Annotated in this window: 53 protein-coding genes (1 of these 53 cut by a window edge); 30 read left to right on the top strand and 23 right to left on the bottom strand. The window is 71.9% G+C overall.

From position 1 onward, the window contains the following. From AC068B_RS00265 to AC068B_RS00255, 3 genes are all read right to left on the bottom strand, one after another. On the bottom strand, positions 1 to 50 hold the start of the coding sequence (locus AC068B_RS00265) for an LON peptidase substrate-binding domain-containing protein (RefSeq protein WP_478667983.1). It extends 697 nt beyond the left edge of the window; 50 of the gene's 747 nt are visible here — the first part of the coding sequence; the start codon lies at positions 48 to 50; the stop codon falls past the left edge of the window. Between the two features lie 2 nt (positions 51 to 52). Further along, positions 53 to 1069, bottom strand: a complete 1017-nt coding sequence (locus AC068B_RS00260; RefSeq protein WP_478667981.1) for a hypothetical protein — start codon at positions 1067 to 1069, stop codon at positions 53 to 55. 170 nt (positions 1070 to 1239) lie between these two features. Next, positions 1240 to 2754: an oxidoreductase gene (locus AC068B_RS00255; protein ID WP_478669186.1), complete on the bottom strand. Its 1515-nt coding sequence runs from the start codon at positions 2752 to 2754 to the stop codon at positions 1240 to 1242. 232 nt (positions 2755 to 2986) lie between these two features. Here AC068B_RS00255 and hisD point away from each other — a divergent pair, with 232 nt between their 5' ends. From hisD to AC068B_RS00205, 10 genes are all read left to right on the top strand, one after another. Next, entirely contained in the window at positions 2987 to 4318 is a 1332-nt protein-coding gene (gene hisD / locus AC068B_RS00250; protein ID WP_478667980.1) for a histidinol dehydrogenase, read from the top strand. After that, positions 4315 to 5427 (top strand): histidinol-phosphate transaminase, encoded by a 1113-nt coding sequence (locus AC068B_RS00245; RefSeq protein WP_478667979.1) that lies wholly within the window; start codon positions 4315 to 4317, stop codon positions 5425 to 5427. Before hisD ends, AC068B_RS00245 begins: the two co-directional genes overlap by 4 nt. After that, entirely contained in the window at positions 5424 to 6026 is a 603-nt protein-coding gene (gene hisB, locus AC068B_RS00240; protein ID WP_359351425.1) for an imidazoleglycerol-phosphate dehydratase HisB, read from the top strand. The genes AC068B_RS00245 and hisB overlap by 4 nt, the downstream gene beginning before the upstream one ends. 3 nt (positions 6027 to 6029) lie before the next feature. After that, positions 6030 to 6194, top strand: a complete 165-nt coding sequence (locus tag AC068B_RS00235; RefSeq protein ID WP_055527442.1) for a hypothetical protein — start codon at positions 6030 to 6032, stop codon at positions 6192 to 6194. Positions 6195 to 6211: 17 nt separating this feature from the next. After that, complete coding sequence (gene hisH, locus AC068B_RS00230) at positions 6212 to 6853, top strand: imidazole glycerol phosphate synthase subunit HisH (RefSeq protein WP_478667977.1); 642 nt, start codon at positions 6212 to 6214, stop codon at positions 6851 to 6853. Beyond that, positions 6850 to 7575, top strand: coding sequence for a bifunctional 1-(5-phosphoribosyl)-5-((5-phosphoribosylamino)methylideneamino)imidazole-4-carboxamide isomerase/phosphoribosylanthranilate isomerase PriA (gene priA / locus AC068B_RS00225; protein WP_356263763.1), 726 nt, complete (start codon positions 6850 to 6852; stop codon positions 7573 to 7575). The genes hisH and priA overlap by 4 nt, the downstream gene beginning before the upstream one ends. Continuing rightward, the gene (locus AC068B_RS00220; protein WP_478667976.1) at positions 7572 to 7967 is read left to right on the top strand and encodes a RidA family protein; all 396 of its coding nucleotides are present in this window, start codon (positions 7572 to 7574) and stop codon (positions 7965 to 7967) included. The genes priA and AC068B_RS00220 overlap by 4 nt, the downstream gene beginning before the upstream one ends. After that, positions 7964 to 8719 carry an imidazole glycerol phosphate synthase subunit HisF gene (gene hisF, locus AC068B_RS00215; RefSeq protein ID WP_478667974.1) on the top strand — a complete coding sequence of 252 codons (756 nt, stop codon included), beginning with the start codon at positions 7964 to 7966 and terminating at the stop codon, positions 8717 to 8719. Before AC068B_RS00220 ends, hisF begins: the two co-directional genes overlap by 4 nt. Before the next feature lie 123 nt (positions 8720 to 8842). Next, complete coding sequence (locus AC068B_RS00210; RefSeq protein ID WP_478667973.1) at positions 8843 to 9424, top strand: helix-turn-helix domain-containing protein; 582 nt, start codon at positions 8843 to 8845, stop codon at positions 9422 to 9424. Positions 9425 to 9434: 10 nt separating this feature from the next. Continuing rightward, positions 9435 to 10676, top strand: coding sequence for an MFS transporter (locus AC068B_RS00205; RefSeq protein WP_478667971.1), 1242 nt, complete (start codon positions 9435 to 9437; stop codon positions 10674 to 10676). Between the two features lie 10 nt (positions 10677 to 10686). On the opposite strand, the gene AC068B_RS00200 is transcribed toward AC068B_RS00205, so the two are convergent. Continuing rightward, complete coding sequence (locus AC068B_RS00200) at positions 10687 to 11322, bottom strand: TIGR03085 family metal-binding protein (protein ID WP_478667970.1); 636 nt, start codon at positions 11320 to 11322, stop codon at positions 10687 to 10689. 82 nt (positions 11323 to 11404) lie between these two features. Between AC068B_RS00200 and hisI the strand changes: the two genes are divergently transcribed. From hisI to lgt, 11 genes are all read left to right on the top strand, one after another. Next, on the top strand, positions 11405 to 11800 hold the full coding sequence (gene hisI / locus AC068B_RS00195) for a phosphoribosyl-AMP cyclohydrolase (protein ID WP_356263779.1): 396 nt from the start codon (positions 11405 to 11407) through the stop codon (positions 11798 to 11800). An 11-nt stretch (positions 11801 to 11811) separates the two neighbouring features. Next, a complete protein-coding gene (locus AC068B_RS00190; protein WP_478667968.1) occupies positions 11812 to 13320 on the top strand; it encodes an anthranilate synthase component I in 1509 nt (502 codons plus the stop codon). A 7-nt stretch (positions 13321 to 13327) separates the two neighbouring features. Next, a complete protein-coding gene (locus tag AC068B_RS00185; RefSeq protein WP_478667967.1) occupies positions 13328 to 13975 on the top strand; it encodes a TIGR02234 family membrane protein in 648 nt (215 codons plus the stop codon). 108 nt (positions 13976 to 14083) lie between these two features. Next, positions 14084 to 14308, top strand: a complete 225-nt coding sequence (locus tag AC068B_RS00180; protein ID WP_478667966.1) for an HGxxPAAW family protein — start codon at positions 14084 to 14086, stop codon at positions 14306 to 14308. A gap of 151 nt (positions 14309 to 14459) precedes the next feature. After that, positions 14460 to 14885 (top strand): DUF2752 domain-containing protein, encoded by a 426-nt coding sequence (locus AC068B_RS00175; RefSeq protein WP_356263790.1) that lies wholly within the window; start codon positions 14460 to 14462, stop codon positions 14883 to 14885. A 139-nt stretch (positions 14886 to 15024) separates the two neighbouring features. Beyond that, positions 15025 to 15834 carry an indole-3-glycerol phosphate synthase TrpC gene (gene trpC / locus AC068B_RS00170; RefSeq protein ID WP_398307283.1) on the top strand — a complete coding sequence of 270 codons (810 nt, stop codon included), beginning with the start codon at positions 15025 to 15027 and terminating at the stop codon, positions 15832 to 15834. Positions 15835 to 15843: 9 nt separating this feature from the next. Further along, positions 15844 to 16005 carry a tryptophan biosynthesis modulator TrpM gene (gene trpM, locus AC068B_RS00165; RefSeq protein WP_371934713.1) on the top strand — a complete coding sequence of 54 codons (162 nt, stop codon included), beginning with the start codon at positions 15844 to 15846 and terminating at the stop codon, positions 16003 to 16005. Positions 16006 to 16141: 136 nt separating this feature from the next. Next, positions 16142 to 17428 (top strand): tryptophan synthase subunit beta, encoded by a 1287-nt coding sequence (trpB, locus tag AC068B_RS00160; RefSeq protein ID WP_478667963.1) that lies wholly within the window; start codon positions 16142 to 16144, stop codon positions 17426 to 17428. Continuing rightward, positions 17425 to 18240, top strand: coding sequence for a tryptophan synthase subunit alpha (gene trpA / locus AC068B_RS00155; protein ID WP_478667962.1), 816 nt, complete (start codon positions 17425 to 17427; stop codon positions 18238 to 18240). The genes trpB and trpA overlap by 4 nt, the downstream gene beginning before the upstream one ends. Before the next feature lie 63 nt (positions 18241 to 18303). After that, positions 18304 to 19086 carry a DsbA family protein gene (locus AC068B_RS00150; RefSeq protein WP_478667961.1) on the top strand — a complete coding sequence of 261 codons (783 nt, stop codon included), beginning with the start codon at positions 18304 to 18306 and terminating at the stop codon, positions 19084 to 19086. Between the two features lie 118 nt (positions 19087 to 19204). After that, positions 19205 to 20170 carry a prolipoprotein diacylglyceryl transferase gene (lgt, locus tag AC068B_RS00145; RefSeq protein WP_478667959.1) on the top strand — a complete coding sequence of 322 codons (966 nt, stop codon included), beginning with the start codon at positions 19205 to 19207 and terminating at the stop codon, positions 20168 to 20170. Between the two features lie 200 nt (positions 20171 to 20370). Here the strand turns inward: lgt and AC068B_RS00140 are convergent, their stop codons facing one another. From AC068B_RS00140 to AC068B_RS00110, 7 genes are read right to left on the bottom strand one after another with little or no spacing between them, the layout of a single operon-like run. Continuing rightward, entirely contained in the window at positions 20371 to 21204 is an 834-nt protein-coding gene (locus AC068B_RS00140; protein ID WP_478667958.1) for an HpcH/HpaI aldolase/citrate lyase family protein, read from the bottom strand. Then, complete coding sequence (locus AC068B_RS00135) at positions 21201 to 22388, bottom strand: CaiB/BaiF CoA transferase family protein (protein WP_478667956.1); 1188 nt, start codon at positions 22386 to 22388, stop codon at positions 21201 to 21203. Before AC068B_RS00135 ends, AC068B_RS00140 begins: the two co-directional genes overlap by 4 nt. Then, the gene (gene rbsK, locus AC068B_RS00130) at positions 22385 to 23296 is read right to left on the bottom strand and encodes a ribokinase (RefSeq protein WP_478667955.1); all 912 of its coding nucleotides are present in this window, start codon (positions 23294 to 23296) and stop codon (positions 22385 to 22387) included. The genes AC068B_RS00135 and rbsK overlap by 4 nt, the downstream gene beginning before the upstream one ends. Beyond that, entirely contained in the window at positions 23293 to 24654 is a 1362-nt protein-coding gene (locus tag AC068B_RS00125; protein WP_478667954.1) for an ADP-ribosylglycohydrolase family protein, read from the bottom strand. Before AC068B_RS00125 ends, rbsK begins: the two co-directional genes overlap by 4 nt. Further along, the gene (locus AC068B_RS00120; RefSeq protein ID WP_478669184.1) at positions 24651 to 25907 is read right to left on the bottom strand and encodes an ADP-ribosylglycohydrolase family protein; all 1257 of its coding nucleotides are present in this window, start codon (positions 25905 to 25907) and stop codon (positions 24651 to 24653) included. The genes AC068B_RS00125 and AC068B_RS00120 overlap by 4 nt, the downstream gene beginning before the upstream one ends. Then, a complete protein-coding gene (locus tag AC068B_RS00115) occupies positions 25822 to 27099 on the bottom strand; it encodes an ADP-ribosylglycohydrolase family protein (RefSeq protein ID WP_478667952.1) in 1278 nt (425 codons plus the stop codon). Before AC068B_RS00115 ends, AC068B_RS00120 begins: the two co-directional genes overlap by 86 nt. Next, on the bottom strand, positions 27096 to 28136 hold the full coding sequence (locus AC068B_RS00110; RefSeq protein WP_478667951.1) for an ADP-ribosylglycohydrolase family protein: 1041 nt from the start codon (positions 28134 to 28136) through the stop codon (positions 27096 to 27098). The genes AC068B_RS00115 and AC068B_RS00110 overlap by 4 nt, the downstream gene beginning before the upstream one ends. Positions 28137 to 28399: 263 nt before the next feature. Here AC068B_RS00110 and AC068B_RS00105 point away from each other — a divergent pair, with 263 nt between their 5' ends. The 3 genes from AC068B_RS00105 (at position 28400) to AC068B_RS00095 (ending at position 35466) form a co-directional block, all read left to right on the top strand. Further along, positions 28400 to 29131, top strand: coding sequence for a VIT1/CCC1 transporter family protein (locus AC068B_RS00105; RefSeq protein ID WP_356263819.1), 732 nt, complete (start codon positions 28400 to 28402; stop codon positions 29129 to 29131). 307 nt (positions 29132 to 29438) lie between these two features. Next, positions 29439 to 34013 (top strand): glutamate synthase large subunit, encoded by a 4575-nt coding sequence (gene gltB, locus AC068B_RS00100; RefSeq protein WP_478667949.1) that lies wholly within the window; start codon positions 29439 to 29441, stop codon positions 34011 to 34013. Next, entirely contained in the window at positions 34006 to 35466 is a 1461-nt protein-coding gene (locus AC068B_RS00095; protein WP_478667948.1) for a glutamate synthase subunit beta, read from the top strand. The genes gltB and AC068B_RS00095 overlap by 8 nt, the downstream gene beginning before the upstream one ends. Positions 35467 to 35600: 134 nt before the next feature. Here the strand turns inward: AC068B_RS00095 and AC068B_RS00090 are convergent, their stop codons facing one another. The 12 genes from AC068B_RS00090 to AC068B_RS00035 all read right to left on the bottom strand — a co-directional run bounded on the left by AC068B_RS00090 (position 35601) and on the right by AC068B_RS00035 (position 50264). Next, positions 35601 to 37820 carry an MMPL family transporter gene (locus tag AC068B_RS00090; protein WP_478667947.1) on the bottom strand — a complete coding sequence of 740 codons (2220 nt, stop codon included), beginning with the start codon at positions 37818 to 37820 and terminating at the stop codon, positions 35601 to 35603. A 73-nt stretch (positions 37821 to 37893) separates the two neighbouring features. After that, positions 37894 to 39177 (bottom strand): FAD-dependent oxidoreductase, encoded by a 1284-nt coding sequence (locus AC068B_RS00085; RefSeq protein ID WP_478667945.1) that lies wholly within the window; start codon positions 39175 to 39177, stop codon positions 37894 to 37896. Further along, a complete protein-coding gene (locus AC068B_RS00080) occupies positions 39174 to 40937 on the bottom strand; it encodes an AMP-binding protein (RefSeq protein ID WP_478667944.1) in 1764 nt (587 codons plus the stop codon). The genes AC068B_RS00085 and AC068B_RS00080 overlap by 4 nt, the downstream gene beginning before the upstream one ends. 64 nt (positions 40938 to 41001) lie before the next feature. Next, positions 41002 to 42477: an aminotransferase class III-fold pyridoxal phosphate-dependent enzyme gene (locus tag AC068B_RS00075; RefSeq protein ID WP_478667942.1), complete on the bottom strand. Its 1476-nt coding sequence runs from the start codon at positions 42475 to 42477 to the stop codon at positions 41002 to 41004. Next, a complete protein-coding gene (locus AC068B_RS00070) occupies positions 42474 to 43406 on the bottom strand; it encodes a methyltransferase domain-containing protein (protein ID WP_478667941.1) in 933 nt (310 codons plus the stop codon). Before AC068B_RS00070 ends, AC068B_RS00075 begins: the two co-directional genes overlap by 4 nt. A gap of 114 nt (positions 43407 to 43520) precedes the next feature. Beyond that, the gene (locus tag AC068B_RS00065; RefSeq protein WP_478667939.1) at positions 43521 to 44582 is read right to left on the bottom strand and encodes a type III polyketide synthase; all 1062 of its coding nucleotides are present in this window, start codon (positions 44580 to 44582) and stop codon (positions 43521 to 43523) included. Next, a complete protein-coding gene (locus AC068B_RS00060; RefSeq protein WP_478667938.1) occupies positions 44582 to 45061 on the bottom strand; it encodes an SRPBCC family protein in 480 nt (159 codons plus the stop codon). The genes AC068B_RS00065 and AC068B_RS00060 overlap by 1 nt, the downstream gene beginning before the upstream one ends. Then, positions 45061 to 45861 carry a bifunctional 2-polyprenyl-6-hydroxyphenol methylase/3-demethylubiquinol 3-O-methyltransferase UbiG gene (ubiG, locus tag AC068B_RS00055; RefSeq protein WP_478667937.1) on the bottom strand — a complete coding sequence of 267 codons (801 nt, stop codon included), beginning with the start codon at positions 45859 to 45861 and terminating at the stop codon, positions 45061 to 45063. The genes AC068B_RS00060 and ubiG overlap by 1 nt, the downstream gene beginning before the upstream one ends. After that, a complete protein-coding gene (locus tag AC068B_RS00050; RefSeq protein WP_468560265.1) occupies positions 45862 to 47049 on the bottom strand; it encodes an acyl-CoA dehydrogenase family protein in 1188 nt (395 codons plus the stop codon). It lies immediately after the preceding gene. Beyond that, the gene (locus AC068B_RS00045; RefSeq protein ID WP_478667935.1) at positions 47042 to 48826 is read right to left on the bottom strand and encodes a class I adenylate-forming enzyme family protein; all 1785 of its coding nucleotides are present in this window, start codon (positions 48824 to 48826) and stop codon (positions 47042 to 47044) included. Before AC068B_RS00045 ends, AC068B_RS00050 begins: the two co-directional genes overlap by 8 nt. Continuing rightward, positions 48823 to 50001 carry an acyl-CoA dehydrogenase family protein gene (locus AC068B_RS00040; RefSeq protein WP_478667934.1) on the bottom strand — a complete coding sequence of 393 codons (1179 nt, stop codon included), beginning with the start codon at positions 49999 to 50001 and terminating at the stop codon, positions 48823 to 48825. The genes AC068B_RS00045 and AC068B_RS00040 overlap by 4 nt, the downstream gene beginning before the upstream one ends. 5 nt (positions 50002 to 50006) lie before the next feature. Then, positions 50007 to 50264, bottom strand: coding sequence for an acyl carrier protein (locus AC068B_RS00035; RefSeq protein WP_306334006.1), 258 nt, complete (start codon positions 50262 to 50264; stop codon positions 50007 to 50009). Between the two features lie 535 nt (positions 50265 to 50799). Here AC068B_RS00035 and AC068B_RS00030 point away from each other — a divergent pair. The 6 genes from AC068B_RS00030 (at position 50800) to AC068B_RS00005 (ending at position 56479) form a co-directional block, all read left to right on the top strand. Continuing rightward, positions 50800 to 51759: an NAD-dependent epimerase/dehydratase family protein gene (locus tag AC068B_RS00030; protein WP_478667932.1), complete on the top strand. Its 960-nt coding sequence runs from the start codon at positions 50800 to 50802 to the stop codon at positions 51757 to 51759. A 12-nt stretch (positions 51760 to 51771) separates the two neighbouring features. Further along, entirely contained in the window at positions 51772 to 52266 is a 495-nt protein-coding gene (locus AC068B_RS00025) for a flavin reductase family protein (protein WP_356263859.1), read from the top strand. 56 nt (positions 52267 to 52322) lie between these two features. After that, complete coding sequence (locus AC068B_RS00020) at positions 52323 to 53132, top strand: AfsR/SARP family transcriptional regulator (RefSeq protein ID WP_478667930.1); 810 nt, start codon at positions 52323 to 52325, stop codon at positions 53130 to 53132. A 224-nt stretch (positions 53133 to 53356) separates the two neighbouring features. Beyond that, the gene (locus tag AC068B_RS00015) at positions 53357 to 54622 is read left to right on the top strand and encodes a sugar ABC transporter substrate-binding protein (RefSeq protein WP_478667929.1); all 1266 of its coding nucleotides are present in this window, start codon (positions 53357 to 53359) and stop codon (positions 54620 to 54622) included. A 34-nt stretch (positions 54623 to 54656) separates the two neighbouring features. After that, positions 54657 to 55649 carry a carbohydrate ABC transporter permease gene (locus AC068B_RS00010; protein ID WP_468560279.1) on the top strand — a complete coding sequence of 331 codons (993 nt, stop codon included), beginning with the start codon at positions 54657 to 54659 and terminating at the stop codon, positions 55647 to 55649. Continuing rightward, positions 55646 to 56479: a carbohydrate ABC transporter permease gene (locus AC068B_RS00005; RefSeq protein WP_478667927.1), complete on the top strand. Its 834-nt coding sequence runs from the start codon at positions 55646 to 55648 to the stop codon at positions 56477 to 56479. The genes AC068B_RS00010 and AC068B_RS00005 overlap by 4 nt, the downstream gene beginning before the upstream one ends. Positions 56480 to 56584: the final 105 nt, after the last annotated feature.

The following is a 56584-nucleotide window of genomic DNA, read 5'->3' as shown; positions in this document are numbered from 1 at the left end:
AGCACCGAGTTGAGCGGGAAGAGCGGAAGCCGGGTGGTCACGACCGGCAAGCCTAATGGTCGCCGGAGCGGTCGCGTCCCCGCGGACCGCGCAGCGGTGTCATCGACGCCACTTCTATGCGCACGCCGTCGCGCAGCTCCAGGAACTGGCCGAGCGGATCGTCCGCCATCCGGTCCCAGGGGAACGACGTCGCGTACGGCCCGATCAGGCGCAGTTGCTCCAGGGCGTCGTCCCACCGCTCCAGGCGGACCAGGACGTACGTGAGGAGGTTGCGGACCTCGGCGGGCCACGGGTCCCCGGCCTCGTACGACTGCGACAGACCGATCGCCAGGTCCGCCGCCGCGTCCAGCCGCTCGCGCGGCAGGTGCCCCGAGGGGCTGGTCAGGTAGGCGAAGGCGGCCCGTGCCGGAAGGACCTGTATCAACGAGCCGGGCAGTGCGTCGCCCGCGGCGCGCTCGGCGAAGTCGAAGCACTCGCGGTGCGAGCCGTACCAGGCGGCCGACAGGTACTGCAGGGCCGAGGCATGGCAGCCGTAGTGGTACGAGGAGCGGCGCACCGCCTCCTCCCACAGCTGCTCGAAGAGGGTGTGCGGGGCGTGCGTGCCGCGGGCGTGGTCCAGGGCGATCCGCCACGGCACCGGGTCGCGCGGGTCGGCCTCGGCGGCCGCGGTGAGCAGCGGGCCCGCGTCGCGCAGGAGCTCGGCGCGGGCAGGCGACTCCCAGCCGCGCACCACCGCGAGCTCGGCCTTGACGAGCAGGGCGTCCGGGTCGTGCGGGGACGCGCCGAGCCAGTCGTCGAACCACTCGGGGCGCGAGCGCGCGAAGGCGGCGAGCCGCGTGGTGTAGCGGTCGCGGTTCTCCCACTCGGCGGCCTCGCGGGTGGTGGCGAGGAGCTTGGCGGCCGGGCCGTGGTCACCGCGGCCCGCGGCCACCAGGGCGGGGGCGAGCCGCTCGTCGGGCACGTCGAGGAGCACCTCGTCGTCCGGGGTCAGTCCGGCGGCGAGCCGCTGGGTGTGCCGGACCATGCGGGCGGTACGGATGAAGGCACGCAGCACCGTGCCCTCCTTCATGCCTCAACCGGCGCCGCTCGCGCGGATCCGCCGGTCACCGTCGTGGTTGTTTGTCGGTCGCAGGGATGACGGCCCGGGGCGGGGGATGGTTGCCTGCCGTTGAGTAACGGTTCAGCCTCCGGCTGGCCGTGGGGTTCGGCCGTGGCGGGCTCTCTCTCGAAGAATGTCGGTCAGCTGCGCCGCAGGAGCCTGGTCGCGCCCGCCGCCACCGTGGTCGCAAGGACCCAGCCGAGCAGGATCAGCGCGGTCGAGAACCACTGCCAGCCGCCGTTCAGCTGCCAGTAGGTGTCCTGTCCGAGGTTGATGACCGGCAGCAGCAGGTCGAGGGAGAACAGGGCGGGGTTCCAGTTCGGGTGCTCGCCCGGTTTGATCGCCGGATGCTCGGCGCGCGAGAACGCCACCGCGCTGATCGCCCACAGCACGGCCATCCAGACCGCGGCCCGGCCAGGACGGTAGCCGTAGGCGACGGTCCAGTCCTGTGCGTACCCCCAGAGCTTCGCCGCCAGCGGCAGGGTCTCGCGGCGCCTGCGCTGCTTGGCGAGGAGGACCTCGCGGGCGTCGGCGTCCTCGCCGCCGTTGCGCAGGACGGTGGCGAGCTTCTCGTACGGCTCGGGGTTGTACTCGGCCGTCGCGGCCATCACCCAGCTCAGCCGCCTGGACAGCGGGAAGCTGCCCTGCGGTACGAGATTCTCGTACGTGAATCCGCCCATCTGGAGGCCGCCGGGCCCCGGCCAGCTCGTCGCCCGGTCGATGAGGTTGACGACCCTGGCGCCGGACAGCACGACCTTCCCGCGCTGCGGTGCCTCGCCGAGGAAGCGGAGCTCGGGCGTCTGGACGCGGCGCAGCGAGATCTCCTGGTCGCTCTGGAGCGTGAAGCGGGCGTGCGCGAAGTCGATGGCGTCGCCGAAGCGGCCGTCGTCGAGGCGGATGCCGCCCTCGCACTCGAAGCGCTGCACGCGGGTGCCGCGGGCCGGGGTGGTGCCGCTGGTCTGCGGGGGATTGCCGACGGCCGCCGGGGTCAGGTAGAGCGTGCGCTCGACGGTCATCTGCGGGGCGTTGAGGGCATGCCTGCCGTACTGGTTCACCAGCTTGCTGCCGCGCAGGCTCAGGGACACGCCGACCTTCGCGCCGCGCAGGCTCAGCTCGCCGTGCGACTCCATCATCTCGGCCTGCAGGTCCTGGCCAACGGTGAGGCCGTCGCCGGTGATCGAGTGGCTGCGCCGGTCGCGGTAGACCACCGCCTGGTTCAGCAGCAGATCGGTGCCGATGTGGGCGTCGGTGAGACGGATGCCGTTGTGGATCCGGCAGCGCGGCAGGTGCAGATCGCCCTCGGTGTGCAGCCTGGCCGCCTCGACGCGCGGGATGGAGCAGTCGACGAGCCGCAGCGTCGCGAAGCGGGCCTCGGGAAGGAGGACCTCCTTCTCGAAGCGGCAGTGCTTCATCTCGGTGTACGGGACGACCGTGCCGCCCGCGAGATCGAGCGGGTCGGTGATCTGCACGCCCGCCAGCTTCAGGGAGGAGACGCGGCCCGCGAGCGCGGGCGGGCCGTCGAGCAGCAGCCAGCACACGATGCGCGCCCGCACGCTCCGCTCGGGACCCCAGGGGTGCCCGCCGTGCGGATCGTCGACCGCCGGATCGCCCGATCTGAGGTCGTAGACACTGCCGTTGCGGAAGGCCTGCCACATGCCGATCTCCGCGGCGGTCAGCCCGTCCGGCGGATCCCCGGTGCCGGCGTCGTCGACCACTGCTGTACCCCTCCGTCCTGCGGTGCGCGTCTCTCGTACACCTGTTTCATGCCCGCTCGGTGACCGGCTGAACGCCAGCGAGACCCTAGTGGTGAACGCGGTCTTCCGGGGTTCATATCAGCCAGTGATACGCGCGTCCGGCCCCGAATGAAGGTCTGAGAGAATTGGCCATGTGATCTCTCGAATCGATCTGCGCGGCGACGCCCTCACGGAATTTCCGTCCGGGTCCGCCCTGCGCGCCCTGCTGCCCCGTGCCGACTTCGACGTCGCGGCCGCCCTGGAGAAGGTGCGGCCCATCTGCGAGGACGTGCATCATCGTGGCGACGCGGCGCTGATCGACTACGCGGAGAAGTTCGACGGCGTGCGCCTGGACCGGGTCCGCGTCCCCGCCGCCGCGCTCACCGAGGCCCTGGACGGCCTCGACCCGGCCGTGCGCGCGGCCCTGGAAGAATCCATCCGCCGCGCCCGCACCGTCCACCGCGAGCAGCGCCGCGCCCCGCACACCACGCAGGTCGTCCCCGGCGGCACCGTCACCGAGAAGTGGGTGCCCGTCGAGCGCGTCGGGCTCTACGCACCGGGCGGCCGGTCCGTCTACCCGTCCTCCGTGATCATGAACGCCGTCCCTGCGCAGGAGGCGGGCGTCGAGTCGATGGCCCTCGCCTCCCCGCCGCAGGCCGACTTCGCCGGACTGCCCCACCCGACGATCCTCGCCGCCTGCGCGCTCCTCGGCATCGACGAGGTGTACGCGGTCGGCGGCGCCCAGGCCGTCGCGATGTTCGCGTACGGCACCGAGAGCTGCGCCCCCGCCAACATGGTCACGGGCCCCGGCAACATCTGGGTCGCGGCCGCCAAGCGCTACTTCACCGGGCGCATCGGCATCGACACCGAGGCGGGCCCGACCGAGATCGCGGTCCTCGCCGACGACACCGCCGACCCGGCGCACGTCGCGTCCGACCTGATCAGCCAGGCCGAGCACGACCCGCTCGCGGCCGCCGTCCTCGTCACGGACTCCCTTGCGCTCGCGGACGCGGTCGAGAAGGAGCTGGCGCCGCAGGTCGCCGCCACCAAGCACGTCGAGGACCGCATCGTCCCCGCGCTGAGCGGCCGCCAGTCCGCGATCGTCCTGGTCGACGGCCTGGAGGAGGGCCTGCGGGTCGTCGACGCGTACGGCGCCGAGCACCTGGAGATCCAGACCGGGGACGCGGCCGCCGTCGCGGGGCGCGTCAAGAACGCCGGCGCGATCTTCGTCGGCCCGTGGGCGCCCGTCTCCCTCGGCGACTACTGCGCGGGCTCCAACCACGTCCTGCCGACCGGCGGCTGCGCCTGCCACTCCTCGGGGCTCAGTGTCCAGTCGTTCCTGCGCGGCATCCACATCGTGGACTATTCGCGCGAGGCCCTCGCGGACGTCGCGCACCACGTCGTGACGCTCGCCGAGGCGGAGGACCTGCCCGCGCACGGGGCGGCCGTGAAGGCCCGCTTCGGGTGGGAGGTGCCGGGCCAGTGAGCGACGTACGTATCGACGACCTGCCCGTGCGCGACGAGCTGCGCGGCAAGTCCCCCTACGGCGCACCCCAGCTCGACGTGCCCGTACGCCTGAACACCAACGAGAACCCCTACCCGCTGCCCGAAGCACTCGTCGAACGCATCGCCGAGCGGGTGCGCGAGGCCGCCCGCGACCTCAACCGCTACCCCGACAGGGACGCGGTCGAGCTGCGCACCGAACTTGCCCGCTACCTCACCCGCACCGGCGGGCACGAGGTGACGCGCGCCCACGTCTGGGCGGCGAACGGTTCGAACGAGGTCATCCAGCAACTCCTGCAGACCTTCGGCGGCCCCGGCCGCACGGCCATCGGCTTCGAGCCCTCGTACTCGATGCACGGCCTCATCGCCCGCGGCACCGGCACCGGCTGGATCTCGGGCCCCCGCCACGACGACTTCACCATCGACGTCGTCGCGGCCACGCGCGCCATCGCCGAGCACCGGCCGGACGTCGTCTTCATCACCACGCCCAACAACCCCACGGGTAACGCGGTCCCGGCCGAGGCCGTCCTCGCGCTGTACGAGGCGGCGCAGGCCGCGAAGCCGTCCATGGTCGTGATCGACGAGGCGTACGTCGAATTCAGCCACGGCGACTCGCTGCTCCCGCTGATCGAGGGGCGCCCGAACCTCGTCGTCTCCCGCACCATGTCGAAGGCGTTCGGCGCGGCGGGGCTGCGCCTCGGCTACCTCGCCGCCGATCCGGCGGTCGTCGACGCGGTGCAGCTGGTCCGCCTGCCCTACCACCTGTCGGCCGTCACCCAGGCCACGGCGCTCGCCGCCCTGGAGCACACCGACACGCTCCTGAAGTACGTCGAGCAGCTCAAGGCCGAGCGCGACCGCATCGTCACCGAGCTGCGCGCGATGGGGTACGCGGTGACCGACTCCGACGCCAACTTCGTGCAGTTCGGGCGGTTCGCCGACTCCCATGAGGTGTGGCGGCGGATCCTCGACCGGGGCGTTCTGGTGCGGGACAACGGCGTGCCGGGATGGCTGCGCGTGTCCACCGGAACCCCTGACGAAAACGACGCGTTCCTCGATGCGGTACGCACACTCAAGAAGGAGCAGAGCGCATGACTCGCCAAGGCCGCGTCGGAAGAATCGAGCGGACCACCAAGGAGACCTCCGTCGTCGTCGAGATCGACCTCGACGGCACCGGCAAGGTCGACGTGTCGACCGGGGTCGGCTTCTACGACCACATGCTCGACCAGCTCGGCCGCCACGGCCTCTTCGACCTGACGGTCAAGACCGACGGCGACCTGCACATCGACTCGCACCACACCATCGAGGACACCGCGCTCGCCCTCGGCGCCGCCTTCAAGCAGGCGCTCGGCGACAAGGTCGGCATCTACCGCTTCGGCAACTGCACCGTCCCGCTGGACGAGTCGCTCGCCCAGGTGACGGTCGACCTGAGCGGCCGCCCCTACCTCGTGCACACCGAGCCCGAGAACATGGCGCCCATGATCGGTGCCTACGACACGACGATGACCCGGCACATCCTGGAGTCCTTCGTCGCGCAGGCCCAGATCGCGCTGCACGTCCATGTGCCGTACGGGCGCAACGCCCACCACATCGTGGAGTGCCAGTTCAAGGCCCTGGCCCGCGCCCTGCGGTACGCGTCCGAGCGCGACCCGCGCGCCGAAGGCATCCTCCCCTCCACGAAGGGTGCGCTGTAACCCATGACCGGGCTCAACACCATCCTCATCGTCGTCGGTCTCTTCCTGATCGGCGGCATCATCTCCTTCGTCAAGCAGGGCATGCCGAAGAGCCTCATCACGCTGCTCTCCATCGCCGCCGTGATGTGTCTGGCCGCGGGCATCCTGCGGCTCGACTACTGGAACTGACGGGAGGCGTACGCACCATGAGCACTCCCAAGAAGGTCGTCGTCTTCGACTACGGCTTCGGCAACGTGCGCTCCGCCGAGCGGGCCCTCGCGCGCGCGGGCGCCGACATCGAGATCACCCGTGACTACGACACCGCCATGAACGCCGACGGCCTGCTCGTGCCCGGCGTCGGCGCCTTCGCCGCCTGCATGCAGGGGCTCAAGGAGGCGCGCGGCGACTGGATCGTCGGGCGCCGCCTGTCCGGCGGCCGCCCCGTCATGGGCATCTGCGTCGGCATGCAGATCCTCTTCGCCCGCGGCATCGAGCACGGCGTGGAGACCGAGGGCCTGGACGAGTGGCCCGGCACGGTCGCGCCGCTGAAGGCCGAGATCGTGCCGCACATGGGCTGGAACACGGTCCAGGCCTCGGCGGGGTCCCCGCTCTTCAAGGGCCTGGACGACGACGCGCGCTTCTATTTCGTGCACTCCTATGCGGTCCACGACTGGTCCCTGGAGGTCGCGAACCCGGTGATGCGCGCCCCCCACGTGCACTGGTCCACGCACGGCGAGCCCTTCGTGGCGGCCGTCGAGAACGGCGCCCTGAGCGCCACCCAGTTCCACCCCGAGAAGTCCGGCGACGCCGGCGCCCAGCTCCTCACCAACTGGATCGGAACCCTGTGAGCACCCTCGAACTCCTTCCCGCCGTCGACGTCCGCGACGGCCAGGCCGTACGCCTCGTCCACGGCGAGTCCGGCTCGGAGACGTCCTACGGCTCCCCGCTGGAGGCCGCCCTCGCCTGGCAGCGGTCGGGCGCCGAGTGGCTGCACCTGGTCGACCTGGACGCCGCGTTCGGCACCGGCGACAACCGCGCGCTGATCGCCGAGGTCGCGGGCGCCATGGACATCAAGGTCGAGCTGTCCGGCGGCATCCGCGACGACGACACGCTCGCCGCGGCCCTCGCCACCGGCTGCACCCGCGTCAACCTCGGCACGGCCGCCCTGGAGACCCCGGAGTGGGTCGCCAAGGTCATCGCCGAGTACGGCGACAAGATCGCGGTCGGTCTCGACGTACGCGGCACGACGCTGCGCGGCCGCGGCTGGACCCGCGACGGCGGCGACCTCTACGAGACCCTGGAGCGCCTGAACGCCGAGGGCTGCGCGCGGTACGTGGTCACGGACATCGCCAAGGACGGCACGCTGCAGGGCCCCAACCTGGAGCTCCTGCGCAACGTCTGCGCGGCGACGGACCGTCCCGTGGTTGCCTCCGGCGGGGTGAGCAGCCTCGACGACCTGCGCGCCATCGCCGAGCTCGTGCCGCAGGGCGTCGAGGGCTCGATCGTCGGCAAGGCGCTGTACGCGAAGGCGTTCACGCTGGAGGAAGCGCTGGAGGCCGTGTCGCGATGAGCGGGCTGCGACGAGTGCAGAGCGGGAGCCCCTGGGAGGAGGCCTTCGGCTTCGCCCGTGCCGTCGAGGCGGGCGACCGGGTCGTGGTCGGCGGCACCACCTCCTTCAAGGGCGACGTCCTGTACGGCGAGGGCGACCCCTACGAACAGGCGCGGGTCGCCATGGACAACGCGCTGGAGGCGATCGGCGAGCTCGGCCTCGGGGCCGAGGCCGTGATCCGCACCCGAATTCTCCTGACCCACGCGCGGGACGTCGACGAGGTGGGCAGGGCCCACAAGGAGGTGTTCGGCTCCGTGCGTCCGGTGATGACCATGGCGGTCGTCTCCGGCTTCGTCGACCCGCGCATCCTGGTCGAAGTGGAACTGGAAGCCTTCCGAGGAGCCCCCGCATGACGCTCGCGGTACGCGTGATCCCCTGCCTGGACGTGGACTACGGCCGCGTCGTCAAGGGCGTCAACTTCCAGAACCTGCGCGACGCGGGCGACCCCGTCGAGATGGCCAAGGTGTACGACGCCGAGGGCGCCGACGAGCTCACCTTCCTGGACATCACCGCGTCGTCCGGCAACCGCGAGACGACGTACGACGTGGTCCGCCGCACCGCCGAGCAGGTCTTCATCCCGCTCACGGTGGGCGGCGGCGTACGCACCGCGGAGGACGTCGACAAGCTGCTGCGCGCGGGCGCGGACAAGGTCGGCGTCAACACGGCGGCGATCGCGCGCCCCGACCTGATCCGCGAGATCGCGGAGCGGTTCGGGCGCCAGGTCCTCGTCCTGTCGGTGGACGCGCGACGGACTCCGTCCGGGGCCTTCGAGGTCACCACCCACGGCGGCCGCAAGTCCGCGGGGATCGACGCGGTCGAGTGGGCGCACCGGGCCGCGGAGCTCGGGGCGGGGGAGATCCTGCTGAACTCGATGGACGCGGACGGTACGAAGGACGGCTACGACATCGAGATGATCTCGGCCGTACGCAAGCACGTGACCGTTCCCGTGATCGCCTCCGGTGGAGCGGGCCGCCTGGAGCACTTCCCGCCCGCCGTCGCGGCGGGCGCGGACGCGGTGCTCGCGGCGTCGGTCTTCCACTTCGGCGATCTGCGGATCGGCGAGGTCAAGGAGACGTTGCGGGAGGCGGGGCACCCGGTTCGGTAGCGGTGGGGTTTCTTGGGCCCCGGTCACCCTGCGGGGTGACCGGGGCCTTTTTGCGCCACAGTGCGAAAGAAAAGTTGCGCAATATTAGTTGTGCAACTTTTCTTTCGTATCTACGGTGAGGGTATGGAGAACCGCCGCCGGATCACGGATCTGGGCACCCTCAAGGCCTTCGGGCACCCCCTGCGCATGAAGCTGTACAGCACCCTGCGGGTGGGCGGTCCCGCGACCGCCTCGCAACTGGGCGCGCAGGTCGACGAGGCCGTCTCGCTCGTCAGCTACCACCTGCGCAAGCTCGCCGAGCACGGCCTCATCGAGGAGGCGGCGGCGCAGAGCGAGGACGCGCGGGAGCGGTGGTGGCAGGCCGCGCAGGACACGCTGAGCTTCCGCCACGAGGACTTCAAGGACACACCGGAGGGGGCGGCCACGCACGCGGCCGTCCTCCGCGGCCTGATCGCACACCGCAGGGAGCAGTACGAGACCTACCTCGACCAGCAGACGGCCTGGGGTGCCGAGTGGCGCAAGGCGGCCGACCAGTCGGACTTCCTCGCGCGCCTCAATCCCGCCGAACTCACGGCCCTGAGCGCCGAGATCCACGCCCTCATCCAGACGTACACGGAGCGCGGCAAGGCCGCCGAAGCGGCCGGGGACACCAAGGGCCGCGAGAACGTTGCCGTGCACATGGCCAGCTTCCCGTTCCGGATCTGAGAGGCCCGCCGTGACCACCGTGACCGTACCCCCGGCGACGGAAAGACCCGCCCACCGCGACGCCAACGTCCTGCGCTGGCTCGGCGCGTACACCACGTCGATGGTCGGCGACGGGATCTACTTCGTCGCCCTGTCCTGGGCCGCGGCCCGCAGCGGAAGCGCGGGCCAGGCTGGCCTGGTCCTCGCCGTCGGCGCCGTCCCGCGCGCCGCCCTCATGCTCGGCGGGGGAGTCGTCGCGGACCGCCTCGGCCCGCGCCGCGTGGTGATCGGCAGCGACGCGGTGCGCTGCGCGGTGCTCCTCGTCGCCGCCCTGCTGCTGCTCGTCTCCTCGCCCGGCATCTGGCTGCTCGCCTGCATCGCCCTGGTCTTCGGCGCGGTCGACGCGCTGTTCCTGCCGAGCGTGGGCGCGCTGCCGCCCCGCATCACCGCGCCGGACCAGCTGGGGCGGGTCCAGGGCATGCGGGGGTTGGCGCAGCGCGTCGCCACCGTCGTCGCGGCGCCGCTGGGCGGCCTCGCCGTGGCGCTCGGCGGACCGGCGGCCGCGTTCGGCGTCGGCGGCGTGCTGTTCGTCCTCTCGCTGGTGCTGCTCGCGGCCGTACGCCTGCGCCCGCTGCCCGCCGACGACACCACGGCGCGCGGCGACTCGGCCATGCGGCAACTCACCGACGGGCTGCGGTACATCCGCGGACACCGCGTCCTCGCCCCGCTGACGCTCGTCGCGGCGGTGACGGAGCTCGGCTTCGCGGGGCCCGCCAACATCGGCCTGGTGCTCGTCGCCGACCGGCGCGGCTGGGGCGCAGCGGGGATGGGGTGGGTCGTCGCGGGATTCGGCGTCGGCGCGGGGCTCGCCGCCCTCCTGCTCGCCGTGCGCGGGCGGATACCCCGGGCCGGGGCGGTGCAGTCCGTGGGCGTCATCGCGGGCTCGGTCGCCCTGGCGGGCATCGGCTTCGCGCCCTCGGTCGCGGTGGCCACGGCCGCAGGGCTCTGCGTGGGGCTGTGCACCGGGCTCGGCGGCGCCCTGATCGGGGCGCTCATGCAGACCGCCGCCGACCCCGCCTACCTGGGGCGCGTCACCTCCGTGGCCACCCTGTTCACGATGGGCGTCGCACCGCTCTGCTACCCGGTCGTCGGCGCCGCGATCGGGGCGTGGGGCATCGAGCCGGTGTACACGGCGTGCGCCGCGCTCAGCGCCCTCGGCGGCGTCATAGGCCTCTGCTCACGCCCCCTGCGCCACGCCGAACTCCCGCGCTGAGCAAGGGAGTTCAGAGGCCCAGCTGCTTCGACTCGTGCAGCGTCGCAATCGCTCCCTTGTCGCCGTCCAGCTCCACGTCCGCGACCGCCTGCCTGCCGTACGCGAACATCAGCAGCTCCGACGGCTCACCGGTCACCGTCACCACCGGCGCGCCCCGGTGGGCCACCACCGTCTGGCCGTCCGGGCGGCGCAGCACCAGGCCCACCGGGGCCTTGCGGCCCACCAGACGGGCCGAGCGCTCCAGGCGGGACCAGAGGGTGTTCGCGAAGACGGAGTCGAGGTTGCGGGGCGTCCAGCCGGGGCGCGCGCGGCGCACGTCCTCGGTGTGGACGTAGAACTCGACGGCGTTCGACAACTCGTCGATCTGCTTGAGGGAGAAGGGCGAGAACCGCGGCGGTCCCGTACGGATCAGCTGGATCAGCTCCTCGTACGGCTTCGCGGCGAACTCGGCCTGGACCCGCTCCAGGCGCGGCGCGAGCTGCTTGATCAGGAGCCCGCCCGCCGCGTCCGCGCGGCGCTCGCGCACCACCACGTGGGCCGCCAGGTCACGCGTCTTCCAGCCCTCGCACAGAGTGGGCGCCTCGGGACCCTCCGCCTCCAACAGATCGGCGAGGAGAAGTCGTTCACGCTTCGCATGGGTCGACATGTCAGCCACCCTACGACCGGCCCCACGGTCCGGACAGTGGACACCGCCCTGGGCGGCCCGCGAAGGGCGGCACAATGGGGCCATGACCAGCGTTCCCCCGCCCAGCGGCAGCCTCGACCCGGAGATCGCCGCGCGCCTCAGGCGCAGCGCCGACGGCCTCGTCCCCGCCATCGCCCAGCAGTACGACACCGGTGAGGTGCTCATGCTCGGCTGGATGGACGACGAGGCGCTGCACCGCACCCTCACCACGGGCCGCTGCACCTACTGGTCGCGCAGCCGCCAGGAGTACTGGGTCAAGGGCGACACGTCAGGGCACTTCCAGTACGTCAAGGAGGTCGCGCTCGACTGCGACGCGGACACCGTCCTCGTCCAGGTCGACCAGATCGGCGCGGCCTGCCACACGGGCACGCGCACCTGCTTCGACACCGACGTCCTGCCCGTCCTGCCCGTGCCCGGCGCGCCCGGCTCCGGTCAGTAGGGTCTGCTGCCATGGACCTCGAGACCTTCCGCAAGCTGGCGGCCGACCGCCGAGTGATCCCCGTCAGCCGCAAGCTCCTCGCGGACGGCGACACCCCCGTCGGCCTCTACCGCAAGCTGGCCGCCGAACGCCCCGGCACGTTCCTCCTCGAATCCGCGGAGAACGGGCGCTCCTGGTCCCGCTACTCGTTCGTCGGCGTCCGCAGCGCCGCCGCCCTCACCGTCCGCGACGGCGAGGCCCACTGGCTCGGCACCCCGCCCGTCGGCGTGCCCACCTCCGGCGACCCGCTCGCCGCGCTGCGCGCCACCATCGGGATACTGCACACCCCCCGCGACGTCGTCAGCGCCGACGGCCTGCCGCCCTTCACCGGCGGCATGGTCGGCTACCTCGGCTACGACATCGTGCGCCGCCTGGAGAAGATCGGCCCGGGCGAGCGGGACGACCTGCGACTCCCCGAGCTGACCATGCTGCTCACCAGCGACCTCGCCGTCCTTGACCATTGGGACGGCTCGGTGCTGCTGATCGCCAACGCGATCAACCACAACGACCTGGAGACCGGGGTCGACGAGGCGTACGCCGACGCGGTCGCCCGCCTCGACGCCATGGAGGCCGACCTCTCCCGGCCCCTCTCCCAGCCCCCGGCCGCCCTGCCGCCCTCCGAGCTCCCCGCGTACACCGCCCTGTGGGGCGGGGAGCAGTACCAGGAGGCCGTCGAGGACATCAAGGAGCGCATCCGGGCCGGTGAGGCCTTCCAGGTCGTCCCCTCGCAGCGCTTCGAGACCCCGTGCGCGGCGACCGCGCTGGACGTCTACCGCGTGCTGCGCGCCACCAACCCCTCGCCGTACATGTACCTCTTCCGCTTCGAGGGCTTCGACGTGGTCGGCTCCTCGCCCGAGGCACTCGTCAAGGTCGAGGACGGGCGCGCCATGGTCCACCCCATCGCGGGGACCCGGCACCGCGGCGCCACCCCGCAGGAGGACCAGGCACTCGCCGACGAGCTGCTCGCCGACCCCAAGGAGCGCGCCGAGCACCTGATGCTCGTCGACCTGGGCCGCAACGACCTGGGCCGGGTCTGCGAACCGGGCTCCGTCGAGGTCGTCGACTTCATGTCCATCGAGAAGTACTCCCACGTCATGCACATCGTGTCGACGGTCACCGGCCAGGTCGCCGAGGGCCGCACCGCCTTCGACGTGCTCACCGCCTGCTTCCCCGCGGGCACCCTCTCCGGCGCCCCCAAGCCCCGGGCGATGCAGATCATCGACGAGCTCGAGCCGTCCCGCCGCGGGCTCTACGGCGGCTGCGTCGGCTACCTCGACTTCGCGGGCGACTCCGACACCGCCATCGCGATCCGCACCGCCCTGCTCCGCGAGGGCACGGCATACGTGCAGGCCGGGGCCGGGGTCGTCGCCGACTCCGACCCCGTCGCCGAGGACACCGAGTGCCGGAACAAGGCCGCCGCGGTGCTGCGCGCCATCCACACGGCGAACCGGCTGCACGGACGTTCGGGCCGTGAGGGATAGTGGACAGGTGACTTCTGCCGTACCTCCGCCCCGTACCGAGGACACGTCCGAGAGCCGGGCCCAGCGCAGCAGCAGACGCAGCATCGCTGTCGCGCTGCTGCTCGGCGCCGTCGGCGCGGCCCTCGCGCTGCTCGCGTCCCGCCAGGCCTGGGCCCACGGCACCGCGTCGGTGGCCGGCGGCGAGCTGCCGCTGACCGCCAAGGGCAGCGACGTCACGGGCGTGCCCGCGGCCCTGGCGATCGTCGGCCTCGCCGCCCTCGTCGCGGTCTTCGCGGTCCGCCGTGCCGGACGCTTCCTGGTCTCCCTGCTGCTCACGCTCAGCGGCGGCGGCATCGTCGCCGCGGCGCTGCTCGGTGCCAACGACAGCGACGCCCTCGACGAGAAGGCCGCCACCGCGTCCGGCGACGCCGCCACCACCATCAGTGACCTGTCGCACACCGGCTGGCCCTACGCCGCGGCCGCCGCGGGCGCGCTGCTGCTGCTCGCCGGGCTGCTCGCCCTCACGTACGGCCGCTCCTGGCCCGCGATGTCGGGGCGCTACGAACGCGACGGCACGCCCAGTCCCCGCAAGGCGCGCCGCGCCCCGGACCCGGAGCGCCCCGAGGAGCTGTGGAAGGCCCTCGACCGCGGCGAGGACCCCACGCACGGAACCTGACCCCCGAGCTCAGGGCATGCGCGCGAGTGCGGGAGAATGGCAAGGAGCGTCCGCTACGCGGTGGGCTCCCCAGTCCCCGCCGCGCACACAGCAACAAGGAGCATTTTCATGGCGCATGACCACGGACACACCCCGGCTGCCTGGACCGGTTCGATCATCGCCTTCGTCGGCTTCTGCGTCGCGGGCGCCTTCATGGTGATGGCCAACGTGCCCGGCTTCTGGGTCGGCATGGCGATCACCGTCATCGGCGCCCTCGTGGGCGGCGCCATGCGCGCCGCGGGCATGGGCCAGGCCAAGCGTCCGCAGCGCCAGGTCGCGCCCTCCGGCAGCTGACGCGCCGTACGAGCCGATCACGCTGTACGAGCTGTACGAGCTGTACGACAAGAGGCGGTCCGGCAGGTGCCGGGGCCGCCTCTTTCGCGTGTCCCGAACTCCCCGCCGTGCCCACCGGGCGACGCGCCCGGGCGCGCGGCAGAATGCACGGGTGACCGCCGAACCCGAGAGCGCCGCGCCCGCCGTCCTGACCCGTCTGCTCGTACCGGCGGGACTGCTCGCCTCGGTCGCCGGAGCCTTCGCCTACGTCGGCGCCGTCGACCCGAACGAACCCGGCCACTACCCCGCGTGCCCGCTGCTGCGCCTCACCGGCATCTACTGCCCCGGCTGCGGCGGCCTGCGCAGCGCGCACGCCTTCGTGCACGGCGATGTCGCGGCGGCCCTCGGCGCCAATGCGCTCGCCGTCGCCGGGTACGTCGTCTTCGCCGTGCTGTGGACCGTGTGGGTGGTCAGGACCGTGCGCGGTCGGCCCTTGCGGATCACGTTGGGGACGGTTCAGCTGTGGGGTCTCGGCGCCCTGGTCGCGATCTTCACCCTGACGCGCAATCTGCCGTTCGGGTCATGGCTGCATCCCTGAAACCGCAGGTTGCGGGCCCGACGGCGGTCCAGGTCGTGGGATGGGCGTCAACCGGATGCGGGCCCTTCGCCCTCCTGCGGATACCATCGCAGTGACCAGCTTGAACGTCAGCTCAACCGTCAGGAAGGGGGCCGCTCGCGTGAGTGTGCTCGACGAGATCATCGACGGAGTCCGTGCCGACCTCGCGGAGCGGCAGGCACGCGTCAGCCTCGACGAGCTCAAGGAGCGTGCGGCCAAGGCTCCCGCGGCCAAGGACGGCGCGGCGGCCCTGCGCGGCGACGGCGTCAAGGTCATCTGCGAGGTGAAGCGCTCCAGCCCCTCCAAGGGCGCGCTCGCCGCGATCGCCGACCCGGCAGGCCTCGCCGCGGACTACGAGGCGGGCGGCGCCGCCGTCATCTCCGTGCTCACCGAGGAGCGCCGCTTCGGCGGTTCGCTCGCCGACCTGGAGGCCGTCCGGGCCAAGGTCGACATCCCGGTGCTGCGCAAGGACTTCATCGTCACCTCGTACCAGCTGTGGGAGGCCAGGGCTTACGGCGCGGACCTCGCACTCCTTATCGTGGCCGCCCTGGAGCAGCCCGCCCTGGAGTCCCTCATCGAGCGTGCCGAATCGATCGGCCTCACGCCGATCGTCGAGGTGCACGACGAGGACGAGGCCGAGCGCGCCGTCGACGCGGGCGCCCGCGTCATCGGCGTCAACAACCGCGACCTCAAGACCCTGAAGGTCGACCGCTCCACCTTCGAGCGGGTCGCCCCCGAGCTGCCGGACAGCGTCGTCAAGATCGCCGAGTCCGGTGTGCGCGGGCCGCACGACCTCATCGCCTTCGCCAACGCGGGCGCCGACGCGGTGCTCGTGGGCGAGTCCCTGGTCACCGGCCGCGACCCGAAGGGCGCGGTCTCCGACCTGGTCGCCGCGGGCACGCACCCGGCGCTCCGTCACGGACGGAGCTGACCCCTCCCGATGTCGATCTCCGCCCGCCTCGCACCCGGTTGCCGCCCCCGCGGCTGCCGGGCGCCCGCGCGGCGCGTGCGGGGCAGGCGCGTGCGGTACCACATCGGCTCTGAGCCCGGCCAGATTCCCGGGATGCGATGGCGACGGCGCCCTGAGCGCCGACCGAGCTGAGGAGCGCCCCTTCAGGGGCGCGGGGAACTGCGCGATCAGCCCACACCGGGCCGCGGTCGCGACGGAACCTGCTCCAGCTACGGCGATCGGGCGATTTCATGCCAACCGCCAACGCCAGCCATTGCGAGGTTTCCGCATGTCCAGCGAGTACTTCATCCCCGATCCCGAGGGTCAGATCCCCAGCGCCGAAGGCTACTTCGGCGCGTACGGCGGCAAGTTCATCCCGGAGGCCCTCGTCGCCGCCGTGGACGAGGTCGCCGTCGAGTACGACAAGGCGAAGAGCGACCCCGCCTTCGCCGCCGAGCTGGACGACCTGCTCGTCCACTACACCGGGCGGCCCAGCAGCCTCACCGAGGTGCCCCGCTTCGCGGAGCACGCCGGTGGCGCACGCGTCTTCCTCAAGCGCGAGGACCTGAACCACACCGGCTCGCACAAGATCAACAACGTGCTCGGCCAGGCCCTGCTCACCAAGCGGATGGGCAAGACCCGCGTCATCGCCGAGACCGGCGCCGGACAGCACGGCGTCGCCACGGCCACCGCCTGTGCGCTCTTCGGCCTCGAATGCACCATCTACATGGGCGAGATCGACACCGAGCGCCAGGCCCTGAACGTGGCCCGCATGCGGATGCTCGGCGCCGAGGTCGTCGCCGTGAAGTCCGGCAGCCGCACCCTCAAGGACGCCATCAACGAGGCGTTCCGCGACTGGGTCGCCAACGTGGACCGCACCCACTACCTCTTCGGCACCGTGGCCGGGCCGCACCCCTTCCCCGCCATGGTCCGCGACTTCCACCGCGTCATCGGCGTCGAGGCCAGGCGGCAGATCCTGGAGCGCGCCGGGCGCCTGCCCGACGCTGCCGTCGCCTGCGTCGGCGGCGGCTCCAACGCCATCGGCCTCTTCCACGCCTTCATCCCGGACGCGGACGTGCGCCTCATCGGCTGCGAGCCCGCGGGACACGGCGTGGCGACCGGCGAGCACGCCGCCACCCTCACCGCGGGCGAGCCGGGCATCCTGCACGGCTCCCGCAGCTACGTCCTCCAGGACGAGGAGGGCCAGATCACCGAGCCCTACTCGATCTCGGCCGGACTCGACTACCCCGGCATCGGCCCCGAGCACGCCTACCTCAAGGACAGCGGCCGCGGCGAGTACCGGGCGGTCACCGACGACGCGGCGATGCAGGCCCTGCGCCTCCTGTCGCGCACCGAGGGCATCATCCCGGCCATCGAGAGTGCCCACGCGCTCGCCGGGGCGCTGGAGGTCGGCAAGGAGCTCGGCAAGGACGGGCTGATCGTCATCAACCTCTCCGGGCGCGGCGACAAGGACATGGACACGGCCGCGCGCTACTTCGGCCTGTACGACACGGACGCAGTCGTCGAGGCGGACGCGTCCGCCACCGGCGCCGAGATCGAGGGGGACGCCAAGTGAGCGGCAACATCAGGCTGTTGGACGAGGCCCTCGCCGGTGCCAAGGCCGAGGGCAGGGCCGCCCTCATCGCCTACCTGCCCGCGGGATTCCCCACCGTCGACGGCGGCATCGAGGCCGTCAAGGCGGTCTTCGACGGCGGCGCCGACGTGGTCGAGGTCGGCCTGCCGCACTCGGACCCGGTGCTCGACGGCCCGGTCATCCAGACCGCCGACGACATCGCGCTGCGCGGCGGCCTCAAGATCCGCGACGTCATGCGCACCGTCCGCGAGGCCCACGAGGCGACCGGCAAGCCGGTGCTCGTCATGACGTACTGGAATCCGATCGACCGCTACGGCGTGGAACGGTTCACCGCCGAGCTCGCCGAGGCGGGCGGCGCGGGCTGCATCCTGCCGGACCTGCCCGTCCAGGAGTCCGCGCTCTGGAGGGAGCACGCCGAGAAGCACGGCCTGGCGACGGTCTTCGTCGTGGCGCCGAGCAGCAAGGACGAGCGGCTCGCCACGATCACCGCGGCGGGCTCCGGCTTCGTCTACGCGGCGTCGCTGATGGGGGTCACCGGCACCCGTGAGTCGGTGGGCGCCCAGGCGCAGGACCTGGTGCGGCGCACCAAGGCCACCACCGAACTGCCGGTCTGTGTCGGCCTCGGCGTCTCCAACGCCCGCCAGGCCGTCGAGGTCGCGGGCTTCGCCGACGGAGTGATCGTCGGCTCCGCGTTCGTGCAGCGGATGCTGGACGCGCCGGACGAGGCCGCCGGGCTCGCCGCCGTGCGTGCGCTCGCCGGTGAGCTCGCGGACGGGGTCCGCGGCAAGGCGTAACTCGTACGGGTGGACCTGGACCGGGGAGGCACGCTCGTGCCTCCCCGGTTCGTTTGGCCCGGTGTGAGCGAGAAGAACCGTGAGGGAAAACGATCGGCCCGCGAGCGGCTGGCGGAAGAGCGAGACCGGCAGAAGGCCCGCGACAAGCAGCGCCGGGCGCTGGTCGTGGGCGCCGCGGTGGTGGGCGTCCTCGGACTCGCCGCCGTGGTCGGGCTGCTCGCCGCCAACTCCGGCGACGACGACAAGAGCGACACGGCAGGGCCGGTGGTCGCGCCCAAGGGAGCGAGCGACAAGGACGGGCCCGCGATCCCCGTCGGCAAGGAAAGCGCCAAGTCCACCCTCACCGTCTGGGAGGACTTCCGCTGCCCGGCCTGCAAGGGATTCGAGGACGGCTATCGTTCGACGGTCCATGACCTCACCGAGAAGGGCGAGCTCAAGGTCGAATATCACCTGGCCACGCTGATCGACGGGAACATGGGCGGCAGCGGCTCCAAGCGCGCGGCCAACGCCGCGGGCTGCGCCCAGGACGCGGGCAAGTTCGTGCCGTACCACGACGTGCTCTTCAAGAATCAGCCCGCCGAGCCCGACGACGCGTTCGGGAAGAACAGCAAGCTGATCGAGCTCGCCGGGCAGGTGGACGGCCTGGACACCGATTCCTTCAAGAAGTGCGTCGAGGACGGCAAGCACGACAGCTGGGTCGACAAGTCCAACCAGGCCTTCCAGGACGCGAAGCTGCGCGGCACCCCGACGGTCCGGCTCAACGGCAAGGACATCTTCGGGGACCAGAACAACCCGCTGTCACCCCAGAAACTGCGGCAGAAGGTGGCAGAGGCGAACCGCAGTTGACGCCCAGGGGGGCGGGCAATCGACCCGGTGCCGACGTCACTGACGTGGCTGACGTTATGGACCCGTAGCCGGACCGGTTGCCGCCCCCGATGCCCGGCACGGTAGCGTCGGTCGTGTCATGGACCTTGCCTTCATTCCCAGTCCGTCGCGCGGTGTGGTCGAACTCGGACCCATCCCGTTGCGCGGCTACGCGTTCTGCATCATCATCGGCGTCTTCGTAGCCGTCTGGCTCGGCAACAAGCGGTGGATCGATCGCGGGGGCCGGTCAGGCACCGTGGCCGACATCGCCGTGTGGGCCGTGCCGTTCGGCCTCGTCGGCGGCCGCCTCTACCACGTGATCACGGACTATCAGCTGTACTTCAGCGACGGCCGTGACTGGGTGGACGCCTTCAAGATCTGGGAGGGCGGCCTCGGCATCTGGGGCGCGATCGCGCTCGGCGCGGTCGGCGCATGGATCGGCTGTCGCCGCCGCGGGATCCCGCTGCCCGCCTGGGCCGACGCGCTGGCCCCCGGCATCGCCCTCGCCCAGGCCATCGGCCGCTGGGGCAACTGGTTCAACCAGGAGCTGTACGGCAAGGCCACGGACGTGCCCTGGGCGCTGAAGATCACCTCGGCCGAGGACGGCCGGGTCCCCGGCACGTACCACCCCACCTTCCTGTACGAGTCGCTGTGGTGCATCGGCGTCGCCGCCCTCGTCATCTGGGCCGACCGCCGCTACAAGCTCGGACACGGCAGGGCGTTCGCACTGTACGTCGCGGCGTACTGCGCCGGGCGCGGCTGGATCGAGTACATGCGGGTCGACGACGCGCACCACGTGCTCGGCGTGCGGCTGAACGTGTGGACCGCCATCGTGGTGTTCCTGCTCGCGGTCGTCTACCTCGTGGTGTCGGCCAAGAAGCACCCCGGACGCGAGGAGATCGTCGAGCCGGACGACGAGTCGTCCCCCGACGGGAGCGACACCGCCGCCTCGAAGCTCACCAAGCCGGAGGACGAGGCCAACAAGGCCGAGAAGGCCGAGAAGGCTGACAAGGTGGAGGACGCCAAGGCCTCCGACGAGGAAGCCGGGTCGGCCAAGAAGAGCTGAGAGCCTGTGTCATCACCCCGGCCGGGTGGGCGTCGTCTGGCACGCACGCTCGCGGCGTTGCGTTCCGGCGCCTTGCGATCGCACGCACCAGACGACGCCCACTGATCCGACCGGGGTGATGACACAGGCTCTGACCGCCAACGGTCGTACGTCGAAGGGCCGCCGGATCACCTGATCCGGCGGCCCTTCGCGTGCTCCGGTCACTTCCTGCGGGCCAGCGCCAGGACCCGCCGCGCCCCCTCCACCACCGCCTTGTCCACGAAGCGCCCGTCCGGCAGGGCCAGGGCGCCCTCGTCCGTCGCCGCCGCCTTGGTGATCTCCTCCGCCCGCTCGATCTCCGCGGCGGTGGGGAGGTAGGCCCGCTCGATCACCGGGAGCTGGCGGGGATGGATCGCCGCACGGCCGAGGAAGCCCAGGGCGCGGCCCCGGGCGCAGGAGGCGGCGAGGCCGTCCAGGTCACGGATGTCCGGGTGGACCGACTGGGCGGGCGGCGCCAGGCCCGCGGCCCGCGCGGCCACCACCACCCGGGAGCGCGCCCAGTCCAGGCCCGCATCGTCGCGTACGCCCAGGTCCGCGCGGAGGTCGGCCTCGCCGAGGGAGACGCCGTGCAGGGCCGGGTGCGCGGTGGCGATGGCGAAGGCGTGCTCCAGGCCGAGCGCTGACTCGACGAGGGCGTGCAGGGCGGGGGCGCCGCCGTCGGCGGGGACCGCGCGCTCGGCGACCCGGATGACCTCGGCGCGCGAGGTCACCTTGGGCAGGCGCAGGCCCGCCACGCCCGGGAGCGGTGCGACGGCGCGCAGGTCGGCGTCGGCGAGCGGGCCGTCCAGAGCGTTCACCCGGACGTGGACGGGCAGTGCCTGGGGTGCCGAGAGGAGCTCCGCCGTCGCCGCTCTCGCATACTCCTTGCGGTCGGGGGCGACCGCGTCCTCCAGGTCGATGATCACCGCGTCGGCGCCCGCGTGGAGGGCCTTGGTGACCACGTCGGGACGGTCTCCCGGCACGTACAGCCAGGTCAGGGGAGAGGCGGCGGTCACAGGGCGCCCTCCTTGCGCAGCTCGGTGATCTCCCTTTCCGTCAGGCCGAGTTCGGCGAGGACCGTGTCCGTGTCGGCGCCGTGCGGGCGGCCCGCCCAGTGGATCGCGCCGGGGGTCGCGGAGAGCCGGAAGAGGACGTTCTGCATGCGCAGGGGGCCGAGTTCCGGGTCGTCGACCGTGGTGAGCGTGGAGAGGGCCGCGTACTGGGGATCGGTCATGACGTCGCGTACGTCCTGGACGGGAGCGACCGCCGCCTCCGCCTTCTCGAAGGCGTCGATCACCTCGGCGCGGGTGTGCCGGGCGATCCAGGCGCCGACCGCCCCGTCCAGGACGTCCGCGTGGCGGGCCCGGTCCGCGCCCGTGGCGAACCACGGTTCGGCGATCAGGTCGGGGCGGCCGACCAGGCGCATGAGCCGTTCCGCGACCGACTGGGCCGAGGTGGAGACGGCGACCCACTTGTCGTCCGCCGTGCGGTAGGTGTTGCGGGGCGCGTTGTTGGTGGAGCGGTTGCCGGTGCGGGGCTGGACGTGGCCCAACTGGTCGTACCAGAGCGGCTGGGGGCCGAGGACCGTGAGGATCGGCTCGATGATCGCCATGTCCACGACCTGGCCCTCGCCCGTGCGGTCGCGGGCCGCGAGGGCCGTCATCACCGCGTACGCCGTCGCGAGGCCCGCGATCGAGTCGGCGAGGCCGAACGGCGGCAGGGTGGGCGGCCCTTCCGGATCGCCTGTGATCGCGGCGAAGCCGCTCATCGCCTCGGCGAGCGTGCCGAAGCCGGGGCGGCGGGAGTACGGGCCGAACTGGCCGAAGCCGGTGACGCGGGCCAGGACCAGACGGGGGTTGGCCGCGCTCAGCTCCGCCCAGCCCAGGTCCCACTTCTCCAGGGTGCCGGGGCGGAAGTTCTCGACGACCACGTCGGCGGTGGCGGCCAGGCGCAGGAGGGTGTCGTGGCCGCCGGGCGTCGACAGGTCGAGGGTCATGGTGCGCTTGTTGCGGCCGAGCAGCTTCCACCACAGGCCGACGCCGTCCTTGGCGGGGCCGTGGCCGCGGGACGGGTCGGGGCGCGTGGGGTGCTCGACCTTGATGACCTCCGCGCCGAAGTCGCCGAGCATCGTGGCGGCGAGCGGGCCCGCGAAGAGCGTGGCGAGGTCGAGGACGCGGAGGCCGGTGAGCGGAGCGGTCATGAGGTGGCCCCCGGCTCCGCGTCGATCTCCTTGCGGTACGGCATGGAGGCCGATGCCCCCGCGCGCTGCACGGAGAGCGCCGCCGCGGCTGACGCCCAACCGAGCGCGTCCGGCACGGAGTTGCCCTCGGCGAGCGCCACGGCGAGGGTCCCCGCGAAGGTGTCGCCCGCGCCGGTGGTGTCGACCGCCTCGACCTGCCGGGCGGGCACCACGACGGGTTCGGCGCCGCGCGCCGCGTACAGGCTGCCGCGCGAGCCGAGGGTGATGACGACCTCGGGCACCTGGGAGAGCAGTGCGTGGGCGGCGGCCCGCGGGTCGTCGGCGATGCCGGTGAGGGCGGCGGCCTCGTGCTCGTTGGGCAGCAACAGGTCGGTGGCGGCGAGGAGTTCGGGGGGCAGGGGCTGTGCGGGGGCGGGCGTCAGGATGGTGCGGACGCCGTGGCGCCGGGCGGCCTGCGCGGCGGCGAGGACCCCGTCGAGGGGCACCTCCAACTGGAGGAGCAGCGCGTCGGCGGAGGCGATCAGGCCCTCGTCGCCGGGGGCGAGGGCGGTGACGGTGCCGTTGGCGCCGGGGATGACGACGATCGCGTTGCCGCCCTCGTCGTCGACGACGATGTGCGCGGTGCCGGTGGGCATGTCGACGGTGCGCAGGAGGTCCGTCTCGATGCCGGAGTGCTCCAGGGCGGAGCGGAGCCGGGTGCCGTGGGCGTCGTTGCCGACGGCGCCGATCATCGAGACGGTGGCGCCCGCGCGGGCCGCGGCGACGGCCTGGTTGGCGCCCTTGCCGCCGGGGGCGGTGCGGAACTCGCGGCCCGTCACCGTCTCTCCGCGCTGCGGGGCCTTGGCGACGTACGCGACGAGATCCATGTTGGCGCTGCCGAGGACGGCGATGTGGGGGGTGGGGCTCATGAGGGGGGTGTCTCCCGGGTGGTGAGTGCGGTGGTGAGGTCTGCCAGGGCGTCGAAGCCGATGCCGTTGAAGTCGCCCACGGAGGTGGCGAGCCGGTTCTTGAGGGGCGCCGTCCACCGGTCGGGGAGCGCGTCGGCGCGGCCCGCGAGCAGACCGGCGACGGAGCCCGCGGTCGCGCCGTTGGAGTCGGTGTCCCAGCCGCCGGAGACGGCGCGGGTGATGGAGCCGGTGAAGTCGCCGTCGGCGTGGGTGAGGGCGGCGGCGAGCAGGGCGGCGTTGGGGACGACGTGGACCCAGTGGTGGGAGCCGTGACGTGCGTGGAGGTCGTCCACGACGTCGTCGAAGTCCCGCGTGTCATACGCCAGTTGGACGGCGTGCCGGACCGCACGGGCCAGGCGCGAGTCGGCCGGTACGACGGAGAGGCCCGCGTCCAGACAGGCGTGGACGTCGGCGCCGCCGCCCGCCGCAGAGGCGATCGTGGCCGCGGTGAACATGGCGCCGTACACCCCGTTCTCCGTGTGGCTCAGGACGGCGTCGCGGCGGGCCTGCGCGGCGGCCGCCCAGGGCGCCCCCGGGTTGGTCCAGCCGTGGACGTCGGCGCGGATCAGGGCGCCGATCCACTCGCGGAACGGGTTGCGGTGGGTGGCGGTGTGCGGGGGTTCGATGCCTTGGAGGAGGTTGCGGTAGGCGATGCGTTCGGCGGTGAAGGTGCGGCCCGCGGGGAGCTCGTCCAGCCAGAGCCGCGCCACGTCCTCGGTGGTGAAGCCCTTGCCGTGGCGCTGGAGCAGGACGAGGTTCAGGAGCGGGTAGTTGAGGTCGTCGTCCTCGGGCATGCCGTCGATGTTCTCGGCCAGGGAGGTCGGCGCGGAGCGGCGGTTCCAGGGGTACGCCGCCCTGAGCCGCCGCGGCACGCCCCGCTCGGTGAACCAGGTGGTGAGGGGCCAGTTGCCGGTGGCCTTGGCGAGGCTCCGGATGCCGTCCAGGGGAAGCTTCTCCACGGGTTTGCCCAGGAGGCAGCCCGCGGCCCTGCCGAGCCAGGCGGCGTGCAGGCGGTCGCGCAGCCCGTCGCCCGTGTCCGGTGTGCCGGTCGTCGCGGGGTCCGGGGCGGGGCCCGGCGCGGGGGCGCTCGGCCCGCCGTGCCACGGGGGTGGCCTGAGTTCGTCCAGGAGCCGTTCCGCCAGGCCGCGCAGGCGGGCCGGGGCCGGAGTGGGGGAGGCGCCCGCGGTCGCCGGGGCCACCTGGCCGCCCGCCGTCAGCCAGCGGGCGCGCACCGCCGACACGTCGCGGCCCTCCTGCTCGGCCTGGCGGAGCTCGTGGCCGACGAGATCCTCGGGCTGGACCCAGGTCAGGCGGATCATCGCTCGGCCGCCGGGGCCGCCGGGGCCGCCGGGGCCGTCAGGGCCGCGAACGCGGACTCGTGGGCGCGGCGGCGTCCGACGTCACGGGCGAAGATCTCCCGCGCCACCTCCGTCAGGGCCGCCGCCGGTGCGTGCAGATCGAGGCGGCTGGCCTCGGCGACCCGCCCTGCCCACTCGTCGGGCACCGCAGCCTCGCCGTGCAGCGCGCCCACGATCGCGCCGCTCATCGTCGCGATGGAGTCGCAGTCGCGGCCGTAGTTGACGGACCCGAGCACGGTGCGGCGGTAGTCGGCTCTGCCGACCAGGAGCATGCCGAGCGCCACGGGGAGTTCCTCGATGGAGTGCAGACGGGAGGGGCGGCGGGCGCCGAGGGACGGGGCGCGGTAGTCCGGTCCGACGGTGTCGAAGGGGGCGACCGCGGCCCGGATTGGGGCCAGGGCCGACTCGAAGTCCCGGTGGCGCGCGGCGACTTCGGCGACCGCCTCGATCGCGGCCCGGGTGCCGTCCTTGGCCAGGGCGAGGCACTCCTCGATCACCGATTCCGCGGTGGCGCCCGGCGTGCAGGCCGCCGCGACCGCCGCCGCGAAGACGCCCGCGGCCTCCCTGCCGTACGAGGACTGGTGGGCGCCCGCGATGTCGAGGGCCTCGGCGTACGCGGCCCGCGGGTCGGCCGCGTTGACCAGGCCGACCGGCGCCATGTACATCGCCGCACCGCAGTTGACGATGTTCCCGGTGCCCGCCTCCCGCGGGTCGACGTGGCCGTAGTGGAGCCGGGCGGCGAGCCACTTCTCGGCGAGGAAGATCCGGTGCAGGGGGATCGCCTCGGCCTCCAGCTCCGGGATCCAGCGCGGGTTCGTCATCAGGTCGGGGACCAGGTGGTCGGCCACGGCATAGGCGTCGAGGTGGTCGCGGACGGTGGCGTACACGCGGACGAGCGCGTGGGTCATCAAGGTGTCGTCGGTGACGTGCCCGTCACCCTTGTGGTAGGGCGCGATGGGCCGGGCGGTGCGCCAGCGGTCGCCGTTCCAGGGGCCGACGATGCCGCTCACGCGGCCGCCGTGCCGCTCGGCGATCTGCTCGGGCGCGTACCCCTCGACGGGGCCGCCGAGCGCGTCGCCGACGGCGGCGCCGACGAGGCTGCCCGCGATGCGGTCGGGCAGCGAGGGCTCAGCGCGTGACGGCGGTGGCGGCGGGGTGGTGGCCGTCAGGTTCGGCGTGACCGTCGGGGGTGACACATGCGTGGTGGGTGTCATGGGCGTCATGCCGGAATTGTCCACCTGGGGCGGTCAGTTCCGTGTCTGCCAGGCGCCCGGCGAGTTCGATCAGGTCGGTGCCCGCGAGCCGGGGGAGCGCACAGCCTGACAGCGTGCGGCAGGCGTCGCGCCAGGCCCCGGGGATCGCGGCCGCCGTGCCGAGGACGCCGGTGAGCGCCCCGGCCAGCGCGGGCGCGGAGTCCGCGACGCGCGACAGGCACGCGGCGGCGGGCACCGCCTCGTGGATGCGGCCGCGCGCGGCGGTGGCCAGGGCGAGGGCGACCGGCACGGTCTCGGCGGCGGCGATGCCGTAGCTGTAGACGTGGTCGACGATCTGGTGTTCAAGGAGCGGTACGAGGGCGAAGGCGCCGTCCTCCGGCTGGGCGCGGGCCGTCTTCACGGCGTGCCGGGCGTTCCTGCCGATCTCCGTGTGGGCCGGGAGCTGGTCGAGCGCCCGGTCCACCGCGGTGTCGACGTCGGCGGCGCCGAGTGCGGCCGCGACGGCGGCGGCCATGGCTCGGGCGCCGTGCACGCCGTCGCCGTCCTGGGTGTAGCGGGCGTCGAACTCCGCGAGGTCGGCGGCCCGTTCGGGGTCCCCTGGATGGACCAGGGCGAGCACACAGGCGCGTACGCAGGCCGCGTCGTCGAAGTAGTGCGGGTTGTCGTGGCCGGTGGCGGGCGGGCGCAGTCCCGTCGCGAGGTTGCCGAGGCCCGCGCGGACGGAGATGCGGGCGCGCAGGGGGAGCACGGCGGACTCGACCTCGGGGGCGCGGTCCGCCGCCTCGGCGATCTCGGCGGCGAGGGTGGTCCAGGCCAGATCGAGCGCGGTCCGGACGCGGTGGTCCGGGTGCGGGCACGGGTGCGGGGTGGCGTCCGCCGCCCGGAGCAGGGACTCCGCGGTGAAGGCGGCCCACTCCGCGTCGTCGGAGGGGCCCAGGCGCAGGGGCTCCGGTGGCTGGTTCAGGGCGATGGGGACGGGGAGGGTGGTCGTGGCGTTCTGCTCGGCGAAGGTGTCGAGTTCCCGGGTGAGTCGCCGCGTCCACTCGGGCATCCGCGCCGCCCGGTGGCGGGCCGCGGGCCACCCCGCGGCGTCGCCCGCCGCCAGGCCGAGCAGGAGCGCTTCGGCGGGAGCGGCCCCGTGCGGGCCAGTACGCGCGGATGCGGCGCCCGGCGCCGCGGAGACAGTGGTCATGCCGTTTCCGCCCGTTCCTGGTCTGCCGCCCGTTCCTCGTCGGTGTCCGGTGTCAGCAGATCCGCCACGTCGAGGACGTGGTGGCCCCGCATCGAGGGGAGGCAGCTGCCCCGGGCCGGGCCGATGGCCGCCGACCACGGCAGGGGGATCGCCGCGGCGCCGCACGTGGCGCCGGAGAGCGCGCCCGCCACCGCCGCCGTCGTGTCCGCGTCCCGCCCCATGTTCACCGCGCAGAGCACCGCGTCGCCGAAGTCGCCGCGTGCCACCGCGTAGGCCCCGAACGCCAGCCCCACCGCCTCCGGGGCGAGATCCGTCCAGGGGTAGCCGCCGATGACCACCGCGGAGCGGACCGCGCGTTCGCCGCGGTGGGCGACCGTCACCGCGCGGCGCAGCGAGCGGGACGTCCAGCAGTCCTCGGGGATGACCGAGAGCGCCGCCGCGACCACCGCCTCCACCGGGGCTCCCGTCATGGCCGCCGCGACGCCCGCCGCCACCGCCTGGCCGCCGTAGATGCCCTCGCCGTCATGGCTGACGGAGCCGTCGATCGCGACGAGGCGGGCCGCTTCGTGCGGGTGGCCCGCGGCGAAGACGCCGAACGGCGCGGCCCGCATCGCCAGGCCGTCGCTCCACGCGTGCCGGTGCTGGGCGGAGATCGGTGCGGCGAGGCCCCTGCGCAGGTTCTCCAGGGTGCCGCGCTCGCTGAAGCCCGCGCCGCGGAAGGGGCCCTCGTCCAGGTCCGCGATCCACTGGTGCCAGGCACGCTCGACGTGCGCGACCGTGAGCGCGGAGCCGTGCCTGGCGAGCAGCAGCCCGGAGAAGATCGCGTACTCGGTGTCGTCCGTACCGGCCGGATGTTCGGCGACGTAGCCCGTGATGCGGCCCCAGCGGCGGCGGATCTCGGACGGTTTCATGTTCTCGGCGGGCGCGCCGAGCGCGTCGCCGACCGCGAGGCCGAGCAGCGCGCCGCGCGCCCGCTCGCGGAGGTCGTCGGCGTCGCCGGGCGCCGGGACCGAGGGAACACATGCGATGGACGCCATGCCGTGCCTCCCTAGTGCGCGGTCCGCCCGCTGCGGGTGGACCGCTGGATGCGGTGCTTGGTGCATCCCTGCCACGCGGCGCGCTCAAAAGAGCATGCGGTGGCTCAGATCACTCCTTCGCGCTCTGAGGGGGTGCGGATCCCGGTGGCCGGGTGGACCCTCGCGCGGCGCGTTTTCGCAGGTAAGTACGGCCTTCCTTGCTGGCGGGAGATTTTTTTCGCGCGTACTTTCGAGGTCGTCCAACACGTACGAGGGGGCTCACCATGGCGATCATCGAAACCGAAGCGGCACTGCACGAGGCGCACCGCGACAACCACACCCACCGCGATGTGAACGGCGGCTGGCTGCGTCCCGCGGTCTTCGGGGCCATGGACGGGCTCGTCTCCAACCTCGCGCTGATGACCGGTGTCGCGGGCGGCGCGGTCTCGCAGCAGACCATCGTCATCACCGGCCTCTCGGGGCTCGCCGCCGGTGCCTTCTCCATGGCGGCGGGCGAGTACACCTCGGTGGCCTCGCAGCGCGAGCTCGTCCAGGCCGAGCTGGACGTGGAGCGGCGCGAGCTGCGCAAGCACCCCCAGGACGAGGAGCGGGAGCTCGCCGAGCTGTACGCGTCGCGCGGCGTCGAGCCCGAGCTGGCCCGCGAGGTCGCCCGCCAGCTCTCCAAGGACCCCGAGCAGGCCCTGGAGATCCACGCCCGCGAGGAGCTCGGCATCGACCCGGGCGACCTGCCCTCGCCGACCGTCGCCGCGGTGTCGTCCTTCGGCTCGTTCGCGCTGGGCGCCCTGCTTCCCGTACTGCCGTATCTGCTCGGTGCCACCGTGCTCTGGCCCGCCCTGCTGCTGGCGCTCATCGGGCTCTTCGCCTGTGGTGCGATCGTGGCCAAGGTGACGGCGAGGTCCTGGTGGTTCAGCGGTCTGCGGCAGCTCGCGCTCGGTGGAGCGGCCGCCGGTGTGACGTACGTCCTGGGCAGCTTGTTCGGTACCGCCGTAGGATGAGCTTCTGCAGGCCTATGCGGGACCTTGCATAACTAGTCGTTACTCGGCGGTTTCGACACCGTGATCACCGGGCATGAGCCGTAAGCGCTGCGGGCAATGAGGCCTGTGTCGCGCCGGACCTTCGGTCATGGATCTGTCCGCAGAGGTCCCCTTCGTGCCGCTCTCACCTTCATGAGCGGTGTCCACATGATGGAATCAGCTATCCGCTTTTCGAGAAGCGTTCCATCATGTAATCTGCACGAAATTTTGCCAGGGCCAACGTCGTCCCTTGCCACATGTAGTTGCCCCGACGACGACGGGAGTGCCGATGCGTACCCACGCCTGGTCGCCCATGGACGGTCGCCCCGCCCCCCAGGGGATGTACGACCCCCGCAACGAACACGACGCCTGCGGTGTCGGATTCGTGGCCACCCTGACCGGTGTTGCCAGCCATGAACTGGTCGAACAGGCGCTGACCGTACTGCGCAATCTCGAGCACCGCGGCGCCACCGGTTCCGAGCCGGACTCGGGTGACGGTGCGGGCATCCTGCTCCAGGTCCCCGACGCCTTCCTCCGCGAGGAGGCCGGGTTCCAGCTCCCCGCGGCCGGTGCCTACGCCGTCGGCATCGCCTTCCTGCCGGTGGACACCGCCGGTACCACCGACGGAGCCGTCTCACAGATCGAGACGATCGCCTCCGAAGAGGGCCTGACCGTCCTCGGCTGGCGCGATGTCCCCGTCGCCCCCGAACTTCTCGGTGCCACCGCCCGCTCGACGATGCCCGTCTTCCGGCAGATCTTCGTCGCCGACGGCGACACCGAGGGCCTGGAGCTGGACCGCAAGGCGTTCGTGCTGCGCAAGCGCGCCGAGCGCGAGGCGGGGACGTACTTCCCCTCGCTCTCGTCCCGCACCATCGTCTACAAGGGCATGCTGACCACCGGCCAGCTGGAGCCGTTCTTCCCCGACCTGTCCGACCGCCGTTTCGCCACGGCCGTCGCGCTCGTCCACTCCCGCTTCTCGACGAACACGTTCCCGAGCTGGCCGCTCGCGCACCCGTACCGCTTCGTCGCGCACAACGGTGAGATCAACACCGTCAAGGGCAACCGCAACTGGATGCGGGCCCGTGAGTCGCAGCTCGCCTCCGAGCTCTTCGGCTCGGAGAAGCTGGAGCGGATCTTCCCGATCTGTACGCCGGACGCCTCCGACTCCGCGTCCTTCGACGAGGTGCTCGAACTCCTGCACCTCGGTGGACGTTCGCTTCCGCACTCGGTCCTGATGATGATCCCCGAGGCCTGGGAGAACCACGCCTCCATGGACCCGGCCCGCCGCGCCTTCTACCAGTACCACTCCACGATGATGGAGCCCTGGGACGGCCCGGCCTGCGTCACCTTCACCGACGGCACGCAGGTGGGCGCGGTTCTCGACCGCAACGGTCTGCGCCCCGGCCGCTACTGGGTCACCGACGACGGCCTCGTCGTCCTCGGCTCCGAGGTCGGCGTCCTCGACATCGACCCCGCGAAGGTCGTCCGCAAGGGCCGCCTGCAGCCGGGCCGGATGTTCCTCGTCGACACCGCCGAGCACCGCATCGTCGAGGACGACGAGATCAAGGCGGGCCTCGCCGCCGAGAAGCCGTACCAGGAGTGGCTGGAAGCGGGCGAGATCGAGCTGTCCGACCTGCCCGAGCGCGAGCACATCGTGCACACGCACGCCTCCGTCACGCGCCGCCAGCAGACCTTCGGCTACACCGAGGAAGAACTCCGCATCATCCTCGCGCCGATGGCCAAGACCGGCGGCGAACCGCTCGGCTCCATGGGCACGGACACCCCCATCGCGGCCCTCTCCGCCCGCCCGCGGCTGATCTTCGACTACTTCACGCAGCTGTTCGCGCAGGTCACCAACCCGCCCCTTGACGCCATCCGTGAAGAGCTCGTCACCTCGCTGCACAGCTCGCTGGGCCCGCAGGGCAACCTGCTCGAACCGACCGCCGCGTCGTGTCGCAGCGTCACCCTGCCCTTCCCGGTGATCGACAACGACGAGCTGGCCAAGCTCATCCACATCAACGCCGACGGCGACATGCCCGGCATGAAGGCCGCGACGCTCTCCGGCCTCTACCGCGTCGGCGGCGGCGGCAACGCGCTCGCCGCCCGCATCGACGAGATCTGCACCGAGGCCGACGCCGCCATCGAGGCAGGCGCCCGCCTGATCGTGCTCTCCGACCGGCACTCCGACGCCGAGCACGCGCCGATCCCCTCGCTGCTGCTCACCGCGGCCGTCCACCACCACCTCATCCGCACCAAGCAGCGCACCGAGGTGGGCCTGCTCGTCGAGGCGGGCGACGTCCGCGAGGTCCACCACGTGGCCCTCCTCATCGGCTTCGGCGCCGCGGCCGTCAACCCCTACCTGGCGATGGAGTCCGTGGAGGACCTCGTCCGCGCGGGCACGTTCCTGGAGTCCGTCGACGGCGGCGCCGAACAAGCCATCCGCAACCTGATCTTCGCGCTGGGCAAGGGCGTCCTGAAGGTCATGTCCAAGATGGGCATCTCCACCGTCGCCTCCTACCGCGGCGCGCAGGTCTTCGAGGCCGTCGGCCTCGACGCGGCCTTCGTGGAGCGGTACTTCAGCGGCACGACGACGAAGATCGGCGGCGCCGGACTCGACGTCATCGCCCAGGAGGTCGCCGCCCGGCACGCCAAGGCCTACCCCGCCTCCGGCGTCCCCTCGGCGCACCGCGCGCTGGACATCGGCGGCGAGTACCAGTGGCGCCGCGAGGGCGAGCCGCACCTGTTCGACCCGGAGACGGTCTTCCGCCTCCAGCACTCCACGCGCGGCCGCCGCTACGACGTCTTCAAGCAGTACACGGGCCGCGTCAACGAGCAGTCCGAGCGCCTGATGACGCTGCGCGGACTCTTCGGCTTCAAGTCCGGCCGCCCCTCGATCCCCATCGACGAGGTCGAGCCCGTCTCGGAGATCGTCAAGCGGTTCTCGACCGGCGCCATGTCGTACGGCTCCATCTCCCGCGAGGCGCACGAGACCCTCGCCATCGCCATGAACCAGCTGGGCGGCAAGTCCAACACCGGTGAAGGCGGCGAGGACCCGGAGCGCCTGTACGACCCGGCGCGCCGCTCGTCCATCAAGCAGGTCGCCTCCGGCCGCTTCGGCGTGACCAGCGAGTACCTCGTCAACGCCGACGACATCCAGATCAAGATGGCGCAGGGCGCCAAGCCCGGCGAGGGCGGCCAGCTGCCCGGCCACAAGGTCTACCCGTGGGTCGCCAAGACGCGTCACTCGACGCCCGGCGTCGGCCTCATCTCGCCGCCCCCGCACCACGACATCTACTCCATCGAGGACCTGGCCCAGCTGATCCACGACCTGAAGAACGCGAACCCGCAGGCGCGGATTCACGTGAAGCTGGTCTCCGAGGTCGGCGTCGGCACGGTCGCGGCGGGCGTCTCCAAGGCCCACGCCGACGTCGTGCTCATCTCCGGCCACGACGGCGGCACCGGCGCCTCCCCGCTGACCTCGCTGAAGCACGCGGGCGGCCCCTGGGAGCTCGGCCTCGCCGAGACCCAGCAGACCCTGCTGCTCAACGGGCTGCGCGACCGCATCGTCGTGCAGACCGACGGTCAGCTGAAGACCGGCCGCGACGTCATCATCGCCGCGCTGCTCGGCGCCGAGGAGTTCGGTTTCGCGACCGCGCCGCTCGTCGTCTCCGGCTGCGTCATGATGCGCGTCTGCCACCTGGACACCTGCCCGGTCGGCATCGCCACGCAGAACCCGGCGCTGCGCGAGCGCTTCTCCGGCAAGGCCGAGTACATCGTCAACTTCTTCGAGTTCATCGCCGAAGAGGTCCGCGAGCTCCTCGCCGAGCTCGGCTTCCGCTCCATCGAGGAGGCCGTCGGCCACGCCGAGCTCCTCGACACCGAGAAGGCCGTCAGCCACTGGAAGGCGCAGGGCCTCGACCTGGAGCCGCTGTTCCACGTGCCTTCGCTGCCCGCGGGCGCCGTCCGGCACCAGATCGCGGTCCAGGACCACGGCCTGGAGAAGGCGCTCGACAACGAGCTGATCAAGCTCGCCGCCGACGCCCTCGCCGCGTCCAGCGCGACGGACGCCCACCCGGTCCGCGCGCAGGTCGCCATCCGCAACATCAACCGCACGGTCGGCACCATGCTCGGCCACGAGGTGACGAAGAAGTTCGGCGGTGCTGGTCTGCCCGACGACACCATCGACATCACCTTCACCGGCTCGGCGGGCCAGTCCTTCGGCGCCTTCGTGCCGCGCGGTGTGACGCTGCGCCTGGAGGGCGACGCCAACGACTACGTCGGCAAGGGCCTCTCCGGCGGCCGTGTCATCGTCCGCCCGGACCGCGGCGCCGACCACCTCGCCGAGTACTCGACGATCGCGGGCAACACCATCGCGTACGGCGCGACCGGCGGCGAGCTGTTCCTGCGCGGCCGCACCGGCGAGCGCTTCTGCGTCCGCAACTCCGGCGCGACCGTGGTGTCCGAGGGCGTGGGCGACCACGGCTGCGAGTACATGACTGGCGGCCACGCGGTGGTCCTCGGCGAGACGGGCCGCAACTTCGCGGCCGGTATGTCGGGCGGCATCGCGTACGTGATCGACCTCGACCGCGACAACGTCAACGCCGGGAACCTGGCGGCCGTCGAGCCCCTGGACGAGACCGACAAGCAGTGGCTGCACGACGTCGTGCGCCGCCACCAGGAGGAGACGGGCTCCACCGTCGCCGAGAAGCTCCTCGCCGAGTGGGACACCGCGGTGGACCGCTTCAGCAGGATCATCCCCAGTACGTACAAGGCAGTGCTCGCCGCCAAGGACGCCGCCGAGCGAGCCGGTCTCTCCGAGACCGAGATCACCGAGAAGATGATGGAGGCGGCGACCAATGGCTGATCCCAAGGGCTTCCTTAACCACGGCCGCGAGGTCGCGCAGACCCGCCCGGTCGGCGAGCGCGTCCAGGACTGGAACGAGGTCTACGTTCCCGGTTCGCTCCTCCCGATCATCTCCAAGCAGGCCTCGCGCTGCATGGACTGCGGCATCCCGTTCTGCCACAACGGCTGTCCGCTGGGGAACCTGATCCCGGAGTGGAACGACTACGCGTACCGCGAGGACTGGTCCGCCGCCTCCGAGCGCCTGCACGCCACGAACAACTTCCCGGAGTTCACGGGCCGTCTGTGCCCGGCCCCGTGCGAGGCGGCGTGCGTGCTCGGCATCAACCAGCCGGCCGTCACCATCAAGAACGTCGAAGTCTCCATCATCGACAAGGCGTGGGACGCCAATGACGTCAAGCCGCAGGCGCCCGAGCGGCTCTCCGGCAAGACCGTCGCCGTGATCGGCTCGGGCCCGGCGGGTCTCGCCGCCGCCCAGCAGCTGACCCGGGCGGGCCACACCGTCGCCGTCTACGAGCGCGCCGACCGCATCGGCGGCCTGCTCCGCTACGGCATCCCCGAGTTCAAGATGGAGAAGCGGCACATCAACCGCCGCATCGAGCAGATGCGCGCGGAGGGCACCAAGTTCCGCACCGGCGTGGAGATCGGCCGCGACATCGACGCGGCCAAGCTGCGCAGGCGCTACGACGCGGTGGTCATCGCCGCGGGCTCCACCACCTCCCGCGACCTGCCCGTCCCCGGCCGTGAGCTCAAGGGCGTCTACCAGGCGATGGAGTACCTGCCCCTGGCCAACAAGGTCCAGGAGGGCGACTACGTCACCACGCCCGTCTCCGCCGAGGGCAAGCACGTCGTTGTCATCGGCGGCGGCGACACCGGCGCCGACTGCGTGGGCACCGCGCACCGCCAGGGCGCGGCCTCCGTCACGCAGCTGGAGATCATGCCGAAGCCGGGCGACGACCGCGCCCCGCACCAGCCGTGGCCGACCTTCCCCATGCTCTACAAGGTCACCTCCGCGCACGAGGAGGGCGGCGAGCGGGTCTACTCCGTCTCGACCACGCACTTCGAGGGCGACGAGGACGGCAACGTCCAGTTCCTGCACCTCGTCGAGGTCGAGTTCATCGACGGCAAGCTGACCCAGAAGCCGGGCACGGAGCGCAAGCTCCCCGCGCAGCTCGTCACCCTTGCGATGGGCTTCACGGGCACGGACCGCGACAACGGTCTGGTGGACCAGTTCGCCCTGGACCTCGACGAGCGCGGCAACGTCGCGCGCGACGCCGAATTCCAGACGAACGTCCCCGGCGTCTTCGTCGCCGGTGACGCGGGCCGCGGCCAGTCGCTCATCGTGTGGGCGATCGCCGAGGGCCGCTCGGCGGCGCGCGGTGTGGACCGCTTCCTCACCGGCGCGAGCGACCTCCCGGCCCCGATCCGCCCGACGGACCGCGCACTGACGGTCTAGTACCGCGTACGGTTGATTCCGTACGGTTGATTCCGTACGACCCCTCATACGTCCCGTACAACGGCGTACGGAACTGAGCGACGCCCGCCTCGTCCCCGACCGGACCAGGGCGGGCGTCGGTGCGTCGTGAGCCGTCAGCCGCGGGACGGGCCAGGACCGGGCGTGCCGACGGGCTCGGGCTCCGGGAGCCCCGCCGACGTCTCCGCCCGGTGGAGCCTGTCGAGCCCCAACGAGGTGTGCAGCCGCCGCAGCGGACCGGGGGCCCACCAGTTCCAGGAGCCCATCAGCGCCATCAGCGAGGGCACGAGCACGGTCCTGATCAGCGCCGCGTCGAGGAACACGGCGAAGGCGGTGCCGAGGCCGAGCTCCTTGATCAGCACGACCCGGGAGAGCGCCAGCGCCGCGACGGGGATGCAGAACAGCGCGGCCGCCGACGTGACGATGCGCCCGGACCGGGAGAGCCCGGTGACGACCGCCTCCCGCTCGGCGGCGCCCCCGGCGCGCGCCTCCATGATCCGGCCGAGCAGGAACACCCCGTAGTCGGTGGAGAGCCCGAACGCCAGCAGGGCGAGCAGCAACGGGCCCGTGGACTCCAGGGCGCCCTGCGACGTGAAGCCGAGCAGCCCCTCGAACGTGTGCCCCTGGAAGAGCAGCACGAGGATTCCCACCGCGGCGGCCGTGCTCAACACGTTCATCAGCAGCGTCTTCAGGGGCAGCACCACGGACCCCGTGAAGGCGAACAGCAGGAGGAACGTCGTGACGCCGAGCAGCGTCAGCGCGAGCGGCAGCCGGTCGCCGATGCTGCGCTGCTGGTCGCGGAAGTCGGCCGCGCCCCCGGTGAAGGAGACCGGCAACCTCGGCGACACGGTCTCCTCGGCCGCCAGGTCCTCGACGACCTGCTGCGCCCGCTCACCGAGCGGGGCACCCTCCACGGTGATGTCCCACTGCCAGTTCCCGGCGTCGATCCGGCGCGGCTCGCCGACCGAGGCCACCCCGTCGACGGCCGCGAGCCGCTTCCCGTACGCGACGACCCGCGCCCGGTCGGACGGACCGGCCTGCGCGACGGCCACGACCGGCTGGGCCGAGGCGCGCGGATAGTGCTCCTTCATCGAGGCGGCCACCTGGCCCGAGGAGACCGAGTCCGGCAGCGACGTCCCGTCGACGCCGGTGAACCGGACCCCGAGGGCGGGCGAGGCGAGCACCACCAGGAGGACGACCGCGCCCAGACCGAACAGGGCGGGACGGCCCACGATGACCTGCGTACGGCGGCGCCAACGGCGCACCGACGCCTCCTCCGCCGCCGCCTCGCCGCGGGACCTGCGCAGGGACAGCGCGTTGATCCGGGCGCCCAGGGCGACGAGGAGTCCGGGCAGCACCAGCAGGGCGAACAGCGCGGCCGCCACGGTGGTGAGGATGCCAGCGAGTCCCATCGACCGCAGATAGGGCTGCGGGAAGACGAGCAGCGCCGCGAGCGCCGCCGTGACCGTGAGCGCGCTGAACAGCACGGTGCGCCCCGCGGTGCCCAGACACACCCGCAGCGTGTCGGCGGGACCGAGGCCGCGGGCGAGCTCCTCACGGAACCGCGTCACCAGCAGCAGGCTGAAGTCGATGGACAGGCCGAGCCCGAGCGCCGTGGCCAGGTTCATCGCCCCGGAGGCCACCGTCATGCCGCGGACCGCCACCGCGAGCCCGCCGAAGGTGAGCAGCAGCGTGAAGACGGCGCCCACCAGGGGGAGCAGCGCCGCCACCACCCCCCGGAAGACGAGGACCAGGACGAGGAGCAGCACCGGCAGCGCGAACAGCTCGGCGCGCGCCAGATCCGAGAACGACAACTCCCCGACCTGGTGCCGGGCGGCCGTCGGGCCACCGAGTAACGCGCTGTCGCGCAGGGCCGGTTCGCCGTCGATGGCCTCCTGGACCGCTTCGGTGCCGTCCTTGGCCTGCTGCTCGGACAGCGGCCCGAGAGCGGCCACGACGAGGGTGCCGCGGCCGTCGTCGGAGATGAGAGCGGGCCCCCGGGACGTGTAGTCGGCGACCGCCACGGTCTCCGGCCGCGCCCGCAGCACCGCGCGTGCCTTCGCCACGGCGTCCGGCACCGGATCGCCGGGGGAGAGGCGCCGCTCGGTGCGCACCTCGATGACGTACCCCTGCGAGGGGTCGGTGCCGGTCGCCCCGCTGATGGTGTGGCGCGCGGTCACGCTCGGGCGCGAGGCGTCCTCGTAGATGGTCGTCGAGTTCGACATCCGCGAGGTCACGTCGGAGGAGAAGGCCCCGGCCAGCGCGGCGACGCCCAGCGCGAGCAGGAGCAGTACGCGCCGACGTCGCAGGTGCCACCCCGCGATTGCGGAAAACATCCCAACGGCCCCTTCATCCGGCGGAGTTGGTGCGGTCTGTGCGGTCTGTGCGCTCTCTGATTCTGACGGATCCTCAGTCCTCGGCGCGCAGATACGACCGGCATGCGTCCAGCGCCTGCCGCGTGCTCGCGCCGACCGCGTCGAGCAGGATGCCCTCGCCCCCGACCCAGTCGCCCGTGACGAACACCCCGGGCACGGAGGTCACGGGACCCGGCCTGCCCCGCAGCCCGCCCCGCGACGGGTGGGGCAACGCCCCCATGGTCCGCATCCGGGGCATGAAGCGCTCCTCGACCAGATGGCGCCGCCAGCCCGGCTGCGCCACGTCGAGCAGCTGCTCCAGCTCCTTGCGGTTGTCCGCCGCGCTGCGCGGGGTGCCGTCGTCGAAGCGGGCCAGGTGCAGGACGGCGCCCTGCGGACGGGCGGTCCGCGCCGCGGCCGGCTCCGCGCCCAGGTACACCGGGGTCTCCACGCCGTACACCAACGAGACGGCGGGCACCGGGAGCCGGTCGAGGACCACGTCGAGGCAGGCCGTGGAGAGACCGGGACCCGTGCCGGGCTCCGGCTCACCGAGCAGCCGGGCCGCACCCGAGGGGGGCAGCCCCGCGACGAACGCGGCGTCCCACGTCTCCTCGCGCTCCTCGCCGCCCTCGGCCCAGCGCACCCGCGGCCCCCGGTCCGCGGCCGTCACCGCGACGGCCCGGGCACCGGTGCGGATGTCCACACCGAGCCGACGGGCCAGCAGGAGCAGCGCGTCGACCACCGACTGCCAGCCGCCGTCCACGTAGAGCACACCGCTGCGGGCCGCGGCCACCCGACCGGCCAGCGCGTCCGCGCCCAGTTGGGCGGGGGAGCCGACGTACGCCATCATCCGCATCAGGGCGAACACCGTCTCCGCCGCCCTGGCGCTCGGCAGCCTGCGCTCCAGCCACTGCTCACCGGTGAACGGGGCGAGGCCCGGCGCGGGGCGGGCCAGGCCCAGCAGCCCGACCACCGCCAGCCGTTCCCGCACCGAGAGCAGCGGAGTCGTCAACAGCCCCTGAGGGGTGGCGTATCCGGGGACGAGGTCGCCCTGCCGCAGCGCGAGCGCCGCACCCATCGCCGGGGTCACACCCCGGGGTCGCACCCCGAGGCGGCGCAGCATCCGCCACCCCGAGCTCTTGTACAGGGCGCGCGGCCCCAGGGTGACGGGGTGCGGCCCGAGGGCCGGGCCCCGGGCCCGGCCGCCGGGGTGCCGCGACGACTCCAGGACGGTGACCCGCCACCCGGCGCGGGCGGCGGCGCACGCCGTCATGAGACCGGCCGTGCCGCCGCCCACCACCACGACCCGGCGCACCGCGGTGCCGGACCGGGCGCTCACACCGGGTCCAGCAGGCCGGACGCCGCGAGCGCGGTGATCCGCCCCCGCTGCAGCTTGCCGCTCGGCGTCTTGGGCAGCTTGCCGCGCGGCAGCAGGTGGACCCGGTCCGGGCGCAGCCCGGTGCGCGCGGCGATCATGCGCTCGACGTCGGCGGCCAGCGCGCGACTGCGGTCCGGGTCGTGGGCCGCCGCGCTCTCCGCCACCACCAGGAGGGTCTCGGTCCCCCGCTCCGGGTGCGGCACACCGACCGCGGCCACGCCGCCCCGGCGGATGCCGGGCACCTCCGCGGCGGCGGCCTCCAGGGAGTACGGCAGGTAGTTCCGGCCGCCGATGATGATGAGGTCCTTGACGCGGCCCGTCACGAACAGGTCGCCGTCGGCGTAGAAGCCCAGGTCACCGATGTCCAGACCGTCCGGGCGCAGCGACGGATCGTCGGCGCCGTCCACGGTCAGGTACCGCTCGGTGAGCGAGGGGCCGCTGATGATCAGCCGGCCCTGGCGCCGCTCGGGCAGTTCGTTGCCGTCGGCGTCCGCCACCCGGACGCCGTAGCCGGGCAGCGGCCGCCCCACGGCGGTGACCTCCTGGGCGTCCGGGTCGCCGGGCTCGGCGGCCACCACGGTGCCCGTCCCGGCCAGCTCGCTGCGGCTGATGTGCAGCACGCGGGGCAGCTGCCCCGGCTCGGACAGGGTGACGGCGATGCCGATCTCCGCCATGCCGTAGCAGGGCTGCATGGCCTCGGCGGCGAAGCCCAGCGGGCCCATCCGCCGCTGCCACAGGTCGAGGGTGGCCGAGCTGACGGCCTCCGCGCCGTTGAAGGCCACCCGCCAGGAGCTCAGGTCGAGCCCGGCGAGCCCCTCGTCCTTGGCGCGCGCCGCGCAGAGGTGGAACGCGAAGTTCGGTGCCGGGGACAGCGTGCCCCGGAACCGGCTGATCGCCTGCGGCCACCGCTCGGGCCGGAAGGCGAACGCGAGCGGCGGCATCAGGACGACGGGGATCTGGTGGAGGAAGGTCGAGAAGACCGTGCCGACCAGGCCCATGTCGTGGTGCAGGGGCAGCCAGCCGACCATCACGTCGCTCTGCAGGTAGGGCACGTGCCGCGCGATGGCGGCGACGTTGGCGTACAACTGCCGGTGGGTGATCACCACGGCCTTGGCGTCGCCCGTGGTCCCCGAGGTGAACTGCAGGTACGCGGGGGCGTCCGCGTCGACGGGGGCGGGCCGCCGCGTCGACGGGCTCCCCCCGGCAGCGCTGTACGGCGGCTCCAGGACCGGCACCCGCAGGTCGGCGCAGACGCTCCGCACCGTGGGCGAGAGCTCAGGCCCGGACACCAGCGCCCGCGGCGAGGCCACCGCGGCCATGTGCCGGAACCGCTCGCCCCACACGGCGCCCCGCGCCTCGTTGAGCGGCGGTTCCACGACGAACGGCACCGCGCCCGCCAGCATGGCGGCGAACAGGGCCGTGACCAGATCGGGGCCGGTGTCCGCGCACAGCGCGACGGTGTCCCCGGCACCGACCCCCAGCGCCTGCAGCTCGTCGGCCGCCACGCAGGCCCGGTCCCACAGCTCGCCCGCCGTCAGCCGGGTGAGCACGCCGGAGCGGTCGTGGACGTAGCTGACGACGCTGTCGGGCGCCCGCTCGCGGCGGCCCGCGAGGGCGGCGCCGACCGTGTCCTCGGGGACGATCCGGGCGAGCGGGCCGCCCGGCCGCCAGTCCGCTCTGTCAGGGTGCACCGACCGCGTGGTCAGCGGTGGACTTGCCATCAGTGTCTCCGTTCTCGGCGCGTACGCGCGGTGGGGCTCCGTCGATCCGGCGAAGCGGAACCCGTCAGACCGGCAGGACGAAGGGGAAGCCGTGCTTCTTCAGCTCCAGGGCGCTGTCGACGACCGCCGAGCAGACCGCGTCGATGTCCTCGTCGCTGTGCGCGTCACCGGTGAACAGCATCGGCAGGCTGAGCGTGTAGACGCCCCGTCGGCGCAGCATCAGGGTCAGCAGGAACAGACCGATGGGGTTGACCGCGGCCGTGAAGTCCCGGTAGTCCCGGTAGCTCTCCTGCTCCAGGAAGGCGAACGAGCCGATGAAGTCGCCGAAGCCGAGGAGCCGCAGCGGGATGCCCTCCTCCGTGCGCAGCCGGGCCAGCCGCTCGCGGATCACGCCGACCTTGCCGCGGGTGCGCGTGTAGTAGGCGTCGCCCTTGTCGCGCAGCAGGCTGAGCGAGGCGTACGAGGCGCACAGCGAGAGGTAGTTGCCTGCGTGGGTGGTCTGGACGCTGCTCTTGCGGCCCAGGTCGGTCAGGGCCATGCCGCTCGACTGCACCGTCTCCAGGAGGTCGGCCCGGCCGCCCACCGCGGAGAGCGGCAGACCGAGGCCGGAGATGACCTTGCCGTAGCAGTACAGGTCCGCCTCGATGCCGTACGCCTGTGCGGCGCCGCCGGGACCCACCCGGAAACCCGTCAGGACCTCGTCGAGGATGAACGGGATGCCGAGCCTGCGGGCCTCCTGCGCCGTGCCCTTGATCAGCGGGACGGTGTGCTCCTCGAAGGGGAACGACGAGGAGACGGCCTCGCCGAGGACGCACGCCAGGTCGTCCCGGTGGCGGTGCAGCAGCTTCGTGGCGGCCTCCAGGTCGTTGGGCAGCACCAGCAGGTCGCGCGGGTCGGCCTGGTGGACGCCCGCGAGGGCGGGCTGCAGTGCCACGCCGTCCGGGCCGACCTCGGGCAGCGGGTTCGTGGGGTGGCCGTGGTACCAGAAGGCCGTGTTGTGCGCGGCGAGGTCGTGCACGCCGTGCAGGGAGCCCTCGAACTTCGCGACCATGCGCTTGCCCGTCCGCGCCCTGGCCATGCGGATCGCGGCCGCGGTGGCGTCGGTGCCGGAGTTGAGGAAGGCGTACTTCTCGATGTGCGGCATGAACGAGCCGAGCAGCTCGATGAGTTCGAGCTCGATGGTCTGGAAGTAGCCGTTGCCCGTACCGGTGCCCATCCGGTCGCGGACGAACTCCACCACGGAGGGCGGGTTGTGGCCGTGCAGCGCTTGGGCGCCGAAGCCGAGGTGGGTGTCGATGTAGGTGTTGCCGTCCGCGTCGGTGACCCGGGAGCCCTCCGCCTTCCGCATGGACACCGGCATCGGTGGCGCGTGGAAGGGCCAGAACGCGTGGTTGGTGACGTCGCGGGCGCGGAGCCTCTCGACCAGCCGGGTCGACTCCGCCTGCCGCTCGCTCAGCTCCGTGAAGAGCTCCACGACCCAGGGCTGGGTGAGCAGATCGGCGACCAGGTCCTGCACGGTGGGTGTGACGGGGGCGCTCATGCCAGGTCCTTCCGGGACGCGACGGTGTCATCGGCGGGGCGGGTGGCGGTGAAGACTCCGTAGCGCATGACCCCGCGGTCGTACGCCTGGCGCATCAGCGGCACCGAGTTGAGGAAGCGGAAGACGTCGACGCCCTTGGCGCGGACCAGCTTCCACACGTAGGAGGGGTCGCGCACCACGGGCTTGACGATGTCGGTCGACAGCTTCCAGGTGTCGCGCACCTCGCTGGTCCAGTCCGCGGTGGTGACGCCGGTGAGGCCCACTTCGGCGCAGAGCTGCTCGTAGCGCCGCAGCGGCAGGACGTGCGAGACCGCGAAGTCGCGGTAGATGCGGTGCAGGAGCCGGACCTCGGCGGGCTTGAGGGACTCGTCCCTGGCGCACCAGGTGGCGACCACGAGCCGCCCGCCCGGCTTGAGGACCCGCTTGCACTCCTGCAGGAACTCCTTCTTGTCCCACATGAGTTCGCAGCTCTCGAGCGCCCAGACGACGTCGAACGTGCCGTCCTCGTACTCGGTCTTCATGGCGTCCATGCAGCGCAGCGTGACCCGGTCGCCGACGCCGGCCTCCGCGGCCTTCTCGGTGCCCCGGCGGACCTGCTCGGCGCTGAGCGTGATGGCGTCGACGCGGCAGTCGAGTTGCCTGGCGAGCCGGATCGCGGAGGCCCCGACACCGCAGCCGGCGTCCAGGACCCGGGCGCCCCGGGGGATGTCGGCGAGGGCGACCAGTTCGTCGGCGAGCCGGTTCTGCGCGGCGTGGCGGCCCGGGTCGGGTTCGCCCTTGGCCCAGTACCCGTGGTGGATGTGCTCGCCCCACAGGTCCTCGTACAGCTCGATCAGACCGTCGTAGTGGTCCTTGATGGCGTGGTGCAGAGCGGGCAGGTCGCGGGTCGGTTCGAGACCCGCGGGTGTGCTGGATGCGTGCGTTGTCATCAGTACGGCTCCGTAAGGGATGATCTGCTCGGGCGGGCGGCGGCGGGACGTGCCGCGCCACACAGAAGCGCGTCAGAGCGCGTCAGCAGTGCGTCAAAGCGCGTCGGCAGTGCGTCAGAAGCGGACCAGGGCCGACTCCATGGTCAGACCCGGGCCGAACGCCATCAGAACGCCGAACTCGCCGGGGCGGGGCACCGCGTCGTGCACCCCGGCCAGCAGCTGTTCGAGGATGAGCAGGACGGTCGACGACGAGCAGTTGCCACGGCTCGCCAGGATGTGCCGGGACGCGGCGAGCTGGGCGTCGGTGAGCCCGAGGCGCGCCCCGACCAGGTCGATGATCTTGGGGCCGCCGGGGTGGACGCCCCAATGCCGCACGTCCTGTCGGCTCAGCCCCATCGGCCGCAGCAGGTTCTCCACGAAGGACTCGACGGCTCCCGACAGGATCGCCGGGACGTACGGGGACAGGGTCATCCGGAAGCCGTCGTCCTGCACCCGCCACGTCATGGCCTCGGAGGTCGTGTAGTGCGTCTCGGTGTGGGTGCGCAGGACCGCAGGTCCCTGGCCGTCGTCCGGCCCGAGCAGCACCGCGGCGGCGCCGTCGGCGAACAGGCCGTGCACCACGACCTGTTCCTTCGTCATCTCCGGCCGGACGTGCAGTGAGCAGATCTCGCAGCAGCTCACCACGGCGAGCTCGTCGGGGCGGGCCGTCACCGCGTCCAGGCCCACCTTCAGGGCGTTGAACGCCGCGTAGCAGCCCATGTGCCCGACGAAGGTGCGCCGCAGGTGGACCGGCAGGCCGAACTCCTTGGCGAGGAGCATCTCCGGGGTGGGGCCCGCGTACCCGGTGCAGCTGGCCATGGTGAAGGAGCCGACGTCGGCGGTGTCGACCCCCTTGAGGACCGAGCCCACCGTCTCCGCGCCCAACGCCAGGACGTTCTCCTCCCAGCCCCGCATGCGCTCCGACATGCTCGGCGCGGTGGGGCCCGCGAAGTGCTCGCGGGGGTCCCAGGCCATGTGCCGGGTCCGGACCTGGGTGGCCTTGAAGATCTCCTCCGCGTTGGGCACCTCGCGGTAGAAGTCGGCGTAGAAGGTCTCGTACAGCTCGTCCTGGGGAAGGGGCAGGCCGGGGTGGGCGGTGCTGAGACCCAGGATGCGGGCGCCCGCGGTGGGGGACATCACGCGTCCTCCGGCCCGTTCCAGGATTCCGCGTGCCGCTTCAGCGCCGCCAGGAACCCCTCCGTCACCTCGTCCATGGAGGACTGGGCGAACGGCTCCACGAGGACGGCCATGACCGCCGCCACGGGCACGTCGATCTCGCTGCGCGTCTCGATCTCCAACTGGGACTCCCCGTCCACGCCGGCCGAGGTGCGGAAGACGCCCCACGACTTGAAGGAGTGCTCTCCGTACGGCTCCCAGCTGATCTGCGCGGGATCGGAGGCGTCGAAGCGGACCTGGTAGCGGGGGGCGAGGCTGACGGCGCCGTTGTCGAACTCCTCCAGCTCGTAGCGGAAGACGCCCTCGCCCTCGTCCCGGAGCTCGACGACGGTGGGCATCAGCGGTCCCGAGGCGCCGACATCGGCGAGGAAGGCCCGCAGCCGGTCGAGGTCCGCGCGGACCGTGTCGCCGTGCTTGCTCGCTGCGCGTATCCAGACCATCAGTGTCCTCCCGTTGTGGTGCGGTTCTCGTGGAGCGGGCGCGCCTTGACGGCGTGCCCGATGTAGCTGTTGGACAGGTCGCCCGCGATGGCGAAGCCGCCGAGCCCGCGGCCGCGCAGCAGCGAAAGCAGCACGCCGGGCAGCGGCCGGGCCGGCACCATGCCCGCGACCGAGGCGGGCCGCAGCCCGGCGGCCTCGAACCTGCGGCGCAGCGTCGCGGGCCGGATGAACATCCGCCAGACGTGGGTGCCGGGGTGGACCACCTTCAGCAGGCGTTGGGCCAGCAGGATCGAGACCAGATAGCTGCGCGCCGTGCGGTTGATGGTGTCAAAGAGCACCGTGCCGCCCGGCTTCAGCACCCGGTGGATCTCGGCGAGCGCCTGCTCCAGATCGTCGAGGTGCTCGAAGATGTCGGAGGCGGTGACCGCGTCGAAGGAGGCGTCGGGGCAGGGCAGCGCGTACGCGGAACCGCTGCGGTACTCCACCTCCACGCCGTGCCGGGCCGCGTGGGCCCGGGCCACCGCGAGGGAGGGCTCGGAGATGTCGACGCCCGTCACGCGGTAGCCCCGGCGGGCCAGCCCCTCGCTGAGGAGCCCGCCGCCGCAGCCGAGGTCCAGCACGCGCAGGTCTCCCGGCGCCCGGTCCGGGTAGTGGCGGCCCAGCGTCTCGTGGAAGTGGCCGAGCCGGACCGGGTTCATCTCGTGCAGGGCACGGAAGGGCCCCTCACTGTCCCACCAGGCCTCGCCGACCTCGTCGTAGTACTCGTTGTCGATGGCGGGTGCGGTCGCGACGGCGCCCATTCACACCCACCTCGGCGTGGCGAGCGGGTCGATGCCGAGTGCGGTCTTGCCGATGTACTCGCGGCACAGGTCGTTGGTCAGCGGCAGCAGCGGCCCCGCCTTGATGTCCCGCCAGATCTGCCCGATCCGGCCGCCCTTGCGGATGCCGCTGCCGCCGATGACCTCGAAGGCGGTGGCGACGACGTGCTCGGCCTCGTTGGTGACGAAGTACTTCGGCACGCAGGTGTCGGCGACGAACGCGGGCAGGTCGTCGCCGGGGTCGACGTGCTCGGTGGCGTACTCGTCGAGCAGCGCCTCCATGGTGGCGAGCGAGGAGCGCATCCTGGCGACGGCGAACTGGATGCCGGGCAGCTTCGCGAGGTCGCCCACCGCGTTGTTGGAGCGCCCGACGGTGGTCTGCACGGCGATCTCGTACGCCCGCTGGGCCAGGCCGAGGAAGACCGCGGTGAAGCAGTAACTGCCCCACTGCTGGCGGGACATGACGTACAGCGGGGTGAGGCCCTCGGGCAGCAGCATGTCGTCCTGCGAGACCCGCACCCCTTCGATGGCGAGCGAGTGCGAGCCCGTCATCGGCATCGCGAAACCGGTCCACGGATGCTTGACGGTGATCTTGTCGGTGTCGCCCGTGGGCACCAGGAAGGCGGCCAGGTTGAACGGCGGCTCCAGGTGGTCGTCGTCGAGACCCGCGGTGATCACCATGTGGGTGGCCGCCTCGCACCCCGTCGAGAAGTGCTTGATCCCGTCGATGACGAACTCGTCGGCGTCGCGCTTGGCCGTCGTCGAGGGCAGCACCCAGTTGCTGCCGGAGTTCTCGTCGGTGAACGGGCCCACCACGAAGGCGCCGTCCAGGAGGGCGGTGCTGAGCCGGGCGCTGACCTCCGAGTCGACCTCGCCGCGCAGCGAACCGGTGAGCACCGCGTGGATGGAGAGCGTGAACGCGGTCGAACCGCAGCCCTTCGCGATGGTCTTGAGGATCTCCACGTTCTCGGCGAGCGTGCCCTCGAAGCCCCCGTGCTTGACGGGGACGTTCATGGCGGTGATGCCGGACGCCACCAGATCCTTGATGTTGTCGGCCACGAACGAGCCGCTCTCGTAGTGGGCGAGGCTGCGCTCCTCGAAGGTGACGGCCAGCTCCCGGGCGGCCGTGCGCAGCCGCTCCCACTCGGTTTCACGCGACTGATCAGTCATCGGTGCTGTTGCCTTTCTCTGTGGACGTGAGCTCGTCCCCGGTGGCCGTGAGCTCGCGCAGTCGGCGCTTGAGGACCTTGCCGGTGACGCCGACGGGGATCTGTTCGAGGGCGACCACGCGTACCGCGGCCAGGCCCGGTCGTTCTCCCGTGTCGCCCGCCAGGGCGAGCAGTTCCTTCTCCAGGACGAGCCGGTCCGACTCGTCGAGGGCGGCCAGGTCGGCACGGGTGAGTACGCCCTTGGGCGCCACCCAGGCCTCGGCGCGCCCGATTCCGGTGCGCGGGTCGGTGGCGGCGGAGAAGACCGCCGCCTCCAGGACGCGCGGATGGGTCAGCAGCCGCTCCTCCACGGGCAGGCCGTACAGCACACCCGCCCCGGTGCGGACCGAGTCCGCCTCGCGGTCCAGGAAGACGAGCCGGCCCTTGCCGTCGAGGCGGCCGACGTCGCCGCCCCACCACCAGCCGTCGATCCGGGACTCGGCCCAGCGGGTGTGGTCGTCCCAGTACCCGTCGAAGTGCGAGGTGCTGCGCACCAGGATGCGTCCCGGGACGCCGTCCGGCACCGGCTGCCACCGTTCGTCGACGATGCGCACGCCGAACTGCGTGGGCATGGGCTTGCCCTGGACGCACGGCTCGGGCACGTCGCCGGGGAGCCAGACCTGCATGATCCCGCCCGCGCCGATCTCCGTGGAGCCGTACGAGTCGAGGAAGACCGAGCCCCGCGGCCGCCCGGGCAGCCGCAGCGAACCGTGCCGGGTCAGCGCGGCGATGTGGGCGGCGTGCGCCTTGTCGGCGCCGACGGCCCACACCTTCATGGAGCTGAGGTCGTAGGCGTCCAGGTCCTCGCCCGCCATGCGCATGTAGAGGTGCGGGAAGGCCATGACGCAGCTGATCCGCTCCTCCTCGATCCTGCGCAGCGCCGCGCGGGGGTCGTACAGCGAGGCCGTGCTCATCCGCGCACCGCACAGCAGCACGGCCGTGCCCAGGGCGAACGCGATCTGGTGCGAGAAGGGCACCCCGAGCATGGCCCGCGATCCGCTGCCCACCGGCAGCACCGGCATCATCGGCTTCCAGATGCGGTACGTGTTGCGGCGGCTCCAGATGCAGAGCTTGGGCGACCCGGTGGTCCCCGAGGTGTGGAACAGCGCGAGCGGTGTGTCCTTGCCGATCCGCCGCCGTGGCGGGGCCGTCGTGGGGGCCGCGGTGACGGCGTCCACGAAGTCGACGACGCCCTCGCGCCCGGCCCACCAGGCGTTGCCGTCCGTGCCGGACGGTGTGCCGACGGCGAGCACGGTGGTGCCCTCGTCGAGCATGCGGCCCACGTGCTCGGCGCCGCCGGGCGCCCCGAGGGTCGCGGCGTCGGAGAGCAGGAAACGCGCCCCGGCCCGCTCCGCCACCGCCGCCGCGTACGCCCAGCCGGTACCGGGGCTGACGCTGACCGGTACGGCACCGGCCGCGATCGCCGAGTAGAGGTAGAGCAGGTAGTCCGGGTGGTCCCGCTTGACGATGACCACGCGGGTGTTGGTGGTGACGCCCGCCGCCCGCAGCGCGTTGGCGATCCGATGCCCCACGTCCCGTAGTTGACGCCCCGTCAATTCCTCGGTGCCGTAACCCGGGTACTCCAGCGGGGTGGGCGGAACGAGCAGCGGGCGGTCGCCGTGGTCGGCGGCGAGCGTCTCGTAGAGCCGCGTGATGTCGAAGGCGACCAGGTTGCGCAGCCGGGCGAGCGGCGTCGGCAGGGCCCGTCGCACCGCGGTGCGACGCGCCGAGGGGCTCACCCGCCCCACCGGGGCTCGTCGAGGACCGGCACGCCCAGGGACTGCTTGCCCGACCACTCCGCGGTCAGGTCCGAGTTGGGCGGCACCAGGAGCCCGGCAACCACGTCGCGGTACATGCGCTGGAGCGGGTTCTTCGAGCTCAGCGCGGAGCCGCCCTGCACCTGCAGCGCCAGCGTGACGACCTCGTGGGCGAGCTTGCAGACGGCGTTCTTCATCACGCTCATCTCGATGTAATGGCCCAGCGGGTCCACATCCACCGAGTGGTCGGCCCGGACGGCCGCGTACAGGTGCGCGCGGGCCGCCGCGAGCTTCGTCGCCATGTCCGCCACGCGGAACTGCACGCCCGGCAGGTGGGCGATGGTGCGGTCGAGGACCGCGAGCCTGCGCTCCCGCTGGGCGGCGGCGACGTAGTCGAGCGCCGCCTGGGCGGTGCCGAGGAAGACGGAGGCGAAGCTGCACCACGCCCAGTGCACGCCGCGCATGAACATCAGCGGCAGCTGACCCGCGTCACCGATGAGGTAACGGCTGTCGGCGTACAGGTCCTTCAGTTCCAGCGCGTGGCTGCCGGTGGCCCGCATGCCCGCCGCGTCCCACTCGGCGATGACCTCCACGCCCTTCTCGGGGCGCGGCAGGAGGAAGCCGAGCGGCTTCGGACGGCCCCGGTCGTCCTTGTCGGCCGCCGAGACGAAGAGCAGCGTGGCGGCGGGGAAGCCGGTGAAGAAGCCCTTACGGCCGTTGAGCAGATAGCCGCCGTCGACCGGCGTGGCGGCGGTCGTCGGGTGCCACCAGTTGCCCCCGATGCCCGGCTCGCTGAACCCGCCCGCGATGACGGCGCCGTCCTGGACCACGGCCCGGTACGCCCAGGCGTGCCGGTCCTCCTGGTCCATCGCGGCGATCATGGCGAGGCCGTGGATGTGCATGTTCACGGCGAAGGCGGTGGAGGAGCACGCGCCGGCCAGGATCTCCTGGCCCCGGCACAGCTCTTCCAGGGTGATGCCCCCGCCGCCGTGTTCCTTGGGCACGGTCAGCGCGGTGTAACCGCTGGAGACCAGCTTGTCGAAGTTCTCGTGCGGGAAGCTGCTTTCGCGGTCGTGCTCCGCGGCGCGGTCGGCCAGTGACGGCGCGAGCTCGCGTGCGATGTCGACAGCGCTGGGACGGACGTGTCCGGCGGTCATGGCTCTCACACCTGCTTCGCATCGGGTCGGGACTCGGATTGCCTCTCCAGGGCCGCGACGAGCGAGCCCAGGGAGTCCATGCCGGGGGCGCTCGCCTCGGACAGCCACGCGTTCATGTCGAAGGCGGGGCGGTCGGCGGCTATGCGCGCGGCGAGTTCCACGAGATCCATCGAGTCCAGGCCGAGGTCGGCGGCGAGGGAGGCGGCGGGGGTGATCGCGTCGCGTCGCAACGTCGGTCTGATCGCCTCGATGTGTCCGGTCACGCTCCGCAACGCTTCGTCTTTGGCTGACACACGTCCTCCAGGGCTCCGTGTCTCCGTGGGATGTGCCGATGCTGCACCACGCACATCCAGGGCGGCTGCAGAGTGCTTGTGCGTTCACTGAAGGATTGCTGGAGCAACGCCCGAGCGGGCTCCACGGCCGCCCGGAGCCCGCTCCCTGACTGGTGAGCGGGGGCGCGGTCCCTCGCTCATGGAACGCGGAAGACACGCGCACAACGGGTCATGACGGCTCGTCACGGGCGGTCCGAACAGTCGTTCACCGCCCTGGCACGACCCCTTGGCCGGAGCCTCTAGTTTCGCTCGCGCCTCCGTGGACTCTGGCTGAAACAGTGGCACGGACCTGTGGGCATCCGGTCGGGCTTGGCTACTGTGAATCAAATTGAAGGGCTGTCGGCCAATGCGCGCCGAGGTCGCCGGGGCCGCGACCCGAGCCCGGCGAGCAGCCGTACGGGGGAGAGCCACTCAGGGTCGGTGCTGCTCCCCTGCGCTTCACGTCGACGAAGTCAAGGAGAGAGACATGCGCGTTCTGGTCGCCGGTGCCACTGGTGTCATCGGCCGACAGCTGACCGGTCTGCTGGCGGACAAGGGGCACGAGGTGATCGCTCTCGCCCGCAATCCGGAGCGCGCCGCCGCGTCGGGCAGCGGGGTGCGGGCGGTCCGCGCCGACGCCCTGGACGCGGACGGGCTGTCCGCCGCGGTCGTGCGGGCCGAGCCCGAGGCGGTCGTGAACCTCCTCACGGCGATCCCCAGGAAGGTCGACTCCCGTCGGCTCGACCGGGACTTCGCCGCGACGAACCTGCTGCGCACCCGGGGCACCCGCAACCTCGTCGAGGCGGCCAAGGCGGCGGGCGTCCAGCGCATGGTGGGCGAGAGCGTCGCCTTCGGATACCGGCCGGCCCCCGACGGCGGTCTGCGGGACGAGACGTCCCCCCTGTGGACGACGGGACCTGAGCAATTCCGGCCCGTCGTCACGGCGTTGCGGGAACTGGAGGAGCGTACGACCGGTGAGGGCGGCACCGTCCTGCGCTTCGGTCACCTGTACGGCCCCGGTTCCGCCTTCGACCGCGAAGGGAACTTCACCCAGCAGGTCCGCAAGCGGATGCTGCCGTTGGTCGGCGAGGGCAACGCCGTCTTCTCCTTCATCCACGCCCAGGACGCGGCCGCCGCCGTCCTCAAGGCCCTGGAAGGCGATCAGGACGTGGTGCGCGGCGCCACGTACAACATCGTCGACGACGACCCGGCGCCGGTGTCGACCTGGCTGCCGGAACTCGCGCGCGTGCTCGGCGCGAAGGCGCCGATGCGCGTCCCCGTGTGGCTGGTGCGCCCGATGATCGGGTCCTACGGCGTGGCCTTCATGAACGAACTCCAGGGTGCGGACAACGGCCTGGCCGCCCGCGGACTCGGCTGGCAGCCGTCCCGCGCGAGCTGGCGCGAGGGGTTCGCCGCCGAACTCGGTGCGAGTGCGCCGAACCGTTAGGAAGGACGGCCGATGTTGGAGAAGCATCCTTTCCGCGACATACTCGGGCGGTTTGCCACGGGAGTGGTGCTGCTCACTCTGCAACCGCCGCGCGGTGTTCCCATGGGCATGGCCGTGAATTCCTTCACCTCGGTCTCGCTCGAACCCCCGCTCATTTCCCTCTGCCTGCGCACGGGGTCGCCGACCCTGACCGCCCTCCTGCGGTCCGACGCATTCGCTGTCTCCATCCTCGGGGAAGAGCACGAGGAGCTCTGCCGGTCGTTCAGCACCCCCGGCGCGGAGCGCTTCTCCGGGCGGGAGTGGGCCCGCACCCCCGGCGGTCACCCGGTGCCCGGCGATGCCCTCGCCTGGCTGGACTGCCGCGTTTCGGCCGTACACCCGGCCGGGGACCACGAACTCGTCATCGCCGAGACGGTGGACGGTGACGCGGCGGAGCGGAATGCTCCGCTCGTATTTCACCGCGGACGTTTCACAAAACTCATATGTGAAAGTCCTGTTGGCAATTGACCCGCTGCTTCTGATTTCTGTCAGAATTCAGTGTGCAAGGGTCCCGCCCCAGGGGGATGCGGGCGGGCCTGACGAAGGGTGTGTTGACAATGCAGTTCCAGGTTCTCGGATCGCTGGAAATGAATGACGGGGGTAAGTCATACATTCCTACGGCACCAAAACAACGTCAGTTGCTCGCCCTGCTCCTGCTCAATTCCAACCGAGTGGTACCCATCCAGACCTGTGTCACCGAGCTCTGGGGCGAAGACCCCCCGGACGCCGCCCGCGCCACGCTCCAGTCCCACATACTCCAGCTCCGCCACGCCCTCAAGAGCGTGCCCGGAGTGGGTAGCCTCCCGGCCGCGCGGAACATCCTGGAGACCCGGGACGGCGGCTATCTGTTCGTCACGTGTCCCGGCGATCTGGACACCGAGAGGTTCACCGGACTCCTGCGGACCGGCAAGGAACTCCTCAAGACGGACGACCGCAAGGCCTCCGACCTGTTGGCCGAGGCCCTGGACCTGTGGCGGGGCCCCGCGCTCGCGGACGTGCGGCACGGGCCGGTGCTGCGTCGGCACGTCGTCCATCTGGAGGAGGAACGGGTCACGGCCCAGGAGCACCGGATCGACGCCGATCTGCGCCTCGGCCGCCACCGTGAACTCATCGGGGAGCTGAGCGCCTTGGCGGTCGAGCACCCGACGCGCGAGCACCTGCACGCCAAACTGACCCTCGCCCTCTACCGCTCCGGGCGGCGGGTGCAGGCGCTCGACGTCCTGCAGCAACTGCACCGCGCCCTGCGGCGGGACCTCGGTCTGGAGACCTCGCCCTGGGTGCACAACCTCCACCAGGCCGTTCTGGCCTCCAGTGCGTCGATCGACATGCCGTAGCCGGACAGGTCTGCCGAAAACGGCGCCCCATGCAACGGATGCGTTGCGTGGGGCGCAATGGTATGAGCGTATGTTGCGTCAGTCGCAACCCTCATTACGGTTCGGCCGCTTATACCAATGGGTCTAGACCGCCTAGGTCTGGTGTGACCACAATCGCTCCCACCAATCGGAACCTGGAGGGGGCCGGCATGAATCGACGTGTCATCGCCGCTGGTTGTATCGCCATGAGTCTCGGACTGACCGCCACGGCATGCGGTGGCGATGATGGCGACTCGGGCGACAAGGCCACCGACGGCAAGGGCAAGACCCTCACCGTATGGATCATGGAGGGGACCAACCCCGACGCCCGGCCCTTCTTCGCGGAGGCCGAGAAGGCCTTCCACAAGAAGACCGGCGCCAAGATCAAGGTCGAGTACCAGCAGTGGGCCAGCGCCCAGAAGAAGTTCACGACCGCCATCGAGGGCGGCGAGGACCAGGTGCCCGACGTGGCCGAGGTCGGCACCACCTGGGTGCCGCAGTTCGCCGAGACCGACGCCCTCGTCGACGTCACCGACGAGGTCAAGAAGTCGGGCCTGAACGACGACCTCGTCGCGGGCCTCAAGGACGCGGGCACGCTCGACGGCAAGCAGTACGGCATGCCGTGGTACGCGGGCGTCCGCTCCATCGTCTACCGCAAGGACATCTTCGAGAAGCACAACCTGAAGCCCCCGACCACGTGGAAGGAGCTCCAGACGACCGCCAAGACGCTCAAGGAGAAGGAGCCGAAGCTCGTCTCCTTCCCGGTGGCGGGCGGCGCGGAGATGTTCGCGGCCCCCTTCATCTGGGGCGCGGGCGGTGAGCTCGCCACCGAGTCCGGCGGCAAGTGGAAGTCCGGCGTCAACTCGCCGGAGGCCGTCAAGGGCCTGGAGTTCTACACGGGCCTCGCCACCAAGGACAAGGTCTCCCCGGCCAAGGTCAACACCTGGACGGAGAAGGAGGTCGGCGACGCCTGGAACAAGGGCGAGATCGCCATGGCCATCGGCGGCAACTGGACCCCGAAGGCCATCGTCGACGCCAACCCGGACCTCAAGGGCAAGCTCGCCGCTGTGCCGATCCCGGGCCAGAACGGCGGCATGAGCAAGTCCTTCCTCGGCGGCTCCTACCTGTCCACGTTCAACACGGACAAGAAGGACCTCGCCTGGGAGTTCGTGAAGCTGGTGACCACCGGCGAGTTCGCCGCCAAGTGGGCCGCGGAGACCAACTACTTCCCCGGCCAGAACTCCGAGCTGAAGAAGATCGAGGCGAAGAAGGACCCGCTGGTCGAGCCGTTCGCCAAGCAGATGCTGGAGGCCGGTGCGACCGTCCCCAAGACCAAGTCGTACGGCGAGATCCAGGCCTCCAAGGTCATCCCCGGCATGGTCCAGTCGATCCTGACCGGCAAGGCGTCCGTGCAGGAAGCGGCGGACAAGGCGGCGAAGGACATGGACGCGATCTTCGCCAAGGGCGAGTAGACAAGGGCGAGTTCGGCACTGTGAAGGACTTACCGTGAAAGACACGCTCGTCAGCGAGGGGCCGAAGACGTCGGCCCCTCGCGGCCCCCGGAAGCCCGACGGCGGGGCCGAAGCGGCCCGCCGTCGCAAGAAGCTCATCACCATCACCCGCCCCTGGCTTCTCCTCGCGCCCTCCCTGGTGGTCCTCGCGGGCCTGCTGCTGTGGCCGCTGATCCAGGTCGGCAAGCTCTCCATGCAGGACTACGAGGTCAAGTTCGGCGGCGGCGTCAGCACGTTCACCGGCTTCGACCACTACAGCGACCTGCTCTCCAGCGGCCTGCTGTGGAAGACGGTCCTGCCCAACACCGTCTTCTTCGCCTTCGCCTGCGTCGGCCTCACCGTCGCGCTCGGCACCCTGGTGGCGCTGCTGCTCAACCGCCTCGGCACCACCTGGCGGATGATCTGCTCCATCGCGGTCCTCGGCGCCTGGGCCATGCCCGCGGTGACGGGCACGTACGTATGGATCTGGCTCTTCCAGCCGCAGGACGGCATGGTCAGCCAGATCGCGGGCTCGGTCGGCCTGATCGACCCGGAGACCACCAACTGGTTCACCGAGCGCGGCCCGTTCTACGCGATCGCCACGCTCAACGTCGTCCACCACGGCTTCCCGTTCGTCGCCATCACCGTCCTCGCGGGACTCATGACGATCCCCAAGGAGCTCTACGAGGCGGGGGAGCTGGACGGCGCCAACGCCTGGCAGCGGTTCTGGAACATCACCGTGCCGACCATCAAGCCCGTCTTCCTCGTGGTGACCATCCTCTCCACGATCTGGGACTTCAAGGTCTTCACCCAGGTGTACCTGCAACCAGGCGGCGACGGCTCCAACGAAGAGGTCTACAACCTGGGCGTCTTCTCCTACATCCAGGCCTTCGCCAAGAACGACTACGGCACGGGCGCCGCGGCCGCGGTCCTGCTGACCGTGCTGCTCCTGGCCATCACCGTCGTCTACATCCGCACGCTGTTCCGGCAGGGGGACGAGGACCTGTGACAACCCGCCGCACCACTCTCGCCTCGCGCATCGGCCTGCCTGCCGCGGTCGTCGGGCTCCTCGTCTTCACGCTCTTCCCGGTCTACTGGATGGTCTCCACGGCGCTCGACCCGAAGGCGTCGCTCCGTGGCTCGGACCTCCTGCCGAGCGGCGTCAGCCTCGAACACTTCAAGTTCGTCTTCGACAAGGGCAACTTCGGTACGTACCTGCTGAACTCGGCGGTCGTCGGCCTCGCCACGATCGTGGCAGCCGCGCTGCTCTCGCTCTTCGCCGCCATCGCGGTGGCGCGGTTCAAGTTCCGCTTCCGCACGTCCGTGCTGATCATGATCCTGATCGTGCAGATGGTGCCGCTGGAGGCGCTCGTCATCCCGCTCTTCATTCAGATGCGGGACTACGACATGCTCAACTCCCTGCTGGGGCTGAGCATCGTCTACATCGCCCTCTCGCTCCCGTTCGCCATCTGGACGCTGCGCGGCTTCGTCGCCACCGTCCCCAAGGAGGTCGAGGAGGCCGCGTACATCGACGGGGCTTCCTGGCCGCGGATGTTCTGGTCGGTGCTGCTCCCGCTGGTCGCGCCGGGGCTCGTCGCCACCTCGATCTTCGCCTTCATCACGGCGTGGAACGAGTTCGTCTTCGCGTACACGTTCATGAAGGGCAGCGACAAGTACACGGCCGCCGTGGGCATCTACCAGTTCTTCGGTGAGAACTCCACGGCCTGGGGCCCGGTCATGGCCAGCTCCACGCTGGTGACCGTGCCGGTGATGATCTTCTTCGTGATCGTGCACCGGAAGCTCGGTTCGGGTCTGGCGGCGGGCGCCGTCAAGGGCTGACCGTCCACAGGGAGGAGTGGGGGGGGGGGGGGGCGGGCCCCCGCCCCCCCCCCCGCCCCCGGCCCCCCCCCCCCCCCCACCCGAAAAAAAAAAAAAAAAGCCCGC

The organism is Streptomyces sp. NPDC042371 (assembly GCF_056437465.1).
This window is presented reverse-complemented; position numbering and strand designations above follow the sequence as displayed.

Excerpts from the sequence above, each read along its gene's own strand:
- AC068B_RS00260 (WP_478667981.1), bottom strand. The coding sequence starts at position 1,069 with ATGAAGGAGGGCACGGTGCTGCGTGCCTTCATCCGTACCGCCCGCATG.
- AC068B_RS00255 (WP_478669186.1), bottom strand. The coding sequence starts at position 2,754 with ATGTGGCAGGCCTTCCGCAACGGCAGTGTCTACGACCTCAGATCGGGC.
- hisB (WP_359351425.1), top strand. The coding sequence starts at position 5,424 with ATGACTCGCCAAGGCCGCGTCGGAAGAATCGAGCGGACCACCAAGGAG.
- AC068B_RS00235 (WP_055527442.1), top strand. The coding sequence starts at position 6,030 with ATGACCGGGCTCAACACCATCCTCATCGTCGTCGGTCTCTTCCTGATC.
- hisH (WP_478667977.1), top strand. The coding sequence starts at position 6,212 with ATGAGCACTCCCAAGAAGGTCGTCGTCTTCGACTACGGCTTCGGCAAC.
- AC068B_RS00220 (WP_478667976.1), top strand. The coding sequence starts at position 7,572 with ATGAGCGGGCTGCGACGAGTGCAGAGCGGGAGCCCCTGGGAGGAGGCC.
- hisF (WP_478667974.1), top strand. The coding sequence starts at position 7,964 with ATGACGCTCGCGGTACGCGTGATCCCCTGCCTGGACGTGGACTACGGC.
- AC068B_RS00210 (WP_478667973.1), top strand. The coding sequence starts at position 8,843 with ATGGAGAACCGCCGCCGGATCACGGATCTGGGCACCCTCAAGGCCTTC.
- AC068B_RS00200 (WP_478667970.1), bottom strand. The coding sequence starts at position 11,322 with ATGTCGACCCATGCGAAGCGTGAACGACTTCTCCTCGCCGATCTGTTG.
- hisI (WP_356263779.1), top strand. The coding sequence starts at position 11,405 with ATGACCAGCGTTCCCCCGCCCAGCGGCAGCCTCGACCCGGAGATCGCC.
- AC068B_RS00190 (WP_478667968.1), top strand. The coding sequence starts at position 11,812 with ATGGACCTCGAGACCTTCCGCAAGCTGGCGGCCGACCGCCGAGTGATC.
- AC068B_RS00180 (WP_478667966.1), top strand. The coding sequence starts at position 14,084 with ATGGCGCATGACCACGGACACACCCCGGCTGCCTGGACCGGTTCGATC.
- trpM (WP_371934713.1), top strand. The coding sequence starts at position 15,844 with ATGTCGATCTCCGCCCGCCTCGCACCCGGTTGCCGCCCCCGCGGCTGC.
- trpB (WP_478667963.1), top strand. The coding sequence starts at position 16,142 with ATGTCCAGCGAGTACTTCATCCCCGATCCCGAGGGTCAGATCCCCAGC.
- lgt (WP_478667959.1), top strand. The coding sequence starts at position 19,205 with ATGGACCTTGCCTTCATTCCCAGTCCGTCGCGCGGTGTGGTCGAACTC.
- AC068B_RS00135 (WP_478667956.1), bottom strand. The coding sequence starts at position 22,388 with ATGACCGCTCCGCTCACCGGCCTCCGCGTCCTCGACCTCGCCACGCTC.
- rbsK (WP_478667955.1), bottom strand. The coding sequence starts at position 23,296 with ATGAGCCCCACCCCCCACATCGCCGTCCTCGGCAGCGCCAACATGGAT.
- AC068B_RS00125 (WP_478667954.1), bottom strand. The coding sequence starts at position 24,654 with ATGATCCGCCTGACCTGGGTCCAGCCCGAGGATCTCGTCGGCCACGAG.
- AC068B_RS00120 (WP_478669184.1), bottom strand. The coding sequence starts at position 25,907 with ATGACACCCACCACGCATGTGTCACCCCCGACGGTCACGCCGAACCTG.
- AC068B_RS00115 (WP_478667952.1), bottom strand. The coding sequence starts at position 27,099 with ATGACCACTGTCTCCGCGGCGCCGGGCGCCGCATCCGCGCGTACTGGC.
- AC068B_RS00110 (WP_478667951.1), bottom strand. The coding sequence starts at position 28,136 with ATGGCGTCCATCGCATGTGTTCCCTCGGTCCCGGCGCCCGGCGACGCC.
- AC068B_RS00105 (WP_356263819.1), top strand. The coding sequence starts at position 28,400 with ATGGCGATCATCGAAACCGAAGCGGCACTGCACGAGGCGCACCGCGAC.
- gltB (WP_478667949.1), top strand. The coding sequence starts at position 29,439 with ATGCGTACCCACGCCTGGTCGCCCATGGACGGTCGCCCCGCCCCCCAG.
- AC068B_RS00095 (WP_478667948.1), top strand. The coding sequence starts at position 34,006 with ATGGCTGATCCCAAGGGCTTCCTTAACCACGGCCGCGAGGTCGCGCAG.
- AC068B_RS00090 (WP_478667947.1), bottom strand. The coding sequence starts at position 37,820 with ATGTTTTCCGCAATCGCGGGGTGGCACCTGCGACGTCGGCGCGTACTG.
- AC068B_RS00080 (WP_478667944.1), bottom strand. The coding sequence starts at position 40,937 with ATGGCAAGTCCACCGCTGACCACGCGGTCGGTGCACCCTGACAGAGCG.
- AC068B_RS00075 (WP_478667942.1), bottom strand. The coding sequence starts at position 42,477 with ATGAGCGCCCCCGTCACACCCACCGTGCAGGACCTGGTCGCCGATCTG.
- AC068B_RS00070 (WP_478667941.1), bottom strand. The coding sequence starts at position 43,406 with ATGACAACGCACGCATCCAGCACACCCGCGGGTCTCGAACCGACCCGC.
- AC068B_RS00065 (WP_478667939.1), bottom strand. The coding sequence starts at position 44,582 with ATGTCCCCCACCGCGGGCGCCCGCATCCTGGGTCTCAGCACCGCCCAC.
- AC068B_RS00060 (WP_478667938.1), bottom strand. The coding sequence starts at position 45,061 with ATGGTCTGGATACGCGCAGCGAGCAAGCACGGCGACACGGTCCGCGCG.
- ubiG (WP_478667937.1), bottom strand. The coding sequence starts at position 45,861 with ATGGGCGCCGTCGCGACCGCACCCGCCATCGACAACGAGTACTACGAC.
- AC068B_RS00050 (WP_468560265.1), bottom strand. The coding sequence starts at position 47,049 with ATGACTGATCAGTCGCGTGAAACCGAGTGGGAGCGGCTGCGCACGGCC.
- AC068B_RS00040 (WP_478667934.1), bottom strand. The coding sequence starts at position 50,001 with ATGACCGCCGGACACGTCCGTCCCAGCGCTGTCGACATCGCACGCGAG.
- AC068B_RS00030 (WP_478667932.1), top strand. The coding sequence starts at position 50,800 with ATGCGCGTTCTGGTCGCCGGTGCCACTGGTGTCATCGGCCGACAGCTG.
- AC068B_RS00025 (WP_356263859.1), top strand. The coding sequence starts at position 51,772 with ATGTTGGAGAAGCATCCTTTCCGCGACATACTCGGGCGGTTTGCCACG.
- AC068B_RS00020 (WP_478667930.1), top strand. The coding sequence starts at position 52,323 with ATGCGGGCGGGCCTGACGAAGGGTGTGTTGACAATGCAGTTCCAGGTT.
- AC068B_RS00015 (WP_478667929.1), top strand. The coding sequence starts at position 53,357 with ATGAGTCTCGGACTGACCGCCACGGCATGCGGTGGCGATGATGGCGAC.